Source organism: Massilia niastensis DSM 21313 (assembly GCF_000382345.1).
Lineage (GTDB): Bacteria > Pseudomonadota > Gammaproteobacteria > Burkholderiales > Burkholderiaceae_D > Telluria > Telluria niastensis.
Genome location: NZ_KB908103.1, coordinates 1 through 56513, shown reverse-complemented (window position 1 = coordinate 56513; position 56513 = coordinate 1). Strand labels below are relative to the sequence as shown.

The 56513-nt window shown below is 66.8% G+C and carries 56 protein-coding genes and 1 tRNA gene (1 of these 57 running past the window's edge); 21 read left to right on the top strand and 36 right to left on the bottom strand.

Annotated elements, in window-relative coordinates:
* The 3 genes from H162_RS0116895 to H162_RS0116885 all read right to left on the bottom strand — a co-directional run.
* Positions 1 to 1038: the 5' portion of a glycoside hydrolase family 1 protein gene (locus tag H162_RS0116895; RefSeq protein WP_229452115.1), read on the bottom strand. It extends 129 nt beyond the left edge of the window; the window shows 1038 of its 1167 coding nt (coding positions 1-1038); its start codon is at positions 1036 to 1038; its stop codon lies beyond the left edge, outside the window.
* Positions 1039 to 1176: 138 nt separating this feature from the next.
* On the bottom strand, positions 1177 to 1596 hold the full coding sequence (locus H162_RS0116890) for a hypothetical protein (protein WP_040787620.1): 420 nt from the start codon (positions 1594 to 1596) through the stop codon (positions 1177 to 1179).
* 91 nt (positions 1597 to 1687) lie between these two features.
* Positions 1688 to 3262: an NYN domain-containing protein gene (locus H162_RS0116885; protein ID WP_026354751.1), complete on the bottom strand. Its 1575-nt coding sequence runs from the start codon at positions 3260 to 3262 to the stop codon at positions 1688 to 1690.
* A 153-nt stretch (positions 3263 to 3415) separates the two neighbouring features.
* Between H162_RS0116885 and H162_RS0116880 the strand changes: the two genes are divergently transcribed.
* On the top strand, positions 3416 to 3841 hold the full coding sequence (locus H162_RS0116880; RefSeq protein ID WP_020654665.1) for a DUF7684 family protein: 426 nt from the start codon (positions 3416 to 3418) through the stop codon (positions 3839 to 3841).
* 6 nt (positions 3842 to 3847) lie between these two features.
* On the opposite strand, the gene H162_RS0116875 is transcribed toward H162_RS0116880, so the two are convergent.
* Entirely contained in the window at positions 3848 to 4267 is a 420-nt protein-coding gene (locus H162_RS0116875; RefSeq protein WP_026354750.1) for a DUF1810 domain-containing protein, read from the bottom strand.
* Between the two features lie 60 nt (positions 4268 to 4327).
* Here H162_RS0116875 and H162_RS0116870 point away from each other — a divergent pair, with 60 nt between their 5' ends.
* The 5 genes from H162_RS0116870 to H162_RS0116850 all read left to right on the top strand — a co-directional run bounded on the left by H162_RS0116870 (position 4328) and on the right by H162_RS0116850 (position 9292).
* Complete coding sequence (locus tag H162_RS0116870; protein ID WP_020654663.1) at positions 4328 to 4543, top strand: DUF3820 family protein; 216 nt, start codon at positions 4328 to 4330, stop codon at positions 4541 to 4543.
* Between the two features lie 106 nt (positions 4544 to 4649).
* Complete coding sequence (locus H162_RS0116865; protein WP_020654662.1) at positions 4650 to 5048, top strand: response regulator transcription factor; 399 nt, start codon at positions 4650 to 4652, stop codon at positions 5046 to 5048.
* Positions 5049 to 5105: 57 nt separating this feature from the next.
* Positions 5106 to 6155, top strand: coding sequence for a HEAT repeat domain-containing protein (locus H162_RS0116860; protein ID WP_020654661.1), 1050 nt, complete (start codon positions 5106 to 5108; stop codon positions 6153 to 6155).
* Positions 6152 to 7582, top strand: coding sequence for a glycosyltransferase family 2 protein (locus tag H162_RS0116855; protein ID WP_020654660.1), 1431 nt, complete (start codon positions 6152 to 6154; stop codon positions 7580 to 7582). Before H162_RS0116860 ends, H162_RS0116855 begins: the two co-directional genes overlap by 4 nt.
* A 36-nt stretch (positions 7583 to 7618) precedes the next feature.
* Positions 7619 to 9292 (top strand): hypothetical protein, encoded by a 1674-nt coding sequence (locus tag H162_RS0116850; RefSeq protein ID WP_020654659.1) that lies wholly within the window; start codon positions 7619 to 7621, stop codon positions 9290 to 9292.
* Positions 9293 to 9311: 19 nt separating this feature from the next.
* Here the strand turns inward: H162_RS0116850 and H162_RS0116845 are convergent, their stop codons facing one another.
* The gene (locus H162_RS0116845; protein ID WP_020654658.1) at positions 9312 to 11597 is read right to left on the bottom strand and encodes an ATP-binding protein; all 2286 of its coding nucleotides are present in this window, start codon (positions 11595 to 11597) and stop codon (positions 9312 to 9314) included.
* A gap of 195 nt (positions 11598 to 11792) precedes the next feature.
* Here H162_RS0116845 and ribA point away from each other — a divergent pair, with 195 nt between their 5' ends.
* The 4 genes from ribA (at position 11793) to H162_RS0116825 (ending at position 15579) form a co-directional block, all read left to right on the top strand.
* On the top strand, positions 11793 to 12443 hold the full coding sequence (gene ribA / locus H162_RS0116840; RefSeq protein WP_020654657.1) for a GTP cyclohydrolase II: 651 nt from the start codon (positions 11793 to 11795) through the stop codon (positions 12441 to 12443).
* Positions 12444 to 12518: 75 nt separating this feature from the next.
* Positions 12519 to 13946, top strand: a complete 1428-nt coding sequence (locus H162_RS0116835) for a S1 family peptidase (RefSeq protein WP_026354747.1) — start codon at positions 12519 to 12521, stop codon at positions 13944 to 13946.
* Entirely contained in the window at positions 13943 to 14902 is a 960-nt protein-coding gene (locus H162_RS0116830) for an FHA domain-containing protein (RefSeq protein WP_020654655.1), read from the top strand. The genes H162_RS0116835 and H162_RS0116830 overlap by 4 nt, the downstream gene beginning before the upstream one ends.
* 317 nt (positions 14903 to 15219) lie before the next feature.
* On the top strand, positions 15220 to 15579 hold the full coding sequence (locus H162_RS0116825) for a VOC family protein (RefSeq protein WP_020654654.1): 360 nt from the start codon (positions 15220 to 15222) through the stop codon (positions 15577 to 15579).
* Between the two features lie 26 nt (positions 15580 to 15605).
* On the opposite strand, the gene H162_RS0116820 is transcribed toward H162_RS0116825, so the two are convergent.
* Positions 15606 to 18626 (bottom strand): sensor histidine kinase, encoded by a 3021-nt coding sequence (locus H162_RS0116820; protein WP_020654653.1) that lies wholly within the window; start codon positions 18624 to 18626, stop codon positions 15606 to 15608.
* A gap of 265 nt (positions 18627 to 18891) precedes the next feature.
* On the opposite strand from H162_RS0116820, the gene H162_RS31115 reads away from it, so the two are divergent.
* The 7 genes from H162_RS31115 to H162_RS0116785 all read left to right on the top strand — a co-directional run bounded on the left by H162_RS31115 (position 18892) and on the right by H162_RS0116785 (position 26410).
* Positions 18892 to 19686 carry a nucleoside hydrolase gene (locus tag H162_RS31115; protein WP_211223711.1) on the top strand — a complete coding sequence of 265 codons (795 nt, stop codon included), beginning with the start codon at positions 18892 to 18894 and terminating at the stop codon, positions 19684 to 19686.
* On the top strand, positions 19659 to 19868 hold the full coding sequence (locus H162_RS34990; RefSeq protein ID WP_211223710.1) for a hypothetical protein: 210 nt from the start codon (positions 19659 to 19661) through the stop codon (positions 19866 to 19868). The genes H162_RS31115 and H162_RS34990 overlap by 28 nt, the downstream gene beginning before the upstream one ends.
* A gap of 353 nt (positions 19869 to 20221) precedes the next feature.
* The gene (locus H162_RS0116805) at positions 20222 to 20971 is read left to right on the top strand and encodes a hypothetical protein (RefSeq protein WP_020654651.1); all 750 of its coding nucleotides are present in this window, start codon (positions 20222 to 20224) and stop codon (positions 20969 to 20971) included.
* A 370-nt stretch (positions 20972 to 21341) separates the two neighbouring features.
* A complete protein-coding gene (locus H162_RS0116800; protein WP_026354744.1) occupies positions 21342 to 22922 on the top strand; it encodes a flavin monoamine oxidase family protein in 1581 nt (526 codons plus the stop codon).
* Positions 22919 to 23329, top strand: a complete 411-nt coding sequence (locus H162_RS0116795) for a c-type cytochrome (RefSeq protein WP_020654649.1) — start codon at positions 22919 to 22921, stop codon at positions 23327 to 23329. Before H162_RS0116800 ends, H162_RS0116795 begins: the two co-directional genes overlap by 4 nt.
* 34 nt (positions 23330 to 23363) lie before the next feature.
* Positions 23364 to 23858, top strand: coding sequence for a RidA family protein (locus H162_RS0116790; RefSeq protein WP_020654648.1), 495 nt, complete (start codon positions 23364 to 23366; stop codon positions 23856 to 23858).
* 59 nt (positions 23859 to 23917) lie between these two features.
* Positions 23918 to 26410: a TonB-dependent receptor plug domain-containing protein gene (locus H162_RS0116785; protein WP_020654647.1), complete on the top strand. Its 2493-nt coding sequence runs from the start codon at positions 23918 to 23920 to the stop codon at positions 26408 to 26410.
* Here H162_RS0116785 and H162_RS0116780 read toward each other — a convergent pair.
* The 28 genes from H162_RS0116780 to H162_RS0116645 all read right to left on the bottom strand — a co-directional run bounded on the left by H162_RS0116780 (position 26407) and on the right by H162_RS0116645 (position 50711).
* Positions 26407 to 27231 (bottom strand): ion transporter, encoded by an 825-nt coding sequence (locus tag H162_RS0116780; protein WP_156885662.1) that lies wholly within the window; start codon positions 27229 to 27231, stop codon positions 26407 to 26409. The genes H162_RS0116785 and H162_RS0116780 overlap by 4 nt on opposite strands.
* Positions 27232 to 27308: 77 nt before the next feature.
* Positions 27309 to 27734, bottom strand: coding sequence for a VOC family protein (locus H162_RS0116775; protein WP_020654645.1), 426 nt, complete (start codon positions 27732 to 27734; stop codon positions 27309 to 27311).
* Positions 27724 to 28278 (bottom strand): NADPH-dependent FMN reductase, encoded by a 555-nt coding sequence (locus H162_RS0116770; protein WP_020654644.1) that lies wholly within the window; start codon positions 28276 to 28278, stop codon positions 27724 to 27726. The genes H162_RS0116775 and H162_RS0116770 overlap by 11 nt, the downstream gene beginning before the upstream one ends.
* 74 nt (positions 28279 to 28352) lie before the next feature.
* Entirely contained in the window at positions 28353 to 28661 is a 309-nt protein-coding gene (locus H162_RS0116765; RefSeq protein WP_020654643.1) for a hypothetical protein, read from the bottom strand.
* A gap of 1 nt (position 28662) precedes the next feature.
* Positions 28663 to 29937, bottom strand: a complete 1275-nt coding sequence (locus H162_RS0116760; RefSeq protein WP_020654642.1) for an MFS transporter — start codon at positions 29935 to 29937, stop codon at positions 28663 to 28665.
* Positions 29938 to 30149: 212 nt separating this feature from the next.
* Positions 30150 to 30662 (bottom strand): 2-C-methyl-D-erythritol 2,4-cyclodiphosphate synthase, encoded by a 513-nt coding sequence (gene ispF, locus H162_RS0116755; protein ID WP_020654641.1) that lies wholly within the window; start codon positions 30660 to 30662, stop codon positions 30150 to 30152.
* 24 nt (positions 30663 to 30686) lie between these two features.
* Complete coding sequence (gene ispD, locus H162_RS0116750; RefSeq protein WP_020654640.1) at positions 30687 to 31394, bottom strand: 2-C-methyl-D-erythritol 4-phosphate cytidylyltransferase; 708 nt, start codon at positions 31392 to 31394, stop codon at positions 30687 to 30689.
* Positions 31394 to 32092, bottom strand: a complete 699-nt coding sequence (locus H162_RS0116745; RefSeq protein WP_020654639.1) for a hypothetical protein — start codon at positions 32090 to 32092, stop codon at positions 31394 to 31396. Before H162_RS0116745 ends, ispD begins: the two co-directional genes overlap by 1 nt.
* A 54-nt stretch (positions 32093 to 32146) precedes the next feature.
* Entirely contained in the window at positions 32147 to 32704 is a 558-nt protein-coding gene (locus H162_RS0116740) for an NUDIX domain-containing protein (protein ID WP_020654638.1), read from the bottom strand.
* A gap of 92 nt (positions 32705 to 32796) precedes the next feature.
* Entirely contained in the window at positions 32797 to 33120 is a 324-nt protein-coding gene (locus H162_RS0116735) for a DUF2818 family protein (RefSeq protein ID WP_020654637.1), read from the bottom strand.
* 3 nt (positions 33121 to 33123) lie between these two features.
* Entirely contained in the window at positions 33124 to 34638 is a 1515-nt protein-coding gene (gene nuoN, locus H162_RS0116730) for an NADH-quinone oxidoreductase subunit NuoN (RefSeq protein WP_156885659.1), read from the bottom strand.
* A gap of 6 nt (positions 34639 to 34644) precedes the next feature.
* Positions 34645 to 36147: an NADH-quinone oxidoreductase subunit M gene (locus H162_RS0116725; RefSeq protein ID WP_020654635.1), complete on the bottom strand. Its 1503-nt coding sequence runs from the start codon at positions 36145 to 36147 to the stop codon at positions 34645 to 34647.
* Between the two features lie 24 nt (positions 36148 to 36171).
* A complete protein-coding gene (gene nuoL, locus H162_RS0116720; protein WP_026354740.1) occupies positions 36172 to 38232 on the bottom strand; it encodes an NADH-quinone oxidoreductase subunit L in 2061 nt (686 codons plus the stop codon).
* A gap of 40 nt (positions 38233 to 38272) precedes the next feature.
* A complete protein-coding gene (nuoK, locus tag H162_RS0116715) occupies positions 38273 to 38581 on the bottom strand; it encodes an NADH-quinone oxidoreductase subunit NuoK (RefSeq protein ID WP_020654633.1) in 309 nt (102 codons plus the stop codon).
* Positions 38578 to 39246, bottom strand: a complete 669-nt coding sequence (locus H162_RS0116710; RefSeq protein ID WP_026354739.1) for an NADH-quinone oxidoreductase subunit J — start codon at positions 39244 to 39246, stop codon at positions 38578 to 38580. The genes nuoK and H162_RS0116710 overlap by 4 nt, the downstream gene beginning before the upstream one ends.
* 35 nt (positions 39247 to 39281) lie before the next feature.
* The gene (gene nuoI / locus H162_RS0116705) at positions 39282 to 39770 is read right to left on the bottom strand and encodes an NADH-quinone oxidoreductase subunit NuoI (RefSeq protein WP_026354738.1); all 489 of its coding nucleotides are present in this window, start codon (positions 39768 to 39770) and stop codon (positions 39282 to 39284) included.
* A gap of 13 nt (positions 39771 to 39783) precedes the next feature.
* Complete coding sequence (gene nuoH / locus H162_RS0116700; protein ID WP_020654630.1) at positions 39784 to 40866, bottom strand: NADH-quinone oxidoreductase subunit NuoH; 1083 nt, start codon at positions 40864 to 40866, stop codon at positions 39784 to 39786.
* The gene (gene nuoG / locus H162_RS0116695) at positions 40866 to 43220 is read right to left on the bottom strand and encodes an NADH-quinone oxidoreductase subunit NuoG (protein WP_026354737.1); all 2355 of its coding nucleotides are present in this window, start codon (positions 43218 to 43220) and stop codon (positions 40866 to 40868) included. The genes nuoH and nuoG overlap by 1 nt, the downstream gene beginning before the upstream one ends.
* 21 nt (positions 43221 to 43241) lie before the next feature.
* Positions 43242 to 44537 carry an NADH-quinone oxidoreductase subunit NuoF gene (gene nuoF / locus H162_RS0116690; RefSeq protein WP_020654628.1) on the bottom strand — a complete coding sequence of 432 codons (1296 nt, stop codon included), beginning with the start codon at positions 44535 to 44537 and terminating at the stop codon, positions 43242 to 43244.
* Positions 44534 to 45010, bottom strand: a complete 477-nt coding sequence (nuoE, locus tag H162_RS0116685; protein WP_020654627.1) for an NADH-quinone oxidoreductase subunit NuoE — start codon at positions 45008 to 45010, stop codon at positions 44534 to 44536. The genes nuoF and nuoE overlap by 4 nt, the downstream gene beginning before the upstream one ends.
* A 16-nt stretch (positions 45011 to 45026) precedes the next feature.
* The gene (locus H162_RS0116680; protein WP_020654626.1) at positions 45027 to 46280 is read right to left on the bottom strand and encodes an NADH-quinone oxidoreductase subunit D; all 1254 of its coding nucleotides are present in this window, start codon (positions 46278 to 46280) and stop codon (positions 45027 to 45029) included.
* Positions 46280 to 46873, bottom strand: coding sequence for an NADH-quinone oxidoreductase subunit C (locus H162_RS0116675; protein ID WP_020654625.1), 594 nt, complete (start codon positions 46871 to 46873; stop codon positions 46280 to 46282). Before H162_RS0116675 ends, H162_RS0116680 begins: the two co-directional genes overlap by 1 nt.
* Positions 46874 to 46891: 18 nt before the next feature.
* Positions 46892 to 47368, bottom strand: coding sequence for a NuoB/complex I 20 kDa subunit family protein (locus H162_RS0116670; protein ID WP_020654624.1), 477 nt, complete (start codon positions 47366 to 47368; stop codon positions 46892 to 46894).
* 3 nt (positions 47369 to 47371) lie between these two features.
* Positions 47372 to 47731 carry an NADH-quinone oxidoreductase subunit A gene (locus H162_RS0116665; protein WP_026354735.1) on the bottom strand — a complete coding sequence of 120 codons (360 nt, stop codon included), beginning with the start codon at positions 47729 to 47731 and terminating at the stop codon, positions 47372 to 47374.
* Positions 47732 to 47900: 169 nt separating this feature from the next.
* A tRNA-Leu gene (locus H162_RS0116660) sits at positions 47901 to 47985 on the bottom strand.
* Positions 47986 to 48382: 397 nt separating this feature from the next.
* Positions 48383 to 48856 (bottom strand): preprotein translocase subunit SecG, encoded by a 474-nt coding sequence (secG, locus tag H162_RS0116655; RefSeq protein ID WP_020654622.1) that lies wholly within the window; start codon positions 48854 to 48856, stop codon positions 48383 to 48385.
* 45 nt (positions 48857 to 48901) lie between these two features.
* Positions 48902 to 49648, bottom strand: a complete 747-nt coding sequence (gene tpiA / locus H162_RS0116650) for a triose-phosphate isomerase (protein WP_026354734.1) — start codon at positions 49646 to 49648, stop codon at positions 48902 to 48904.
* An 82-nt stretch (positions 49649 to 49730) separates the two neighbouring features.
* Positions 49731 to 50711 (bottom strand): NAD(P)H-quinone oxidoreductase, encoded by a 981-nt coding sequence (locus tag H162_RS0116645; protein ID WP_020654620.1) that lies wholly within the window; start codon positions 50709 to 50711, stop codon positions 49731 to 49733.
* Between the two features lie 139 nt (positions 50712 to 50850).
* Between H162_RS0116645 and H162_RS0116640 the strand changes: the two genes are divergently transcribed.
* Complete coding sequence (locus H162_RS0116640) at positions 50851 to 51522, top strand: class I SAM-dependent methyltransferase (protein WP_026354733.1); 672 nt, start codon at positions 50851 to 50853, stop codon at positions 51520 to 51522.
* An 18-nt stretch (positions 51523 to 51540) separates the two neighbouring features.
* Here the strand turns inward: H162_RS0116640 and H162_RS0116635 are convergent, their stop codons facing one another.
* Positions 51541 to 52152 carry a tetratricopeptide repeat protein gene (locus H162_RS0116635; RefSeq protein WP_020654618.1) on the bottom strand — a complete coding sequence of 204 codons (612 nt, stop codon included), beginning with the start codon at positions 52150 to 52152 and terminating at the stop codon, positions 51541 to 51543.
* A 72-nt stretch (positions 52153 to 52224) separates the two neighbouring features.
* Positions 52225 to 52995 (bottom strand): GIN domain-containing protein, encoded by a 771-nt coding sequence (locus tag H162_RS0116630; protein WP_020654617.1) that lies wholly within the window; start codon positions 52993 to 52995, stop codon positions 52225 to 52227.
* A 335-nt stretch (positions 52996 to 53330) separates the two neighbouring features.
* On the opposite strand from H162_RS0116630, the gene H162_RS0116625 reads away from it, so the two are divergent.
* From H162_RS0116625 to H162_RS31110, 3 genes are all read left to right on the top strand, one after another.
* A complete protein-coding gene (locus H162_RS0116625; protein ID WP_229452112.1) occupies positions 53331 to 54737 on the top strand; it encodes a M16 family metallopeptidase in 1407 nt (468 codons plus the stop codon).
* 10 nt (positions 54738 to 54747) lie between these two features.
* Positions 54748 to 56184, top strand: a complete 1437-nt coding sequence (locus tag H162_RS0116620) for a M16 family metallopeptidase (RefSeq protein ID WP_020654615.1) — start codon at positions 54748 to 54750, stop codon at positions 56182 to 56184.
* Positions 56185 to 56285: 101 nt separating this feature from the next.
* On the top strand, positions 56286 to 56513 hold a 228-nt coding region (locus H162_RS31110; RefSeq protein ID WP_169444510.1), incomplete at its 3' end, for a transposase.

The window sequence follows — 56513 nt, the reverse complement described above, 5'->3', positions numbered from 1 at the left end:
CCGCAATTCATCGACGTACTCCTGGTTCGGCACCCGCTTCAGGTCTCCGTTTTCCTCGACCAGGTCGCAGATGCCGTTCTTCACCCACGCACCGGTATGCCAGTCCGGCATGTCGACCCCGGGGAACAGGCAGATCCCCTGCAGATCCATGCCGCGACGCACCGCCGCCAGCGACTCCCCCATCACATCCCTGAGCCAGCTTGCGCGGCCATCGAACAGGCCGCTGGTCTCGCCGATGATCATCGGCCGGCGATAGCGTTGCCACACCATGTCCAGCATGTCGCACAGCGGCGCGATGCGCTCGTCGCCGGGCGGCAGCGGCGCATGCGGTCCACGCTCGCGGTATTCCATCTGTCCGAATGAATAGGCGTTCGCGCCGACGATGTCCAGGATCTCGGGCGATCCGCCGAATTCGGGATGCTCCCGCCCGGAGATGATGTCCCAGGACAGGAAGGTGTCGACCATGGTCTCGTGGTGCGCGGCCTCCACCTGGTCGGGGCGGTCGCGCGGCGCCACGACCCGCACCAGCGGATCGACGTGCACCATGCGCGCATCGGAATCGACCTCCCGTATCGCCTTCACGCCGGCGATCGCGGCCCGGCACAGCGCCAGCCGCAGGCGCATCCTGTCGTCCCGGCTGCAGCGATAGGGCGCGGCCCAGCCCCATTCGCCGGCGCAGAAGGAAAAGAAGGTGATCTCGTTGATTGGTGTGAAGAAATGCGGGCCGCGGACCTTCGGCAGCACGTATTCGGCGGCGGCGCGGCAGTACGCCGCGAAGCGGCTCACGAAGGCGTCGGAAAACGGGTCGAGCTCATCCGGGTAGCCATAGTGGCAGAGGTCCCAGATCGGGATGACGCTTGACGCGTTCATGGCCTCGATGAAGGGATCGATGGACGAGAAGTCGCAGCAGCCGCCCCTGTCCACCATGGGCCACGGTATGCCTTCGCGGGCCACGGCGATGCCCAGGCTGCTCAGGATCCGGTAATCCTCGGCGGCATGAAGGTCGTGCCTGGTTTCCGCCACCAGGTTACGCCGCACATTATTGCCCCACAAGAAGGTGGAGCATTCAAAGCCGGATAGAAAAAATGTGGGAAAGATCCCCGGACGTCGTGCCATGCGACTCTCCTGTTGGTTTCACTTGCGCAATTCCAGCCGGAAGCGACGTCGCCGAACGGGCTAGGCTTCCTCGCCCTTCACGCGCTCGAACGGCCCGATGCAGGCCTCCATGGACTCGTCCTGGCACATCAGGAACAGCGCGCCGGACGGATGAAAACGGATGAAATTGGTGGCGCGCGTGCCGACCTTCATGATCATCCCGGAACAATCCTTCTTGCCATTGTCCTTGGTGATGCGGTCGTCGAGGCGATAAAAGCCCTTGGCGCTGGGCTTGTCGGGAATGTTGAATTCGCTCTCGGATACTTCCTCGGCGCTGGTGACGAGCGTGGTGCCGTCGCCGCGGAAGCGGTAGGTTTCGGAGCAGCCCAGTTCCGGCAGGCTGAGCCGCCAGATGCCGAGGATGGGGTGGTCGGCCGCCGGCGCCGCCAGTGACGGACCGCCCAGCACGGACAACAGCAACAATGCGGCAGGCACTCGCATGGCAGGCTCCTTCGACGGTCAGCCTGCACCACCGCAGGCCTGACGATTATTGCATCGCCGGCGCGTGCATGGCGCACGCGCCGGTGCTGCATCAGCCGTTGTCCGGCGTGCCTTTCGGCTTGGCCGGACGGCGCCCGCGCGGCGCGCTCTTGCGGGCCGGCGCCTTGTGGGCGCCGCGCACCGGTTTCTTGCGCGCGGACTTGTCGGCGTCGTCGCCGGCCTCGCCACCCGCCTCGGCAACAGCCTCTGCAACCGCCTCGGCGACAGGCGCCGGCGCCGCGGGCTCGGGCGCCGGAGCGGCATTGTCCTCGGCCGCCACCTCGGCGACGCGCGCCGCCTTCTTCGCAGCCGGCTTGCGCGCCGGACGGCGGCGTTCCTTGGCCGGGGCCGCGGCATCGTCGCCAGCCGGGCCGGCGGCCGGCGCCGGCGCTTCCACGCCGGCCGTGGTCACTTCCAGCACCTCCGGTTCCGCCACGTCCGACGGCACCTCCACCGGCGCCTCCGCCACCACTTCCAGCACCGGCGGCGCTTCGGCGCGGCCACGCTGGTTGCGTCCGCCGCGGCCGCGGCGGCGCGTATCCGCCTGGACCTGTTCCGGCGCCGGCGCGGGTTCGCCGACGCCCGCCGTGGTCAGTTCCAGCACCTCCGCTTCCGCCGCCTCCACCGGCACCTCCACCGGCGCCGGCGCTTCGGCGCGGCCACGCCCGCTGCGCCCGCCACGGCCGCGGCGGCGCGAGTCGGCGCCGGACGGCTCTTCCTGGGCAGCCTCGTAGGCAGGCGCCTCCTCGATCGCCAGCGCGTCGGACGCCGACGCCGGCACCGTCTCGGCAGCGGGGATCAGGGTCGGGGCATTCGCGCTGCGGTAGACATAGGTGCCGGACTTCTCGTCGCGGCCGAACTCGAACAGGCCGCGCGTCTGCGCTTCCTCGAGCAGGTTGCCGAAGGTGCGGAAGCCGTAATAGGTCTCGGAAAAATCGGGACGGCGGCGCTTCAGGGTGTCCTTCAGCAGCGACGCCCAGATCTTGCCGGAGTCGCCGCGCTCGGACACCAGCGCATCGAAGGTCTCGACCACCATCTCGAGCGCCTGCACCTTGCGCGCCTCGAGTTCTTCCTTGCGCCGGTCGTCGCTCGGACGGCGGGCCTGGGGCTGGGCCTTGCGCTCGTCGCGCTTGGCGGCGGCGCGGCGCTGCTCGCGCACCAGGTCGTCATAGAAGATGAATTCGTCGCAGTTGGCCACCAGCAGGTCGGAGGTCGACTGCTTGACGCCCACGCCGATCACCTGCTTCGCGTTCTCGCGCAGCTTGGAGACCAGCGGCGAGAAGTCGGAATCGCCGCTGATGATGACGAAGGTGTTCACGTGCGACTTGGTGTAGCACAGGTCGAGGGCGTCGACCACGAGGCGGATGTCGGCCGAGTTCTTGCCGGACTGGCGCACGTGCGGGATCTCGATCAGCTCGAAGTTCGCTTCGTGCATCGTCGACTTGAAGCCCTTGTAGCGGTCCCAGTCGCAGTAGGCTTTCTTGACGACGATACTGCCCTTGAGCAGCAGCCGCTCCAGCACCGGCTTGATGTCGAATTTTTCGTAATTGGCGTCGCGAACGCCCAGTGCGACGTTCTCGAAGTCGCAAAACACCGCCATGCTGATATTGTCGGAAGATGAAGCCATGAGTTTATTGTTCTCTGGTAATAATAGGACAAGCTAGCGGCGATTATACGCAACAAGCTGCGTGGCACGGTACGCGCATGTCGATCATGCATGCCCCCTCCCCCGGCGCTTCTGTCAAAATGCGCATCTTGACCCATCCCGCAGAATGAACCGATGCACAAGCCCCACCTCACTTACCTGCAGATCCTTCCCGAAGGCGAGCTGCCGGACATCGCACGGCACGCGCCGTTTGCCGCCATCCTCGTGGTCGACGACGACGCCGACGAAATGTGGCGCTGGGACGCCGCCCGCTGGCTGGTCGCCTCCGGTTGCCGCTTCCTGCTGGCCTGGGGCAAGAAGTGCGAAAGCTGGGCCGAGTCGGTCGACGACGCGGCGCTGGAAGCCTTCGACTACGACGACATCCCGGAAGACAAGCGCGTCCTGACCACCTGGGACGAGGACGAGGACCTGGAGGAAGTCTTCTGGTTCGCCAGGCACCGCGCCAGGCATCCCGCCCTGGCGCTGGAAACGACGCTCATCCTCCACATCGCCACGCGCGACAGGAAGGACGAGCTGGAAGCGCTGTACGCCCGGGCCTGAGACCCACTAGAGCCGGGCCAGCGTGTCGCGGTCCGGGCGGCCGTCGTAGTACTTGTCGATGCAGGCCTGGAACACCGCCTCGTCCGGGGCCACGTCGGCAAACAGCGTCATCGACGAGTGGAACTTGAGCTGGTCCGGATGGGGAAAGACGTCCTCGATCGTATCGGTATCGAGGGCGGCCACGATGGCGGCGCATTCGCGCAGGCGCGCCCCCAGCAGCGGATGCGCCAGGTAGGCGGCCGCCTCGTCGCTCGATGCGATCGCATAGCGCTGCGCCATCTCGCTGCTCCCCAGCCCTGCCACCTGCGGAAAGACGAACCACATCCAGTGGCTGCGCTTGTGTCCGGCGCGCAGTTCGGCCACGACCGTGTCGTACACCGGCGCCTGGGCCCGGACGAAGCGTTCAAGGTCAACACCTGTATCCATATTCCCCTCCCTGTCCCGACATGCTACAACGTCAAGCCTGTTAGACAAGCGCCACACGCCATGAATTCCGACCACCTGCAACTGCTCCTCGTCCGTGAGATGCCATACGGCAAATACAAGGGCCGCAAGATCGCCGACCTGCCCGGCCATTACCTCGGCTGGTTCGCGCGCGAAGGCTTTCCGCGCGGCGAGCTGGGCCAGCTGCTGGCCCTGATGTACGAGCTCGATCATAACGACCTGCGCGCCCTGCTCGATCCCTTGCGCGGCCGCCGCTGACACGGGCTACGCCGCATGCCATCCCGACATGCTGCTACGTAGCAACAGTAGCAGCCCCAGGGCAGCAGTCGTCGGTATAATCGGGGCTGCCAACCGGAACACACTTATGCAGAACGACAATTCTTCCCCGCCGCTGGTGCTGGTGGTCGAAGACGACGACCATATCGCCCAGGTGCTGCGCTTCATGCTCGAGCGCCAGGGCTATCGCGTCACGCACCTGGCCGACGGCCGCGCCGCCAGCGAACACATCGCCACGGCCGGGGGCGTACCCGACCTGATCCTGCTCGACGTGATGCTGCCCTACGTGGACGGCTTCGAGCTGGTGCGCCTGGTGCGCGACCGGGCCGGCTGGGCGACGGTGCCGATCCTGATGCTGACCGCCAAGAACACCGAGCGCGACACCGTGCGCGCCCTCGACGCCGGCGCCAGCGACTTCGTGATCAAGCCCTTCCAGCCGAACGAACTGCTGGCGCGCGTGCGCCGCCACCTGAGGACCGGTCCATGACGGTCGTGGCGCCGGCGCCGTTCCCTGTCTATCGCGACGACCGCAAAGGCGACCACCTTGTCCCTCGCCCAGTCTTCTAGCAGCTTCGTCACCATCGCCGTCTGGACCGGCAGCATCGCGCTGGGCCTGACCCTGCTGCTGGGCGTGCAGATCGTCCTGCTGCGCCTGGCCCTGCGCCGCCGCGAGCGGCGCGAGGCGCGGGTGCTGGCGCGCTGGCGCCCGCTGCTGAACCAGGTGATCGTCGGCGACAGCCCGGCGCTGCCGGCGCTGTCCGCCCGCGAGCGCATGCCCTTCCTGCGCCTGTGGGTCCACCTGCAGGGATCGCTGCGCGGCGAAGCCACCGAGGCATTGAACGAGATGGCGCGCAGCCTGGGCGTGGACGCGCTCGCGCGCACCATGCTGGCGCGCGGCGCGCGCGAGGAACGCCTGCTGGCGGCCCTGGTGCTGGGACACCTGCGCGACCGCGCCGCCTGGCCGCACCTGCTGCCGCTGGCCGGCCTCGCCGACAGCGCGCTCTCGCTGACCGCCCTGTGGGCGCTGGTGCGGGTCGACCCGGATGCCGCCGCCGATTACCTGACCCCGCTGTTCATCGAGCGCGAGGACTGGGCGCTGTCGCACGTGGCCGGCATCCTGCAGCAGGCCGCCGCCCCGACCGCGGCGGTGCTGGGCCGCATCCTGCCCGGGCTCCCGGAGGAACGCCTGCCGCGCGCGCTGCGCATCGCCGAGGCGCTGCGCGTGCCGCTGCCGGGCCCGGTCCTGGCCGGCGCGCTGCGGAGCAGCGCCGTGCCGGTGGTGATCGCCGGCCTGCGCAGCGTCATCACCCCCGACACCATCGGCGACGTGCGCGCCCTGCTCGGCCACGAGGACTGGCAGGTGCGGGTGCAGGCCGCGCGCGCCCTGGGACGGATCGGCGAGAAGGCCGACGCCGAGCGCCTCACCGCGCTGCTGGCCGATCCGCAGTGGTGGGTGCGCTACCGCGCGGCCCAGGCCCTGCGCGAACTGCCGGCGCTGAGCCGCGCCGACCTGGAAGCGGTGCGGGCCTCGGTCACCGACCGCTTCGCCGCCGACATGCTGGAACAGGTATTGGCCGAGGAGGAGACCGCATGATGTCCAGCCCGAACTTCAGCCAGCTGCTGGTCGATTTCATCACCTGGTTCGTGTTCTGCTACTTCATCGCGCTGAACGCCGGCTACCTGTCGCTCAACCTGTTCGCGCTGCGCTCGCTGCACCGCAAGGGCCAGGAACTGTTCATTTCCGAGCTGCCGCGCGCCTATTCCGGCCTGGAGCCGCCGGTCAGCATCCTGGTCCCGGCCTACAACGAGGAAGCCACGATCGCCGCCTCGATCCGCTCGATGCTCCAGCTGAGCTATGCGGAATTCGAGATCATCGTCATCAACGACGGCTCGAAGGACGGCACCCTGGACGTCCTCAAGCGCGAGTTCGCCCTGCTGCCCTTCCCCGAAGCCTACCGGCGCCAGCTCCAGACGAAAGAGGTGCGCCAGGTGTACCGCTCCACGCGCTACCCGAACGTGCGCGTGATCGACAAGCTCAACGGCGGCAAGGCCGACTCGCTCAACGCCGGCATCAACGCCTCGCGCTACCCGCTGTTCTGCGGCGTGGACGCCGACTCGATCCTGCAGCGCGACAGCCTGGCCAAGGTCACCGAACCCTTCCTGCGCGACCCCACCGTGGTGGCGGCCGGCGGCACGGTGCGGGTGGCCAACGGCTGCAAGGTCAGCGGCGGCTTCCTCACCGACGTCGGCCTGCCGAAGAACATCTGGGCGCTGTTCCAGGTGGTCGAATACCTGCGCGCCTTCCTGTTCGGGCGCCTGGGCTGGTCGTCGATGAACGGCATGCTGATCATCTCGGGCGCGTTCGGCGTGTTCCGCAAGGACGCGGTGGTGCTGGCCGGCGGCTACCGGCGCGACACCATCGGCGAAGACATGGAACTGGTGGTGCGCATGCACCGCCTGCTGCGCGAGAAGCGCCAGCCCTACAGGATCGAGTTCGTGCCCGATCCGGTATGCTGGACCGAGGCCCCGGAAGACTTCAAAACGCTGAAGAACCAGCGCATCCGCTGGCAGCGCGGCCTGGCCGAGAGCCTGAACGCCAACTGGGGCCTGCCGTTCTCGCGCAACGGCGGCGTGCCCGGCTGGGTGGCCTTCCCCTTCATGCTGCTGTTCGAGTGGCTCGGCCCGCTGGTCGAGCTGGGCGGCTACGCCTTCATGGCCTATGCCTTCTTCACCGGCCTGATCTCGTGGCAGGCCTTCGGCGCCTTCCTGTTCGTGGCGGTCGGGCTCGGGATCCTGCTGTCGGCCTCCGGCCTGCTGCTGGAAGAGATGTCCTTCCACATCTACCCGCGCGGCAAGCAGCTGCTGGTCCTGGGCGCCGTCGTGATCCTGGAGAACTTCGGCTACCGCCAGCTCAATTCCTGGTGGCGCCTGACCGGCATGTGGCGCTGGGCGACCCAGAAGGAATCGAGCTGGGGCGCGATGAAGCGCAAGGGCACCTGGCAAAGCGGCACGCAGAAGTGAGCGCGCCATCCTTCTATTTTTCCCTGGGCTGACCCGATGTCCCGCTACCTGCTTCCTTTCCTGCTCATGAGCGCGCCAGGCGTCCACGCCGCCACCCTGCACCTGTGCCCCGCCGCCGGGGCGCCCGCCGGGGCCGTGGGGACCAGCATCACCGCCCCGGACGAGACGCGCCTGCGCGCGGTGGTCGTCGATGCCGCCGCCGTCCCGGGCTGCCGCGCGCTGCGCCTGGGCCTGGACGCCGCGCGCGTCCAGGCGGTGTATCCGCTGCCGCGCGACGCGAATCCGGAGCAGACCATCCTGCTGCAGGGCGACGACAAGGACGGCGGTTTCGACGTCAGCGAGCACACCCTGCTGCCATCGAAGCCCGAGCCCGATCCGGCTGGACCGATGCCGTTCGGGGACAACCTGCTGGACGCGATGGGGGTGCGCAGTTTCGGCATCGAGGAAAGGGTGCAGGCGCGCCTGGAGAACGGCCGTCTGCGCATCGACTGCAAGGCCGGCAGCCGCCCCGCCGGCGTGCTGCTGCGCGGCCCCTGGTTCCTGCCGCGCGCCGAGCTGGGGCTGCAGGCAAGCTTTTCCGGCAGCGGCCAGTTCGCCTGGCAGGTTGCCGACGCGGCGCTGGCCGAACGCGAGGGCGCGCGCGACATGGGCACGCTTGCCGCGACGGGCAGGCAGGCCAGCGCGCGCCTGCCCCTGCCCGGCGGGCTGGAGCCCGGCCAGTGGCGCCAGTTCACGGTGCTGTGCCCGAACGCGGCGGCCAGCCTGGCGCTCGACGCCCTGAGCCTGGAGCCGGCCGCCGCCACGCGCGCGCCGCGCTCGACCTGGATCTGGCGCCGCACCGAATGGCGCGAGCGCGGCGCGGCGCTGATCGACTGGGCGGCGGCCGAAAAGATCGGCGAACTGTTCATCACCGTGCCGCTGGCCGAGGGCAAGGTGGCGGAGCCGGAAGCGCTGGCCGCCTTCGTGCGCGACGCCGGCGCGCGCGGGATCGCGATCACCGCGGTCGAGGGCGACCCGCACATGATCATGCCGGCCCAGCAGGCCCCGACCGCCGCGCGGGCGCGCGCCTACGCGGCCTACAACGCGGCCGCGGAACCGGCGGCGCGCCTGAAGGGCATGCAGTTCGACGTCGAGCCCTACCTGATCCCGGCCCACGTGCTGGCGCCGTCGGAACGCGACCGCCGCTACCTGGAACTGGCCGCGCAGCTGCGCGAGGCGGCCGGCGCGATGCGGCTGGAGTTCGTGGTGCCGTTCTGGTGGGACAGCAAGACCGAGCTGCTGCGCGAGCTGGCGCGGCATGCCGACATGCTGTCGGTGATGGATTACCGCACCGATCCGGGGCAGATCTACCGCTTCGCCGTGCCCTTCCTGGACTGGGCCGCGGCGCACGGCAAGCAGGTGCGCATCGCGCTCGAGGCCGGGCCGATCGGCGCCGAGGTCCAGCGCCGCTATCGCCGGCTCGAGGCCGGGGCCAAGGGGGATATGCTGATGTTCGAACTGGGCGGGCAGCAGCTCCTGGTGCTGCTGCGCGAACCGGCGTCGCATCCGCAGGCGCAGGCGTTCAGGCTGACCGGTTCGCGCAGGATCGATGGATCGGCGACGACCTTCCATGCTGACAAAGGGGCGCTCACCAGGCTGCTGCCGAAGCTGGAGAGCACGTTCGGGGCGTGGAAGGGGTTTGCGGGGATTGCCTTGCATGAGTGGCGATAGCGCCATTCAAGGACTTGCCTCAGGTCGACGGCAACTCCACCACGAACCTGGTCCCCTGCCCCTGCGCCGTCTCGAACCCGATCGTCCCCCCATGCTCCTCGACGATCGCCTTGCTGATACTGAGTCCCAGCCCCGTCCCGCCGCGCTGCCGTGAATCCGCCGAATCGGCCTGCGCGAAGCGCTGGAAGATCCGCCCGTGGAATTCCGGCGGGATGCCCGGTCCTTCATCCGTCACCGTGATCCGCACCCAGCCCTGGCGCTGCGACAGCCCCAGGGTGACCGCCTTGCCGGCCGGCGTGAACTTGACCGCGTTCGACAGCAGGTTGGTCAGCACCTGCACGATGCGGTCATGGTCGATCGCGGCGGTGATGAGCTCCGCGCCCTGCGGCCGGTCGAGCCGCAGCGCCACCCCGGCCTGCTGCGCCTGGCCGTGCATCGCGCCCAGCGTGTGCTCCAGCAGCGGCAGCAGCGGCTGCGACAGGCGGTGGTACGTGATGTTGCCGGACTCGATCCTCTGGATGTCCAGCAGGTCGTTCACCATCCGCACCAGCCGCTCGCTGCTCTGGCCGGCGATGCGGATCAGGTGCGCCGCGTCGGGCGGCAGTTCGCCCGCCATGCCCTCGTCGAGCATCGCCAGCGAGGCCTGGATCGAGGTCAGCGGCGTGCGCAGCTCGTGCGACACCGTCGAGATGAACTCGTTCTTCATGCGCTCGATCTTCTTGCGCTCCGAGATATCGTGCAGGAACACGCTGAAGAACGCGCCCTCTCCCTGCCCCGCCAGCCCCACCGTCATCTCGATCATGAACTCGGCGCCCTGGCGGTCGATCACGGTGCGCTCGATGCGCCGCCCGATCGCGCCCAGCTTGCCGGTCTGGCGGTAGGCATGCAGCGCCCTGCCCAGGCTGGCCCGGAAGCGCTCCGGCACCACCAGCTCCGCCAGCGGCCAGCCCACCGCTTCGTGGTGGCTCCATCCGAACATGCGCTCGGCGCTGCGGTTCCAGTCGGTGATCATGCCGCGCCGGTCGACCGCGATGTAGGCGTCCTGCGCCGACTCGACGATCGCGCCGATGCGCTGTTCGCTGGCGCGCACCGCCACCAGCGCGCGCTCCAGGTCGCGGGTACGCTCCTCGACGCGGTGCTCGAGGTTGGCGTTCAGGTCCTGCAGCTCGGCGCGCCGCTGCACCAGGTTGGCCACCAGCGCATTCAGCGCCCCGGACAGCTTGCGCACCTCGTCGTAGCCGTCCGTGCTCGGCACCAGCGCGCTGCTGTCGCCGCGCCGCAGGCGGTCGGCCGATTCGGCCAGCTCCCCGAGCGGACGCGTGATGCGCCGCGCCACCAGCAGGCCGGCCAGCGAGAACAGCACCGCCAGCGCGGCCCCGCTCCACAGCGCCCGCGCGCGCAGGCGCTGCACCGGGCGGTAGGCGTCCTCGATATCCTGGCGCACCAGCACCTTCCAGCCCAGGCCCGGATAGATGCCGCGGCCCCTGGTGGCGCCATAGCCGACCAGGTAGGTGCGGCCGTCCGGCCAGTGCTCCTCGATGAAGCCGTTGCGCTGCTGGCGCGCCTCGCGCAGGCTGGCCAGGTCGAGGGTCTTGCCCTGCAGGTCGTCGGGACCGAGCAGGACCACGCCCTCGGCGCTGACGATCAGCGCCTGCACCCTGCCGCGCGCCTGCACCGGGGCGATGATCGAGCGCTCCACGTCGCGCGCCCACTGCCAGGACAGGTGCACGCCCAGCACCCCGGCCGGCTTGCCGAGCGCGTCGAGGTAGGGGAAGGCGACGTCGACGAAGCGGCGCGGCTCGCCCTCCTGCATCGGCAGCAGCTTGGCCAGCAGCACCGCCTCGTGCACGTCGCCGACATAGGTGCCGCGCAGGGCGTCGCGGAACCAGGGCCGCTGCGCCACGTTGGCGCCTTCCAGCAGGCCGCGCGCCTCGACCTGCACCTTGCCGTCCAGGCCGGCCATGCCGATCCATTCGTAGTAGAAGTAGGTGTCCTGCATGTCGGCCAGGATCCGGCGCCGCTCCACGGTACTGGTGGACGGATCGGCCAGGTCGCGCCGGCGCGCCATCAGGCTGACCTCGCGGTAGCGCTCGAACATGCCGCGATCGAGCTTGTCGGTGGTCTGCAGCGCCAGCTCGCCCAGCCCGTGGCCGATGGTGCTCTTGACCTGTTCGGTGGAGGCGCTTTCGACCACTTCGACCAGCAGCAGGGTCAGCACCACGGTCAGCGAGGAGAAGGCCAGCGCCAGCCAGGCCCCCAGGCCGTGCGGTTTCAGGCGTTCAGGCAGGAAGCGGAAGATCGGCATGGAGACTCGGGAAAAGCGAAGCCGAAAGCGTACCACAGCAGAGATGCCGGACGGACAATTGGCACGCAGCTCACCCGGGAAGGGTAGCCCGTGGCGCGATCATTCCTATGGGATACCCGGGGATTCCGCACGGCCATAACGGATTTCCGGTAAACTTGCCGGCTACGAGCAATCACGCAACGATTGGAACACCTCATGCAAGCCACCGCCACCGCCAGCCCAGCCCTTCTCGACTACGCCACCTCGTGCACGCTGCCGACGCCCTGGGCCCAGTTCACCCTGCACGCCTGGGTCGAGCCGGCGACGGGCAAGGAGCACCTGGCCATGGCCCTGGGCGACCTGACCACCGGCGAACCGGTGCTGGCGCGGATCCACTCCGAATGCCTGACCGGCGACGTGATGTTCTCGCAGCGCTGCGACTGCGGCGCCCAGCTCGAAGGCGCGCTGCAGCGCATCGCCGAGGAAGGCCGCGGCATCCTGCTGTACCTGCGCCAGGAAGGCCGCGGCATCGGCCTGGTGAACAAGATCCGCGCCTACCGCCTGCAGGAAGCCGGCGCCGACACGGTCGAGGCCAACCTGCAGCTGGGCTTCCACGCCGACGCCCGCAACTACGAGCTGTGCCGCCCGATGCTGAACCAGTTCGGCATCCAGGCGGTGCGCCTGATGACCAACAACCCGCGCAAGATCGACGCCCTCACCCGCCTCGGCATCGAGGTCGCCGAGCGCGTGCCGCTGCTGGTCAACCGCAACGTCTTCAACGACAGCTACCTGAACACCAAGCAGGCCAAGCTGGGACACATGATGACCCCACTGGCCGAGGCCATCGCGGCCCGCGCCGAACCCTGAAAACCTTCTAACGCGCGCACAAGCTGCCCATCCGGTGGCAAGATAGGCATCTTCGTCTTGTCATCATGAGAATGCATGAAACGGGTTGCCATCGCTTTCCTGCTGTCCTGCCTGACGGTTAGCGCGGCGACAGCACCGTCCGCGCCGCCCGCCAGCCGTCCCGCCCAGCCGACTCCCGCCGGCCGGACCGCGCCTGCGCCCATGCCGATGCCGAACACCACCCCGCCCGCGGCCACGCCGCCGGCGCCCGGCCCCGGCGACGTCGATCCGCAGGACGCCCTGCCGCCGCCCTCCTCGGCGGCCCAGGACCTGTACGCCGCGGCGCGCGGCGACCTGCTGCAGATCCGCATGCTGCTCAAGAACGGACGCACCCAGTCCACGGTCGGTTCGGGCTTCCTGGTCGGCACCAGCAACCTGGCGCTCACCAACTACCACGTGGTGTCGCAGATGGCGCTCGATCCCGACGTCTACACCGCCGAGTACATCGACACCGACGGCAATACCGGGCCGGTCGAGCTGATGGCGGTCGACGTCCTGCACGACCTGGCGGTGGTGCGCATCAACCGCAACGGCAGCGGCTTCTTCAAGGTCCCGGAACGGCCGGTGCGGCTGAGCCAGGGCCAATACCTGTATTCGCTCGGCAATCCGCTCGACCTGGGCTTCGCCATTTCCGAAGGCGCCTACAACGGCGTGTTCACGCGCAGCTTCTACAACCGCCTGATCTTCAGCGGCCCGATCAACTCCGGCATGAGCGGCGGCCCCAGCATCACCGCGAGCGGCACCGTGGCCGGCATCAACGTCTCGCGCCGGCGCGACGGCGAATCGGTGAGCTTCCTGGTGCCGGTCAAGTATGCGCAGGAGCTGCTGCGCCAGGTCGCGGCGCAGCCCGGCCCGCCGAAGGACTTCAATCCCCTGATCGGCCAGCAGTTGCTGACGCACCAGGGCGGCATGGTCGACCGCCTGCTGGACGAACCGCTCACCCTGAAGGGCATGGGGCCCTACCTGGTGCCGGTGCGCGATTCCGGCCAGGTGCGCTGCTGGGGGCGCTCGAACGTGAAGGCCGAGACCGCGTTCATCGTGGACGGTATGAGCTGCGTGATGCAGTCCGCGGTCTTCGTCTCGGAGTCGCAGCAGACCGGCCAGGTGGCCATGACCCACCAGTACATCCGCTCGGGCAGCATGCACCCGCTGCGCTTCGGCGCGCTGGCGGGCAGCCTGTTCAACGTCGACAACCTGGGCAACACCGACGATCCGCGCCTGACCAAGCCGTTCTGTACCGAGCGCTTCGTGCATACGCGTTCGCTGCCGCTGCGCGCCGTGACCTGCGTGCGCGCCTACCGCAAGTTCGAGGGCCTGTACAACTTCACCCTGCTGACGGCCAGCACCGACGCCGCCCAGGCCAGCCTGCAAAGCCGGCTCGACGTGTCCGGCGTCTCCTACGACAACGGCCTGCGCGTGACGCGCGCCTTCCTGGGCGCCTTCGGGCGCAGCGGACGCCGATGAACGGCCCCTGGACCATCGAGATGCTGGCGCGGAATGGCGAAGTGCTGCACCGCCACCGCCTGGCGTCGCTGCCGATCCGGCTCGGGCGCGCCTACGACAACGACTTCATCGTCGACGACGAATACGCCGCCCCGCACCACGCCGTGATCGAGGCCGGTCCCGACGGCGAGCTGCTGCTGCGCGACCTCGACACCCGCAACGGCATCGTGCACAAGGGCCGGCGCGTGAAGGCGCTCGCCCTCGGCGGCGACACCGTGGTGCGCATGGGGCACACCTCGCTGCGGGTGCGCGGGGCCGACCACCCGGTCCTGCCCGAACTGCGCGACCGCACCATGCACGGCTGGGAAGGCCTGCTGCCGGGAGCGGCGGGAACCCTGCTCACCGGCCTGGTGGCCCTGGTGGTCGCCTGGCTGACCGATCGCGGCGTCTACGGGCTGGAACGCTACGTCCAGGCGCTCGCCATCGGGGTCGGCATCTGCCTGCTGTGGAGCGCGCTGTGGGCCTTCAACAACCGCCTGTTCGGACGCCATGCGCGGCTGGGACGGCATGTGTTCATCTTCGGCTGCGGGGTCGCGGCCCTGGTCGGCTTCCGCCTGCTGGCCGGCGTCCTCGCCTACGCCTATTCGTGGGAGTGGCTGACCCGCTATGGCTCGCACGTGGCGGTGGCGACCGTCGCCGGCACCATCTACTTCCACCTGGCCACCGTCAAGCCGCAGCTGCGCCGGCGCCTGCGCGCCATCTGCGCCGGGCTGGCCCTGCTGGCATCGGGCCTGGTGCTGGTCGGGAACGAGCAGCGCTACGGGCGCATGGCCGACGAACTCTACATGTCGGTGCTGCTGCCGCCCGAGATGCGCGCCAGCCCCGATGCCCCGGTCGCCGACTACATCGGCCAGGTCGGCGCGATGCGCGCCGGGATCGATGCGGAGCGCGGACGCAAGGCCGTCGAGCAGCCCTGAGTGCCTGGCCTGGAGCTGGCTCGACCGATTGCATCTGCGACCTGACACGGCCGCTTCTGGAAACGCGGCCCATAGGCTTGGATCATCCACACAGGCACCGACTATTCGGCCTGGAACCTCTTAACAGGACCTCTGTTCTCTTGCGAGCAACAAGCGCCGTATACTGAGCGTTGGCGAAGGACCGCTTTCGGCCCATTTCCGGACTTTCATTCCTCCCATGTTTTAGCACTTAGGTGCCTTCACGCGTCTCCTATAGAATGAAGTCTTCTCGTCATTGCCGGCATCGGTCACACCGGGTCCGGCGCAGAGGAGAATCAATGAACCCGAAGAAGATCTACACCGCTTTGCTCACCGCAGACCTTGCTGCGGCCGAAGACTGGTATACGAAACTGCTCGGTCGCGGACCGTATCACCGGCCGATGGACACGCTGGTCCAGTGGGAGCTCTTCGACCAGGGTGGGCTGATGCTTTCAAGTAGCGGCGAGATAGCCGGCAAAGGCGTGATGTTCCTTTACGTCGACGATCTCGCAGCCGAGCGCCACCGGCTGCAGGGCCTGGGGATCGCGCTCGGGGACGATATTCCGGGCGACTATTCGACGCTGGCGCAGCTGCGCGATCCCGACGGCAACGTCATCACGCTGGCGACGCCGCCCGCCCGGCCTTTCCCGCCGGCATGAGCACGCCGGAAGAGCTCGAGTAAGCCTCAGACTTCGCTGAGCTCCGCCTTGCGGCCCGGCGCCGGTGCGCGGCGGCCGGCCGCCAGCAGCCGCCGCGGCAGGCTCAGTTGCACCTCGGCGCCGCCCCCGCTCCGGTTGCGGATCACGAGCACCGCTCCGATCCGCGCGGCGCGCTCGCGCATGCCGGTCAGGCCCCAGTGTCCCGGGCGGCCATGGGCCAGGATCGTCTCGTCCAGGCCGACGCCGTCGTCGCGCACCGCGATCCTCAGGACCCGCGGCTCCCACACCAGTTCGATGTCGATCCGGCTCGCCCGCGCGTGCCGGAAGGCGTTGGCGAGCGCCTCGCGTCCGATGTTGTAGACCTCGTAGTGCAGCTCGGGCGACAGGCGCAGCGGCTGGCCCGCCGTGTGGATATGCACCTGGACCTGGTCGCCGGCGCGCAGCAGCTGCGCGGCTTCCTCCAGCGCCTGGTCGAGCGAGGGCGCTTCGACCAGGCGCAGGTCCATGACCTGGTCGCGCCCTTCCGCCACCACCTTGTCGGCCAGGTCGAGCGCGTTGTCCAGCTGGGTGCGCGCCTCGCTGCCGGGCGCGAGCCGGATCGCCACGCCCTGCAGGCGCAGGATCAGCCCCTGCAGGCTTTGCAGGAAGGTGTCGTGCAGGGTGCGCGCGATCCGTTCCCGCTCGAGCAGCCGCTCTTCGAGGCGCGCATGGAACTGGCGCGTCACCTGCGCCAGGCGCAGCAGGTACAGCAGGTAGATCACCAGGCTGGCCAGCAGCACGCCGAGGGCGGCGAACCAGCGGCTCTGGTAGAAGCGCGGCCGGATCTCGAAGGCGGGCGTGGCCACGACCGGGCTGGCGACGCCGTCCTCGTTGATGGCGCCGACCTCGAAGCGGTAGCTGCCCGGTCCCAGGTTGGTGTAGTAGGCGACGCGGCGCGCGCCGACCTCCTGCCAGCCGTGATCGAGGCCGACCAGCCGGTAGCGGAAGCGGACCCGCTCGGGCATGGTGTAGCTGAGCGCCGTATAGTCGACCTGCAGCTGGTCGGTGCCGGGCGCGAAGGCGGCGACTTCGCCGGGCCGGTAAGGCCGGCCGCCCACCGTGAGGGCCTGGACCTGCACGGGCGGCGCCAGGGCGTTGCGGCGCAGCCGGGCCGGGTCGAACCAGGCGGCGCCCGCCGTGCCGGCCACCCAGACCTTGCCGTCGTGGGCGGCGAACGCGGACGGCAGGCGCGCGATCGTCTCGGCGCCGCCCGGGTAGCCGTCCACGTCATCCCAGAGCGCGGCGCGCAGCGGCGCCTGCGCATCGAGCATGCTGCGCCGCCAGTCCGCTGCGCGCACGTGCAGCAGGCCGCGGCTGGTGTTCAGCCAGCGGTCGCCATCCGGCGTGACCGCGACGCCGGAGACGTTCGACAGCAGGTCGGGCTGCTCCGCCGGCACGGGGCGGAAGCGCTCGCCCTCCAGCACCGCCAGGCCGTTGTCGCCGCCGATCAGGACTTCCTTGCCCGCATCGATGAACAGGACGGAACTCAGCGCCACGCCTTCGCGCTCGCCGAACTCGCGCCAGCGTTCGCCGTCGCGCATCAGCACCCGGTTGTTGCGCAGCCCGAACCAGGTCCGGCCCTGCGCATCGACGGCCGCGAACAGCAGGCCGCGCAGCTGCGGGTGGCTGGCCGGCGGCAGCCACTTGCCGTCGTGCCAGCGGTAGACGCCGCGGCCGCCGATGCCGACCCAGATGCTGTCGCGGTCCTCGACGGCGAACATCACGAAGTTGCGCGGGTTCTCCCCGTCCTGCACCGGCGGCAGCGGATAGGTGGCCAGCAGGCGCTCGCCCAGCCTGCGCTCGATCCGGCGCTTGCCGCCCACCAGGACGCTGCCGTCGCGCGCGCGGTTGACGATATAGGTGGTCTGCGAGGTGGTCTCGCGCACGGCGAGGCCGTCCCGGATGCGCCACAGGTGGCCGGCGTCGCCGCCGCTCTGGGTCGTGGCCCAGGTGGCGCCGCTGGCGTCCTGCGCCAGGCTGAGGCGCTCGGCGTCGGCGGGAAAACCCACCTTGACCAGCTTGTTGTGCCGGAAGCGTTCCAGTCCGGCGACCGTGCCCACCCACAGGTTGCCTTCGCGGTCCTCCATCATCGAATGCACGTTCAGGCTGGCCATCTGCCAGGGCTGGTCGAGGCGCTCGTCGCTGGTGCGGTGGTGGAAGGCGCCCTTCCCGGCCTGCCAGGTCGCCGGATACGCCCGGCACAGGCCCACGGGGCAGTTACCCTTCCAGTAGTTGCCGTCGCGGTCGAACAGGCTCTGGAACGAACTGGCATGCACGCTCGATGGCGGCGGCGGGCGCAGGCCGCCTGCGGGCGCGGGCAGGCTGCGCACCATCTCGCCGTCGGAGACCCAGATGCGGCCGTCCGGCGAAGGCAGCAGCAGCGGGTTGTCCCCCACTTCCATCACCGGCTCGAAGCGGCGCCGCGCGCGGTCGAGCAGGTGGAGCAGCTTGCCGTCCGAGGCCCACAGGCGGTCGTAGTGGTCGCGGTACACGTATTCGGCGCGCTTGCCCGGATAGTTCCAGGCCGCGTCGGCGCGGGTCCAGCCGCCGTCGCGGTAGTGCAGCAGGCCGGTGGTCGAGGCGACCCAGGCGCTGCCGTCGCGCTCGAAGGCGATGCTGAAGGTGGCGCCGACCGGGTCGCCGCGCTTCGGCGCCACATGGTGCAGGCGTCCGTCGCGCAGCACGCTCAGGCCGCCGAAGGTGTAGCCGATCCACAGTTCGCCGTCGGGGCGCGCCACCAGGGCGGTGATGCTCCGGCCCAGCAGGCTCTCGCCCGCGTGCGGGACGAAGGCTTCGAACTTCACGCCGTCGAAGCGGTACAGGCCGGAGGTGGTTCCCAGCCACAGCCAGCCATCAGGCGTCTGCGCCATGGCGTCGATCTCGCGCGGCGCGCCGTGTTTTCCGCTCCAGACGTCGTGGTGGTAGGCGTCGAGGCGCAGGGCGGCGTCCAGGGCCGCGGCGGGCGCCGCCCATCCCAGCAGGGCAAACAGGAGAAAGATACACTTCACAGGCGGTCGGCCGTTTTGCGAAAAATGCAATAAGGCAAAAATGTAAAATGTTATTAAAGCATATTGCAATCTTATGGACCAGCTTGTATGGACGAGTTTGGACCACCCAGCCGGCTCTGGGGGCTGCTCGCGCCTATATGGCATTCCATTCAGCGGATCGATCCCTGCCATTCACCGTACCAAGCGCAGCTGTCCTGGCGGGCTGGTAGGATCGCTCGACAATTCCAGGCGCATCCTGCTGCGCACTCGACATGGAGGAGCAACAGTGATTTCGCGTCGTAATCTTGTACGCGGAGCGGCGCTAGCCGCCTGCTCCGCACTGGTTCCGGTCACACTGCACGCCGCGCCGTATCGGCGCATCCCGCAGCGGCCTGCAGCCCGGGTCATCGTCGACAATGACTTCGCCGGCGACCCCGATGCCCTGGTGGCGCTGGCGCACCAGTTGCTGGCGCCGCGGACGAAGACGATGCTCATCACGTCGTCGGCGCTCGATCCGAAGCTGGCGGGCGACGCGCCGGCCGGGCGCACGGCGGCGGCCGGGCGCGATATCGCCATCGAACTGCTGCGGCGCGCCGAGTTCCAGTCGGCGCCGCCGGTGGTGACCGGTTCCGAGACCTTCGGCGACGGAGCCGAGCAGGTGTCGCCGGCCGCCCGCGCCATCGTCGCGGAGGCGATGCGCGACGATCCACTGCCGCTCTACATTACCTGCGGCGGTGCGCTGACCAACATCGCCGCCGCGCTGCGGCTACAGCCCGGGATCGCCCGGCGCATGACCCTGATCTGGATCGGCGGCGGCAGTATCAGGCTGGAGGCTGGGAATACAACCTGGCGACCGATGCGGCCGCCGCCAGGCAGGTCATCGAGCGTTCGACGATTCCACTCTGGCAGATCCCGCAGGATGTCTACCGCCAGCTGCAATTCTCGGTGGCTGAAATGCGCGCCCGGATGCGGCCGATTTCGCCGTTCAGCGCGTGGCTGTACGAACGCTTCACCAATCCTCCGGACTTCGTCGACGTCGGCGGCACCTGGCCGATGGGCGACAGCCCCACGGTGCTGCTGACCGCCCTCTCGCAGGAGAGCAGCCGCTCCAGCGTGCGCAGTGCGAGGATCATCGGGCCGGATTTCAGGTATGGCGCCGAGATTCCCGGGCGGCCGATCCGCGTGTACGAGATCCTGGATGCCTGCCTGACCTTCGATGACTTCCTTGCGCAGCTCGCGCTTCATGGGGCACGCGAGGGCTGACCGGCTGCGTCGTCATCGATGGCGACGAGTGGCAAATGCATCCTGTCCTCGACAGTACAGATAGAAGGCGTCTTGCAAGAACCTGTAACGACATCGCGCGGGAAACTGAATCTCGTACTGGATGGTCCGGGTTTGCGCCGTTGGCTGTCGCCATTGCCGAGAATGGATCGGGCGACTGCATCGTGCTCCTTCGAACGGACATGCGTACGAGCCAGAACCCCATCTTTGGATGCATGAAACCCGCGAACTCATCAAGCTTGCTGCCGACATCGATGAATTGACCCGAGGATGACCTGAACGCTGGCGCGAACCTTGCATGAAACCGGTTACCTGAACTCGTCCGGGAGGTACCGATGTTTTTGCAAAACGATGTGCTCGAGTACGCAGGTCCGCCCCGCCGCGCCATCCGCATCCTGTGGATCGACCGCGCGCAGGCCCTGGCCTACACCTACGCCTTGCGCCAGGAAAGCGCCCTGCCCCAGGCGCAGCCCTTGCAGGCGCTGGTGAACGACGTGCAGGCGCACCGGGCGCGCCTGCTGCTGGTCGATCCCTATGCCGCGCCGCGCGTCACGCACCAGGTGCCGGCCAGCTACCTGGCGCTGCAGGCCAAGGCGCTCGATGCGGTGCAGGCCCTGCATGCCGGCCTGCCCGCGCTGTACCGGCAGCGCGAGCGCGCCGCCATGGTCGCCGCCTATGCCGCCTCGCACGGTATCGCCAGGTCCAGCGTGATGCGCTACCTGCGCCGCTACTGGGAACGCGGCCAGACGCCGCAGGCGCTGCTGCCCGACTACGGCAATTCGGGCGCCCCCGGCCGCACGCGCGCCGCCACCGCCGGCGTCAAGCGCGGCCGGCCGCGCAAGGACGCCCAGGCCGGCACCAATGCCGACGCCGAGATCCGCGCCATCTTCCGCGCGGCGGCGGCGCGCTACGCCGTCACCCACGACGGGTTCTCGCGCCGCGCCGCCTATCGCCAGATGCTGGAAGAGTTCTTCCGCGGCCGGGAGGCGGGCGCGGTGCCGAGTTTTGGCCAGTTCAGTTACTGGCTGGAACGCGATGGCGCATCCTCGGAACAGGCAATTGCTGCGGTGCACGATACAGCCTGAACATGCCAATCCGGTGCAATCCCATCGCCATCATGGTGCACTGCCGCAATTTACTGTAAGCACTGCTTTAAAGCATCAATAGCGCCGCTGCCGACAAGCAAGGTAGCGGCGCCAAAAACAATGTCCGGACAGGGAAAACAGACTCTGGCCCGACGATTCCCCAAAGTCTCCTTCCCTGCCTTCGCGCCCCCGGCAAGACGAAACATTATTTTATAAAGCCGGCTTACCCCAAGCTTACATATCAAAAAATACCGTCCATACTTTATTTTATTTGAGAATTCTTCTCATTTTCCGCACTTTGCTGGCACGGCTATTGCTGAAAGAGACCTCGACAGAGTAGGTCTTCCTTGCAATAACCGGAGAGGTGCGGATGAATCGTTCCAAACCGTCGCTGACGCGACGACAATTCCTGTATCGCGCAGCCGCCGTCGGCGGCTCCGCGCTCCTGTTGAACACCATGAATGCCTGGGGCATGGGCATCGCGTCCCGCGCCAGCGCTCCGCCCGCCCTGGGCGGCAGCGGCAAGGGCAAGAAGGTGGTGATCCTCGGCGCCGGCCTGGCCGGGCTGACCGCGGCCTACGAGCTGGGCAAGCTGGGCTACCAGTGCGAGGTGCTGGAAGCGCGCGGCTTCGCCGGCGGCCGCTGCCAGACGGCGCGCAAGGGCTTCCGCCTGCAGGAACTGGGCGGCGAGGAACAGGTCTGCCGCTACGACGAAGGCCATTACCTGAACCACGGCCCGTGGCGCATTCCGCTCGACCACCAGTCGACCCTGTACTACACGCGCCTGTTCAACGTGCCGCTCGAGGTCATGGTCAACGACAACGACCACGCCTATGTCTATCTCGAGGATGGCGGCCCGCTGTCGCGGCGGCGCCTGCGCGGCGCCGAGATCAAGGCCGACATGCGCGGCCATGTGGCCGAACTGCTGGCCAAGACCGTGCGCGGCCGCCAGCTCGACACCCAGCTCAGCGCCGACGACCAGGCCATGCTGCTCGACTACCTGGCGCACGAGGGCGCGCTCAGCACGTCCGACCTGAAGTACCGGGGCCGCAACGGCCGCGGCTATGCGGTGAATCCGGGCGCCGGCCTGAAGCCGGGCACGCCGTCCGATCCGCTGGCCTTCAACGAGCTGCTCGCCTCGAAGGTCGGCAAGGTCTACAGCGCGGTGCAGGAGTTCCCGATGCACGCGACCATGTTCCAGCCGGTCGGCGGCATGGACCAGATCCCGCGCGCCTTCGCCCGGCGCCTGGGCAAGGCCGTGCGCTACCACGCCGAGGTGCAGCGCATCCGCCAGGCGGGCGGCAAGGTCACGGTCGACTACAAGGACAGCGCCAGCGGCCGCCTTTCCAGCACCAGCGCCGACTACTGCCTGTGCACGCTGCCGCTGTCGGTGCTGCGCACCATCGACACCGACTTCTCGAACGCCTTCAAGGATGCGGTCAAGGCCGTCTCCTACGCCCCGGTCGGCAAGATCGGCCTGCAGATGGGACGCCGCTTCTGGGAAGAGGACGACAACATCTACGGCGGCCACGTGCTGACCGACATGAAGGGGATCAACGTGATCTCCCTCCCCTCGGGCAACTGGCAGCAGAAGAAGGGCGTGGTGCTCGGCTACTACCACTACGCGCTGGACGCGATCGAGGCCAGCGCCCTGAACCCCGCCGAGCGCGCGGAGTTCGCCCTGGCGGCCGGCCAGAAGATCTTCCCGGCCTACCGCTCGACCTACGAGAACGCGTTCTCGGTGGCCTGGCACCGCGTGCAATACAACCTGGGCGGCTGGGCCGAATGGAGCGAGGCCGCGCGCGAACGCGCCTACCCGCTCCTGCTCGAAGGCCAGGACCGCGTGCTGCTCGCCGGCGAGCACCTGAGCTACCTGACCGGATGGCAGGCCGGCGCCATTGAATCGGCCTGGCAGCAGATCGAACAACTCCACAAGAGGGCAAGCGCATGAAAGCAGCACATCCGATCCTGTTGCTGCTGGCCGCGATGGCCGGCCAGGCCGGCGCGCAGGAAGCGCCCACCGCCCGTCCCGACGGCAAGACGCTGTTCGCGAAGAACTGCGCGGCCTGCCACCAGGCCAACGGCCGCGGCATCCCGGGCGCCTTCCCGGCGCTGGCCGCCAGCAGCTTCGTGGCCGGCGCCCCGGCCGAGGTGGCGACCGTCCTGCTCAAGGGCCGCGGCGGCATGCCGGACTTCAGCAGCAGCCTGGACGACGCCGAGATCGCCGAGGTCCTGAGCTATGTGCGCGGCAACTGGGGCAACGGGGCCGGCGCGGTCTCCGCGCAGGAAATCGGCGCCCAGCGCGTGGCGCTGCAGGTCGCGCCGGCCAGCCGCAGCCGCGTCGGCAACAAGCATTGAATTCCTTTTTCCATCCACGAAAGACGACGACTCCATGAAGAACACCCTCGCGTACCGCATTGCCGCCCTGCTGCTCGTATTGCCCGCCGCCGCCGGCGCCCAGGACATCGTGCGCCACAAGATCCCGAATTCGGACTTTCCGATCGCCCTGGCGGTGTCCGTACCGCCCAGCGCCACCATCCACTTCATCAGCGGCCAGGTGCCGCCGGTGGTCAACAAGGGCGCCGACCCGAACTCGCTGGCCGCCTTCGGCGACACCAAAGCCCAGACCCTCGGCGTACTGGGCCGCATCAAGGAGATCCTGGCCGGCATGGGCCTGGGCATGGGCGACGTCGTGAAGATGCAGGTGTTCCTGGTCGGCGACCCCGCGAAGTCGGGCCGCGCCGACGTCGGCGGCTTCATGGAGGGCTACACCCAGTTCTTCGGCGGCCCGCAGCCGAACCTGCCGGCGCGCGCGGTGATGCAGGTCGCCGCGCTCAGCAACCCGGGCTGGCTGGTCGAGATCGAGGTGGTCGCCGCCAAAAAATAAGCAGCCCGCCGTCCCGCCGTCCGTATTCGCTTCGATTCGATGTCATTAGGGGGTAACACATGCACAAGGCCATCATCCATTCCGGCGTCGCCGCCGGCCTTCTCTCCTGCGGGCTGGGACTTGCACACGCCGACGACAGGGCGGCCGCGCCAGCCGACGAGGTCCCGGCCGGCGCCGCCGCAGCCTCGCCCGAGCCCGCGGCGCCAGGCACCACCACCACCGGCACCGTGATCGTGACCGGCACCCGCGCAGCCGGCCTGAAGGTCGAGAACAGCGCCTCGCCGGTGCAGGTGCTCGACGCCAGCTCGCTGGCCCGTACCGGCCAGCCGGACCTGATCCAGGCGCTGGCCCAGAACCTGCCCTCGCTGAACGCCCAGGCCTTCGGCGGCGACATGGCCAACATGACCCTGTCGGCGCGCCTGCGCGGCCTGAGCCCGAACAACACCCTGGTGCTGGTCAACGGCAAGCGCCGCCACGGCACCGCCAACCTGGCCGTGCTGGGCGGCCCCTACCAGGGCGGCGCCGCGGCCGACCTGAACTTCATCCCGGTGGCCGCGATCGACCACATCGAGGTGCTGCAGGACGGCGCCGCCGCGCAGTACGGCAGCGACGCCATCGCGGGGGTGGTCAACATCATCCTGAAGTCGAACTACCAGGGCGGCAGCGCCAACATCAACGGCGGCGGCTACATGGACGGCGGCGGCCATACCGGCGACGCCCAGGCGAACATCGGCCTGGCGCCGTTCGAGGACGCCTTCCTGAGCCTGACGCTCGAATCCAAGTACCACGGCTTCTCGAACCGCGGCGGGATCGATCCGCGCGTGATCGATCCCGCCACCGTGGCCGCCTTCCCGAGCCTGACCCAGGCGCCGGGCTATCCGTACCTGAACAAGATCGCGGGCGACGCCCAGTACCGCCAGCACATCTTCGCCATGAACTTCGGCGCGGAACTGGGCGCCGGCGTGTCGCTGTACAGCTTCGGCACCTACGGCAAGAAGGAAGCCCGGGCCTTCGAGAACTACCGCATGCCGGGCCGGCTGCCGGAGATCTATCCGTTCGGCTTCAGCCCGCAGGAGAGCATCGACGAGGAGGACTACGCGCTCACGGTCGGCCTCAAGGGCAAGGCCTTCGGCGACTGGAACTGGGACCTGTCCAGCACCTACGGCAAGGATGTCGCCGAGCTGAGCGTACTCAACTCGGCCAACATCTCGCTGTACCAGGATACCGGCGCCACCCCGCTCGACTTCCGCGCCGGCGAATTCCACGCCTCCCAGCTGACCAGCAACTTCGACCTGAGCCGCGAGTTCGAGATCGGCTGGGCCACGCCGATGACCTTCGCGATCGGCCTCGAGCACCGCCGCGACACCTACGAGATCGTGGCCGGCGAGCCCGCTTCGCGCTACAAGGAAGGCTCGCAGTCGTATCCGGGCTTCTCGCTGACCGACGCCGGCCGCCACAGCCGCAACAACAAGGCGGCCTACGTGAACATCGCGGGCCAGCCCCTGCCCGGCTGGACCATCGACATCGCCGGCCGCTACGAGCACTTCAGCGACTTCGGCAAGGCCAAGGTGGGCAAGCTGACCAACCGCTACGACTTCTCGCCGAGCTTCGCCGTGCGCGGCACCTACAGCAACGGCTTCCGCGCGCCGACCCTGGCCGAGTCCTACTATTCGGCCACCAACGTGTCGCCGCGCGCCGCCTTCGTGCAGCTGGCCCCGAACTCGCCCGGCGCGCGCCTGGTGGGCATCGACGGCCTGCGTCCGGAAGCCTCGACCAACGTCACCGCCGGCATCGTGCTGAACCCGGCGCCCAACCTGGCGATCACGCTGGACGCCTACCAGATCAGCATCCGCGACCGCATCGTCGGCAGCGGCGCGGTGTACGGTTCGGGCGGCGCGGTCAACTCGCCGGCGGTGACGGCGGCGATCCTCGCCAACGGCAACGTGCTCGATCCGACCGTGGTACAGACCGGCATCAACATCTTCACGAACGCCGTCAACACCCGCAGCCGCGGGCTGGAAGCGGTGGCCACCCTGAACAGCAGCTATGGTTCCTGGGGCCGGGTGGACTGGTCGGCGGCGGCCAACTACAACAAGGTCGAGGTGCGCAAGATCAACCAGGCGCCGAGCCAGCTGCAGCCGCAGACCCTGCTGGATGCGACCGCGATCTCGCACCTCGAGAGCGCCTCGCCGCGCGCACGCCTCAACCTGGGCGCGCTGTGGAAGATCGGCGCCTGGACGGTGAACCTGCGCGAGGCGATCTACGGCCGCACCTCGGAACTGAGCTCCAGCGACGGCGCGACCTACTATGAGACCGAGGTCAAGCCGACCGCGATCACCGACCTGGAAGTGAGCTACCAGTTCGGCAAGTCGTGGACCCTGTCGGTCGGCGCGAACAACCTGTTCAACGAGTATCCCGACCAGGTCAATGCGCAACTGCTGGCCGAGCAGCGCGCCAACCTCGACAACTCGGCGGTCGCGGTCTACCCCTCGATCTCGCCGTTCGGCATCAACGGCGGCTATTACTACGCACGCCTGGGAGTGAAGTTCTAGTCCTGGCGCGCGGGCACGGGGGGTAATTCCGCCCCGCAGTCCTTGCAGAACCTGGCGCCGGCCTCGTGGCCGGCGCTGCCGCATTCGGCGCACGACGCGCGCCCCGAGTGCGGACGCAGCGGATGGCGGCGGTCGGCGTGGCGCACCGTCATCTCGGCCGTCACGATCCCCGTCGGCACCGCCAGGATGCCCCAGCCGAGCAGCATCATGAACGAGGCGATGCCCTTGCCCAGGGTGGTCTGCGGCGTGATGTCGCCATAGCCGACCGTGGTCATCGTCACCGTGGCCCAGTACATCGCCATCGGGATGCTGGTGTAGCCGTTTTCCGGACCTTCGACCACGTACATCACCGTGCCCAGGATCAGGATCAGCATCAGCACCACCGACAGGAACACCATGATCTTGCGCCGGCTCGCCGCCAGCGCTTCGCCCAGGCGCGTGTACTCCTCGATGTAGAGGGTGAGCTTGAAGATGCGGAAGACGCGCAGCAGGCGCAGGATGCGGATGTCGAGCAGCATCTCGCTGCCCGGCACCAGCAGCGAAAAATAGGTGGGCAGCACCGACACCAGGTCGATCACGCCGAAGAAGCTGGCGGCATAGCGCAGCGGGCGCTGCACGCACGCCAGGCGCGCCAGGTATTCGAGGGTGAACAGGAGCGTGAAGCTCCACTCCAGCACCGCCATCGGCGTCGGGTGGCGTCCGCCGATCGAGGGCACGCTGTCGAGCACCACGACCAGGATGCTGAGCAGGATCGCGGCCACCAGCGCGATGTCGAAGCGCCGCCCGGCCGGCGTGTCGACCCCGAAGATGACATCGAACATGCGGGCGCGCCAGCCATCGGGCGGGCGCCCCAGCACCGCCGGCAAGCTCGATGGCGGAGGCGTCGGGGACGGCGGCTTCAAGCCGGCGGGCCTTTCAGTTCGACCGTGTTGTGCTCCGGGTCCTGCAGGTAGATCGAGGGCCCCTCGCCTTCGGCGCCGTAGCGCGATTCCGTCGGGCCGGCGGCCACGCCGTGCGCCGCCAGGTGGGTGCGGATCGCCGCCTCGTCGAAGGGCTCGAGGCGCAGGCAGAAGTGGTCGAGGTTGCGGCCCTCGGCGCCCGGCGCCGCGCCGCCCATCCGGCCCAGCTTGCCGTCCACCGGCACCAGGTCGATCATGGCGCTGCCGGCGCGCAGCTGGACCAGGCCGATCTCGTCGCGGCGCAGCTCGACCTGGCACCCCAGCACGCCCACATAGAAGGCGAGCATCGCGTCGAGGTCGACCACGCGCAGCACGAGGTGGTCGAGGCCGCGCACCCGGATCGCGGACCTGGCTTCAGGATGCATGGCGCTCCACCCAGGCCGCGAAGGCATCGACGAAGGTCTTCAGGAAGGCGCGGGTCGCGTCGTCGGCCAGGGCGCCGTCCTTGATCTTGCCGGCGATGCCGCCGACATAGGCTTCCGGGGCCGGCATGCAGGGCATGTCCAGGAAAGGCAGGGACTGGCGCAGGTGGTGGTTGGCGCCGAAGCCGCCCAGCGCCCCCGGCGACACGCTGATGACGGCGCAGGGCTTGCCCGACCACGCCGCCTTGCCGTAGGGGCGCGAACCGACGTCGATCGCATTCTTCAGGACACCCGGCACCGAGCGGTTGTATTCGGGCGTGCAGAACAGGACGGCGTCGGCCTGGCGGATGCGGTCGCGGAAAGCGATCCAGGCCGCCGGCGCATGCGCGCCCTCGTCGTCCTCGTTGTACATCGGCAAGTCGCGCAGCTCGACGATCTCCATCTGCAGGCCGGGCGGGGCCTGCTCGATCAGGCTGTGGGCCACCTTGCGGGTGAACGATTCCTTGCGCAGGCTGCCGACGATGACGGCGATGTTCCTGGTAGCCATGGTGCTCCTTTCCGGTCCGGACGGTTGTGGAGTTCCGATAGTAAGCATTTTCGCATCGCCGCGCAGCAATCGTGCTAGAGCCGCAGGCGCCGGTACTGTTCCAGAAACACCCTGGCCTGCGCCTTGGTGAGAATCCGCACCGGATCGCCATGCCAGGCATACAGGAAAGGTTCGCCTCCCTGGCGGTCGGTGATCTTGACCGAGAGCAGGAAACGGGTGCCGGCCGGATAGCGCGCCGGGTCGCTCAGGGCGCGCGCGCACTGCACCCGCATGCTGGTCGCGAAGGCCTGTCCCGCCATCGGCCGGATGCGCAGCGCGCCGCTGCGCGGATCCGGTGCCGATTCGACCGCGACCTCGCGGTAGGCCCAGGCGTCGCGCGCCATGTCAGCCCTTGGACGGCGCCAGCGCCGCCGCGCGCACGACCGGCTGTTCGCGGATCGGCAGGTTGATCAGGGCGGCGGCCAGGGCCAGCAGCATGTCGGCGTACCACATCCAGGTGTAGTCCCCCATGTGGACGAAGGACAGGCCGCCCAGCCAGGCGCCGAAGAAGCCGCCGATCTGGTGCGACAGCAGGGTCATGCCGAACAGGGTCGCCAGGTAGCGCATGCCGAACAGCTTGCCCACCAGGCCCGCGGTCGGCGGCACGGTGGCGAGCCAGGTGAAGCCGAGGGCGCCGGCGAACAGGTAGAAGGTCAGCGGGGTCTTGGGCGCCAGCAGGTAGATGCCGATGATCGCGACGCGGCTGGCGTAGATGACGGCGAGCAGGGACTTCATCCGGTAGCGGGTCGAGAGCGCGCCCACGGTGAGGCTGCCGGCGATGTTGAACAGGCCGATGATCGCGAGCGCGGTGGCCGACACGCCGGCCGACAGGTTGCACAGGGCGACCTCGCCCGGCAGGTGGGTCACCAGGAAGGCGATGTGGAAGCCGCAGGTGAAGAAGCCCAGGTGCAGGCACAGGTAGCTGCGGTCGCGCATGGCCTGGCGCAGCTGTTCGGTCAGGGTGATCGTGGGCGCGGGCGGCGCGCCGGGCGCCGGGGCGGTGGGCGTCGAGGTGACGCTTGGGGCCGGGGACAGCTTCTTGCCGCGCAGCGGCCAGGCCAGCGGGATCGTCAGCAGGGTCGTGGCGGCCATGGTCAGCATCGCCCACACCCAGCCGGCGCTGGCGATGATGGCCTGCATCAGGGGGGCGAACACGAACTGGCCGAAGGAACCGCCGGCATTGATGAAGCCCGCGGCGAACGGCCGGCGCGCGGCCGGCAGGCGCTGGGCGGTGGCGCCGATCAGGATCGAGAAGCTGCCGGCGCCGGCGCCGGCCGCCGACAGCAGGCCCATGCTCAGGAGCAGGCCCCATTCCGAGTCCATGAAGGGCGTCAGCGCGGTGCCCACGGCCAGCATCACGCCGCCCAGCACGATCACGCGCCCGGGGCCGTACTTGTCGGCCACCGCGCCGAAAATGGGTTGCGAGGCGCCCCACAGGAGCTGGGCCACCGCCATCGCGAAGCTGATGGTGGCCACGCCCAGGCCGGTCGAGGTGTTGATCGGCGACAGGAACAGGCCGGTCGTCAGGCGCGCACCCATCGTGATCATCAGGATCGCGCTGGCGGCCAGGATCAGCGCCCAGGCGGCGCGGGGTGTCATTTCGGGGTGTTGCTGCGTCATGGCGGTCTCCGGAAACGTGTAGGGTGGGCGGGTTTTCCCGCCCACGCGTTCCAGCTGCGCTCGCGGGCCGCGGTGCTTGCTCGTGGCGTGTTTTTGCCAAAAGCAAAAGCTGCGGCATGCAGACGGCGCCTCGACGCGTGGGCGGGAAGACCCGCCCACCCCAGGTGAATACCGCAATTATAGTGCAACTACACCTAATTGCTTGCTGAGCATTATTCCGGCGCCTTCACCAGCAATGCGACCGCTTCCGCCGCCATCCCCTCTTCGCGTCCCAGGAAGCCGAGCTTCTCGTTGGTCTTGGCCTTGATGTTGACTTGCTGGGGCGACACACCCACGTCTTCGGCGATGCGCGAGATCATCTGCGGGATATGCGGCGCCATCTTGGGCGCCTGGGCGATGATCGTGGCGTCGATGTTGCCGATCGTGTAACCGGTGTTGACCACGCGGTGCGCGACTTCGCGCAGCAGGGTGCGCGAATCGGCGCCCGCGAACATCGGGTCGGTGTCCGGGAAATGCTTGCCGATATCGCCCAGCGCGGCGGCGCCCAGCAGCGCGTCGATGATCGCGTGGATCAGGACGTCGGCGTCGGAGTGGCCCAGCAGGCCAAGGCGGTGCGGGATGGTCACGCCGCCGACGATGAGCTTGCGCCCCTCGACCAGCGCGTGGCAGTCATAGCCGGTTCCGATACGGAACGGCGGAGTCGGATTGTAGGATGCGAGTGCCATGTCGTCTCAGTAGTCTCAGTATGTTCAAGTGTGATCGGGTGGGGTCGCCGCCAGGTACATTCCGGCGATCAGGATGTCGGACGGCAGCGTGACTTTCAGGTTGCGAGGATGTCCTTCCACTAACTTGGGGGCCAGTCCCAGCGCTTCAACCGCACTGGCATCATCGGTAATCACGGAAGCGTCGGTGGCGGCGTCGAGCGCCTGGCATAGCAGGCGGTAGCGGAACATCTGCGGCGTCTGCGCCAGCCACAGGCCGTCGCGCGGCACCGTGGAGACGTCGTCCGCCACGCAGCGCTTGACGGTGTCGACCACCGGCAGGGCCAGCAGGCCGCCGACCGGATGCTCGCCGGTGTCCTGGATCAGGCGTTCGATCAGGCCGGCCGTCAGGCCCGGGCGCGCGGCGTCGTGCACCAGCACCCAGTCGTGGTCGGCCAGCACGCCGGCCAGCGCGCGCAGGCCGTTGCGCACCGATTCCATGCGGCTGGCGCCGCCGCAGCGCAGCACGGTCACGCCCTGCTCCGGCACGATGGCGTCGATGAAGGGGTCGTCGGCGCTGACCACGACATAGGTGTGCGCGATCAGCGCGCTGGACAGGAAGGCGTCGAGCGTATGCCGCAGCATCGGCTTGCCGCCGATGTCCAGGTACTGTTTTGGACTGCCCGCCGCCATGCGCGCGCCGACCCCGGCAGCGGGGATCAGGGCGACATGGCGCGGGATTGTTGGGTTCGTCATTAACTTGGTTTTTTTCTTGTGGATCTGACCAGAGACTGTACCTCACCTGCGCAAACCTTGCCGAGGCGGGCGTATTCCTGCGGCGAATCAATGGCCGCCTGCAAGGCTTCGACTTTGCCCATCTCCCCTTTAATATAAGGCATCCAGCCGCGGTCGACCTCGCGCTGGAGCAGGCTTTGCGCCTGGCCGATACGCGCATACAACGGCTTGTTCTCGAAGCGCTGGGCCAGCGCGGCGCGCACCCGGCTTTCCGCGGCCGGCAGGTACTCGAGGTAGGTGTGAAGATGCCGCAGTTCGTGGGCCAGCACTTCCTGGTAGGCGCAGGACCCCGGAGCAAATTCGCGCCCTACATAGACCACGATCGGCAGGTACCACAGGGTCACGTCGATGCGCGGCGCGATGCATTCGTAGCCGCTGCCGGGGTCGGTCAGCAGCTGTCCGCCGACCCGGATGCTGACCCGCGCCTCGGTGTGCGTCAGGCCCAGCACATAGGCGCCGGGACGCAGGCGCCCCTTCATCCGGGTCAGGTCGTGGTAGGAGCGGCTGTTGTCGATCCGGTAGCCGTCCTGGCGGCTGGACAGCACCGACACCGTGCGCCCGATCGTGTCCTCGCAGCGGGCCTGGAATTCGCTGCGCATCTGCGCCGCCGCGGGCGGCGCCAGGCTCGCCAGTGCCGCCAGCGTCGCCAGTGTCGCCAAGACAGGGGCTGCCGGCGCAGCCGCGGGCGCAGGCGCAGGCGGCGGCTTCATGGCCTAGGTCGGCGTCCAGCTGCCGGACAGGATTTTTTCCAGCCAGAAGGTGCCGATGATGGTCTTGACATCGGTGATCTCGCCGCGCCGCACCATCTCCAGCAGTTCGGGCACGGTGGCGCTGAAGGTCTCGAGGAATTCGCCCTCGTCCAGCCGCTGCTGGCCTTCGGTCAGGTCTTCGGCCAGGAACAGCTCGAGGTGTTCGTCCGAATAGGCGATCGCATTGTGGATCGTGCACACGAAGCGCCAGCTGGCGGCGGTGTAGCCGGTTTCCTCTTCGAGTTCGCGCTTGGCGCAATCGAGGTGGTCTTCGCCCGGATCGATCTTCCCGGCCGGGAATTCGATGAAGACCTGCCCGTTCGGATAGCGGAACTGGCGCTCCAGCAGCACCCGGCCGCTGGGCAGCAGCGGCAGGATCACGACCGCGCCGGGATGGCGGATGAATTCGCGGTGGCTGCTCGAACCGTCCGGCAGGCGCACGCGATCGCGCTCGACTTTCAGGAACGGGCCGTCATAGACCGTCTCGCCATCGACACGGGTTTCTTTCAATTCCAACACCATTGGGGCTCCAGCTTGGTTTGCGTTTCAGGAATGCCGTCCCAAAAAAATGGGCGGCCACGGCCGCCCACTCTCGGGACATCAAGGCAGGCGGTTCAAGCGCGCCGCTTGCGCAGGTAACGCATCACGAAACCCGGGAAAGCCAGCACGAGGAACAGGCAGCCGGTGACCGCGTAGAATTCCCAGCCCTGCGCGAACGCAGTGCCGATGCGGGATTCCAGCAGGCGGGCGACGAGGCCGACAAGGAAGTATAAGACAATTAACTCGAGCAGACGGACCGGGAAGCGCTTGACGCGCGCTTCCCCGCCGCTTGCCTTCCCCATCGCCACCACGCCGAACACGCGTTCGGTCACGAACGGCAGGTTGGCGGCCGCCAGTGCCAGGGCGACCACGAGCCAGGAAGCCAGAGAGATGTCCATGGCTTATTTCGCCAGCGTTGCCTGCATCGCGGTGTAGCACACCGCCAGCAGCCAGCCCGGCACCACGCCCAGCATCACGATCGCGACGCCGTTGAGCGACATCACCACGCGCATGTCGCCCGGGGTGTGGATCGCCGCGGTGTCGGCCGCTTCGTCGAACCAGATCGTCTTGACGATGCGCAGGTAGTAGTAGGCGCCGATCAGCGAGAACATCACCGCGACCACCGCCAGCCACACCATGCCCGCGTTGGCGACGGCCTGCAGCACGGCGTACTTGGCCATGAAGCCCACCATCGGCGGCACGCCGGCCAGCGAGAACATCAGGATCGTCATGACGATCGCGAACCACGGGCTGCGCTTGCCCAGGCCCTTGAAGTCCGAGATCAGTTCGGCTTCGTGGCCGGCGCGCGCCAGCATCATGATCAGGCCGAAGCTGCCGACCGTGGTCAGGACGTAGGTGATGCTGTAGTACATCGCTGCGCTGTAGGCTGCGGCGGCGTTCTCGCTGTTGCCGTCGACCACGCCCACCATCATGGCGAGCAGGACGAAGCCCATCTGCGCGATGGTCGAGTAAGCCAGCATGCGCTTGATGTTGGTCTGGGAGATCGCGACGATGTTACCGAAGGCCAGCGACAGCACGGCCAGGACCATCAGCATCTGCTGCCAGTCGAAGGCCATGGCCGGCAGCGCCTCGACCAGGATGCGCATCACCATGGCGAAGGTCGCCAGCTTCGGTGCGCCGCCCAGCAGCAGGGTCACGGCGGTCGGCGAACCCTGGTAGACGTCCGGCACCCACATGTGGAAGGGCACCGCGCCCAGCTTGAACGCGAGGCCGGCCACCACGAACACCAGGCCGAACACCAGGATGGTGCGGTTGGCGCCTTCGGCGGCGCTCATCTGGCCGATGGTGGTGATGTCGAGCGAACCGGTGGCGCCGTAGATCATCGAGATGCCGTACAGCAGGAAGCCCGAGGCCAGCGCGCCGAGGATGAAGTACTTCATCGCGGCCTCGGTCGAGGTGGCGTGGTCGCGGCGCAGCGCCACCAGGGCGTACAGCGACAGCGACATCAGTTCCAGGCCCAGGTACAGCGACAGCATGCTGTTACCCGAGATCATGATCATCTGGCCCAGCATCGAGAACAGCGCGAGCACGTAGAACTCGCCGCCCAGGTTACCCGACATCATGGCGCGGTCGCCCGCGTACTGGCGCGAATACACCAGGGTCATGGCGGTGGCCAGGTAGGTGAACAGCTTGAGCAGGTTCGACATCGGATCCGACACGTACATCCCGCTGAAGGTGTACACGGTGGAACCGGCGTTGAAGTCGACCAGCGAGAACGCCGCGCAGCCGCCGATCGCCAGCAGGGACAGCACGTAGGTCAGGTTGCGCTTGCCCTCTTTCAGGAACATGTCGATCAGCAGGATCGCGGAAGCCGCGATCAGCAGGAAGATTTCGGCATACACCGGCACCAGGTTGGTGTCGGCTGCCGTTAATAGTGTGGTGTTCATTTCGTTCATGGCAGTTTATTGAGGCAGCTTGCTGACTGCAACGTGCTGGAGCAGATCGGTCACCGACGTCTGCAGGGTTTCGGCGATCGGCGCCGGATACAGGCCCATCCACAGGGTGGCGATGCCGAGCACCGCCAGGATGGCGAACTCGCGGCCGTTCAGGTCGGCCAGCTCGGCGACGTGCTTGTTGCCGATCGCGCCGAAGATCACGCGCTTGACCATCCACAGCGAGTAGGCGGCGCCCAGGATCAGGGCGGTGCCTGCCAGCAGGCCGGTCCAGAAGTTGAACTCGACGGCGCCCAGGATCACCATGAATTCGCCGATGAAGCCCGAGGTGGCGGGCAGGCCGGCGTTGGCCATCGAGAACAGCACGAAGAAGGCGGCGAACTTCGGCATCGTGTTGACGACACCGCCGTAGTCGGCGATTTCACGCGAGTGGACACGGTCGTACAGCACGCCGATGCACAGGAACATCGCGCCCGACACGAAGCCGTGCGAGATCGACTGCATCAGGCCGCCCTGCACGCCCAGGTCGTTGAACATGAAGAAGCCGAGGGTGACGAAGCCCATGTGGGCGATCGACGAGTACGCGACCAGTTTCTTCATGTCCTTCTGGACCAGGGCCACCAGGCCGATGTAGATCACGGCGATCAGCGACAGCACGATCACGAACGGGGCCATGTACTGGCTGGCGTCCGGGGTGATCGGCAGCGAGAACCGCAGGAAGCCGTAGGCGCCCAGCTTCAGCATGATCGCGGCCAGCACCACGGAACCGCCGGTCGGCGCTTCCACGTGGGCGTCAGGCAGCCAGGTGTGCACCGGCCACATCGGCACCTTGACGGCGAAGGCCATGAAGAAGGCGATGAAGATCAGGATCTGCTCTTTCATCGTCAGCGGCAGGCGGTGCCATTCCAGGATGTCCCACGAACCCGCCTTGTTGTACAGGTAGATGATCGCGACCAGGGTCAGCAGCGAGCCGAAGAAGGTGTACAGGAAGAACTTGAATGCCGCGTACACACGGTTCGGGCCGCCGAACACGCCGATGATGATGAACATCGGGATCAGGGTGGCTTCGAAGAAGAAGTAGAACAGCAGGCCGTCCAGCGCGACGAACACGCCGATCATCAGGCCCGACAGGATCAGGAACGAGCCCATGTACTGCGCGACGCGCTCTTCGATCACTTCCCAGGCCGACAGCACCACGATCACCGTGATGAAGGCGGTCAGCGGGACGAACCACAGCGACAGGCCGTCCACGCCCAGCTTGTAGAAGATGTTGAAGCGGTCGACCCAGGCAGCCTGCTCATAGAACTGCATGCCATGGGCGGCGTTGTCGAAGTTCGTGATCAGCGGGATCGTCGGCAGCAGGCTGACGACTGCGCCGACCAGCGACATCATGCGGACCATGCCCTTGTTCGTGTCGCGGCCGATCGCCAGGACGATCACGCCGAACAGGATCGGGAGCCAGATCGCCAGGCTCAGGTACGGTGGAAAAGTTGAAATTGTTGACTGCATCATTTTTCGTCTTTTTTTTGCCTGTGATTAACCGCGCCAGAACGGGAAGAAGTACAGCAGGGTTGCCAGCACGCCGGCGATCATCACGAACGCATAGTGGTAGATGTAACCCGTCTGGGCGTTACGGATGACCGAGGAGAACCAGCCCACCAGGCGGGCAGAGCCGTTGACGAGCAGGCCGTCGATCAGGCCGCGGTCGCCGACTTTCCACAGGCCGCCACCGACGGCGCGCGCGCCGCCGGCGAACACTGCCTGGTTGAACTTGTCCATGTAGTACTTGTTGTCCAGCAGGGTGTGCAGGAACTTGAACTTGTCGTAGAACCAGGCCGGCACGCGCGGGTTGATCATGTAGCAGTAGTAGGCGAACGCCACGCCGGCCAGGGCCAGCCAGAACGGCGCGGTCTGCAGGCCGTGGATTGCCATGGCGCCGGCGCCGTGGAACTCTTCCTTCAGGATTTCCATCGCAGGATGGTTGTCGCCGACGAAGATCACGCCCTTGAAGAAGTCGCCATGCAGCATCGGGCCGATGGCCAGGTAGCCGATGATGACCGACGGGATCGCCAGCAGGACCAGCGGCAGGGTCACGACCCATGGCGACTCGTGCGGCTTGTCGCCCGGCGCCAGGCCATGGTGGTGGCCATGGTCGTGCTCGTCTTCTTCATGGTGCGCGTCCGAATCGTGGCCTTCGCTGTGCGGCTGCGGGTTGTTCCAGCGCGATTCGCCATGGAACACCATGAAGTACATGCGGAACGAGTAGAAGGCGGTCACGAACACGCCGGCCAGCACCGCGAAGTACGCGAAGCCCGCGCCCGGGATGGTCGAAGCGTGCACCGCTTCGATGATCGAATCCTTCGAGTAGAAGCCCGAGAACAGCGGGGTGCCGATCAGGGCCAGCGAACCGAGCAGCGAGGTGATCCAGGTGATCGGCATGTACTTGCGCAGGCCGCCCATGTTGCGCATGTCCTGGTCGTGGTGCATGCCGATGATGACCGAACCCGCGCCGAGGAACAGCAGCGCCTTGAAGAACGCGTGGGTCATCAGGTGGAACACGGCCACCGAGTAGGCCGAGGCGCCCAGCGCGACGGTCATGTAGCCCAGCTGCGACAGGGTCGAGTAGGCGACCACGCGCTTGATGTCGTTCTGGATGATGCCCAGGAAGCCCATGAACAGCGCGGTGATGGCGCCGATCACGATGACGAAGCTCAGCGCGCCGTCCGACAGCTCGAACAGCGGCGACATGCGGGTCACCATGAAGATGCCGGCGGTAACCATGGTTGCCGCGTGGATCAGCGCCGAGATCGGAGTCGGGCCTTCCATCGAGTCCGGCAGCCAGACGTGCAGCGGGAACTGCGCCGACTTGCCCATCGCGCCGATGAACAGGCAGATGCAGGCTGCGGTCAGCAGCGGCCAGCCGGTGCCCGGCACGGTCATGCCGGCCAGGGTGTTGGCCTGCGCGAACACTTCGTCGTACTGCATCGAGCCCGACGCCGCCAGCAGCAGGCCGATACCCAGGATGAAGCCGAAGTCGCCCACGCGGTTGACCAGGAAGGCCTTCATGTTCGCGAAGATCGCGGTCGGACGGGTGTACCAGAAGCCGATCAGCAGGTAGGAGACCAGGCCCACCGCTTCCCAGCCGAAGAACAGCTGCAGGAAGTTGTTGGACATGACCAGCATCAGCATCGAGAACGTGAACAGCGAGATGTACGAGAAGAAGCGGTTGTAGCCTTCGTCCTCGGCCATGTAGCCGATCGTGTAGATGTGGACCATCAGCGACACCGAGGTGACCACGCACATCATCATCGCGGTCAGGGTGTCGACCTGGAAGCCGACCGCCAGTTTCAGCGTGCCGACCGTCATCCAGGTGTAGATGTCGCCGTTGAAGCTGGCGCCGTCGAGCACCGCCATCAGGGTCTGGACCGAGATGATCAGTGCGATCAGGACGCCCAGGATGGTCGCGGTGTGCGAGACCTTGCGGCCGACGACGTTGCCAAGGAACTTGGTGCCGAGCAGGCCGGCGATCGCCGAGCCTGCGAGCGGCGCCAGGGGCACCGCCAGTAGGAGATTAGGGTTAAGAATTTGCCCCGCCATGTTGAACCTTATTCGTTATTGTTTATCAAGCCGAGACCCGTCAGCCCTTCAGGCTGTCGAGGTCTTCCACGTTGATCGTGTCCAGGTTACGGAACAGGACCACCAGGATCGCCAGGCCGATCGCCGATTCGGCGGCCGCGACGGTCAAAATGAAGAACACGAAGATCTGCCCCGCCGCATCCCCCATATAGTGAGAGAACGCGACGAAGTTCAGGTTCACCGCCAGCAGCATCAATTCGATGGCCATCAGCAGGATGATGATGTTCTTCCGGTTCAGGAAAATACCGACCACCGAGATCGCGAACAGGATCGCGCCCAGGATCAGGTAGTGAGCGAGCGACAAAGTCATGGTGCCTCCTTCGATTCAGCGACGGCAGCGGCTGCCGCGGCCTTCTCGGCGTTGGCGGCGTCGATCGCGCGCTGGTTGACCGCTTCCATCTTGACGATGCGCAGGCGGTCGTTACGCTTGACGCGAACCGCGAGGCCCGGGTCGATTGCTTTGGTGTCCTTGCGCTTGCGCAGGGTCAGGGCGACTGCGGCGATGATCGCCACCAGCAGGATCACGGCGGCGATCTCGAAGCCGTAGATGTACTTGGTGTAGATCAGCAGGCCCAGTTCCTTGGTGCCGCCGATGTTGGCGGCGGCAGCGGCCGTCGACTGCTCGAAGTCGAGGAAGCCGCGCCACAGGACGGCGGCCATCTCGAGGACGATCAGGGCGCCGATGCCCGAGGCCAGCGGCAGGTAACCCCAGAAGCCTTCGCGCATGCGGTCGATATTAATGTCGAGCATCATGACGACGAACAGGAACAGCACCATGACGGCGCCGACATAGACCAGCACCAGCACGATGGCGAGGAACTCGGCCTTGAGCAGCAGCCAGATACCGGCTGCGTTGAAGAACGCGAGCACCAGGAACAGCGCGGCGTGAACCGGATTCCTGGCGGTGATGACGCGCAGCGAGGCCAGTACCATCACGGCCGCGAACACGTAGAACAATGCAGTAGTAAATTCCATGAGTAACCCAGGAGCCTATTCTTGTTAGCGGTGGATCAGCGGTACTTCGCGTCCGCCGCGCGGGCTGCGGCGATGTCGGCTTCGTAGCGGTCGCCCACGGCCAGCAGCATCTCTTTGGTGTAGTAGAGATCGCCGCGTTTCTCGCCGTGGTATTCCAGCACGTGGGTCTCGACGATCGAATCGACCGGGCAGGACTCTTCGCAGAAACCGCAGAAGATGCACTTGGTCAGGTCGATGTCGTAGCGCGTGGTGCGGCGGGTGCCGTCCTCGCGCTGCGCCGACTCGATCGTGATGGCCATTGCCGGGCACACCGCTTCGCACAGTTTGCAGGCGATGCAGCGCTCTTCCCCGTTGGGGTAGCGACGCAGGGCGTGCAGGCCGCGGAAGCGGTTCGACATCGGGGTCTTCTCTTCGGGGTACTGGACCGTGATCTTGCGCGACAGCGCATACTTGCCGGTCAGGGCCAGGCCCTTGAAGAGTTCGGTCAGCATCAGGCTGCCGAGAAGGTCTTTAATTCGTTCCATTATCTTTTGATCCTTACTTCCAGATGTTCCACGGCGTCTGCATCCAGGTGGCAACCAGCACCAGCCAGATCAGGGTCAGCGGAATGAACACTTTCCAGCCCAGGCGCATGATCTGGTCATAGCGGTAGCGCGGGAAGGTGCCGCGAACCCAGATGAACAGCGAAACGATCAGGAAGGTCTTGAGGAACAGCCAGAAGAAGCCGCCGAAACCGCCGCCGATGTCCAGGAAGCCGAACGGAGCCGACCAGCCGCCCAGGAACATGATCGATGCCAGGATGGCGACCAGGATCATGTTGGCGTATTCGGCCAGCATGAACATGGCGTAGGACATGCCCGAGTATTCGACCATGTGGCCGGCCACGATTTCCGATTCGCCTTCGACCACGTCGAACGGGTGGCGGTTGCACTCCGCCAGGCCGGAGGTCAGGTAGATGACGAACAGCGGCAGCAGCGGCAGCCAGTTCCACGACAGGAAGTTCAGTCCCATGCCGGCGAAGGTGCCGACGGTCTGGCCCATGACGATGTCCGAGAAGTTCAGGCTGCCCGACACCATCAGCACCACGACCATCACGAAGCCCATCGGGATCTCGTACGAGATCATCTGGGCCGAGGCGCGCATCGCGCCCATGAACGAGTACTTCGAGTTCGAGGCCCAGCCTGCGATGATGATGCCGTACACCTCCATCGAGGTGATCGCCAGCAGCAGCAGCAGGCCGGCGTTCACGTCGGCCAGCGCAACCTGCGGGCCGAAGGGAATCACCGACCAGGCGGCCAGCGCCGGCATGATGGTCATGATCGGGCCGATCACGAACAGGCTGGTGGTGGCCTTGGTCGGAATGACGATCTCTTTCAGCAGCAGCTTGAGCGCGTCGGCGATCGGCTGCAGCAGGCCGCCCGGGCCCACGCGGTTCGGGCCGACGCGGATCTGGATCCAGCCGATCAGCTTGCGTTCCCACAGGGTCAGGTAGGCGACCAGGCCCATCAGCGGCAACAGCACCGCGACGATTTTCATCACGGTCCAGGCCAGCGGCCAGACCGGGCCGAGCAGCTCAGCGCCGCCGGCATTCAATGCATTCACGAAATCGGGCGTTGCCATTACTTGCCCTCCCCTGCTTTTTCTACCGCTTTTTCAACATTAATCGCACCAAACATGGCGCCGAGGGTGGCGACCGCACGGTGGCCGGCGGCCACGCGCACTGCGTTCGACGGCAGGCGTGCATCCACGTTGGCCACCAGGACGGCGCACCCCGAACCCTGGGTGACTTTGACGGTGTCGCCAGCCTTTACGCCGATCTGTTCGGCGACGGCTTTCGACAGGGTGACCAGCGGTGCGTTCGCATCCGCGGTGCGCTGCAGCGGCTCCGAACGGCGGGCCAGCGCGTCGGTGAAGTACACCGGCACGTCGGTCACGCGCTCGAGCTGGCCGGCGGCGGCGTACTTGCCCGCGCTCGGCGCCAGCTTGGCCACGTTGTTCAGCTTGCTCGCATGGTCGGTCACGCCCTTGCCCAGCGCTTCGTCGCGGATCGCTTCCGACGTCTCGTAGTCGAAGCCCGACAGGCCCAGCAGGTTGCCCAGCACGCGCAGCACTTTCCAGGCCGGACGGGTCTCGCCCAGCGGACGCACGGTGCCGTTGAAGCTCTGTGCGCGGCCTTCGCAGTTGACGAAGGTGCCGGCGGTCTCGCTGAACGGCGAGATCGGCAGCAGCACGTCGGCGTAGTCCATGCCGTGCTTGAAGGCCGACATGGCGACGACCATCTCGGCGCCCTGCAGGGCGGCGACGGCCTGCTGCGGGTTGGCCGCATCCAGTTCCGGTTCCGCGTTCAGCAGCACGTAGGCCTTCTTCGGGGTGGCGAACACGGCTTCGTTCTTGCCCGAGGTCGCGCCCACCAGGTAGCCGCCGACGGTGTTGGCGGCTTCGACCAGGTAGCCGAACTTGCAGCCGGTCTGCTCGGCGATCCATTGCGCGGCGGCGTGGATCTGCGCTGCCTGCGGATGCTGGCCGGCGGCGTTGCCCAGCAGGACGGCGCCCGGCAGCTGCACGTCGCCGGTGACGACCAGCGAAGCGGCGATGCCCTTGGCGGCGGCGCCGGCTTCGATGCCGTCGAAGCCGGCAGGTGCGGCGATGTTCCTGGCGGAAGCGACGGCGACGACGACTTCGGACAGGGCAGCCAGCCAGTCGTTCGGTGCGGCGATCAGCTTGTTCGCGACCGGCATCAGCAGGTCGTCGTCCGCGCCCTGCAGCAGCGCCAGCTTGGCGCCGCCCTTGACGGCGCCGCGCAGGCGGGTCGCGACCAGCGGGTGGTCCTTGCGCAGGAAGGAACCGATCACGAAGGCGCGCTTGAGCTTGCTCAGTTCGGCGATCGGCATGCCCAGCCACGGGGTGACCTGGCCACCCAGGGCGAAGTCGCTCTGGCGCAGGCGGAAGTCGATGTTGTCGGAGCCGATGCCACGGATGGTCTTGTTCAGCAGGTACAGTTCTTCGACGGTCGAGTGGGCGGTGGCGACGGCGGCGATGCTGTCGGCGCCGTGCTCGTGGCGGATGTTACGCAGGCCGTGGGCGACGTATTCCAGCGCCGTCTGCCAGTCGGTTTCCTGCCACGCGCCGCCCTGCTTGATCATCGGGTTGACCAGGCGGTCGGCATTGTCCAGCGCCTCGTACGAGAAACGCTCCTTGTCCGAGATCCAGCACTCGTTGACCGCGTCGTTTTCGAGCGGCAGCACGCGCATGACCTTGCCGCCCTTGACCTGGACGATCAGGTTCGCGCCCAGCGAGTCGTGCGGCGACACCGACTTGCGGCGCTGCAGTTCCCACGGACGTGCCGAATAGCGGAAAGGCTTCGAGGTCAGGGCGCCGACCGGGCACAGGTCGATCATGTTGCCCGACACTTCGGAGTCGACGGTCTTGCCGACGAAGGTGGTGATCTCCGAGTGCTCGCCGCGGCCGACCATGCCGAATTCCATCACGCCGGCCACTTCCTGGCCGAAGCGCACGCAGCGGGTGCACTGGATGCAGCGGCTCATCTCTTCCATCGAGATCAGCGGGCCGGCTTCCTTCGGTGCCACCACGCGCTTTTCTTCCTCGTAGCGCGAGCCGCTCTTGCCGTAGCCGACCGCGAGGTCCTGCAGCTGGCATTCGCCGCCCTGGTCGCAGATCGGGCAGTCGAGCGGGTGGTTAATGAGGAGGAATTCCATCACGGACTTCTGCGCGTGCACCGCCTTGTCGCTGTGGGTGCGCACGATCATGCCCGGCGAGACCGGGGTTGCGCAGGCCGGCAGCGGCTTGGGAGCCTTCTCCACTTCAACCAGGCACATGCGGCAGTTCGCTGCGATCGACAATTTCTTGTGATAGCAGAAGTGCGGAATGTAGGTTCCGATTTTGTTTGCGGCGTCCATCACCATGGAACCTGGTGGGACTTCGACTTTCTTGCCGTCTAATTCGATTTCAACCATTTGATCGTTACCTGACCTGGTTTAAAGGTATGCGGGCACGAGACAGTGCTTGTGCTCGACGTGATATTCAAATTCTTCGCGGAAGTTCTTGACGAACGACTGCACCGGCAACGCGGCCGCATCGCCCAGGGCGCAGATGGTGCGGCCCTTGATGTTGTCGGCGATGTTGAAGAGCTGGTCCAGGTCTTCCGGACGGCCCTTGCCGTGCTCGATGCGGTGCACCATGCGGTACATCCAGCCGGTGCCTTCGCGGCACGGCGTGCACTGGCCGCAGGATTCCTCGTAGTAGAAGTAGGACAGGCGCAGCAGCGACTTGACCATGCAGCGGGTCTCGTCCAGCACGATCACGGCGCCCGAACCGAGCATCGAACCGGCTTTCGCGATCGAGTCGTAGTCCAGGTCGGTGTTCATCATGAGGTCGCCACGCACGACCGGCGCCGACGAACCGCCCGGGATCACGGCCTTGATCTTCTTGCCGCCGCGCATGCCGCCGGCCAGCTCCATCAGCTTGGCGAACGGCGTGCCCAGCGGGACTTCGTAGTTGCCCGGACGCTCGACGTCGCCCGAGATCGAGAAGATCTTGGTGCCGCCGTTGTTCGGACGTCCGATGGCCATGTAGTTCTCGGCGCCCATGTTCAGGATGAAGGGGACGGCCGCGAAGGTCTCGGTGTTGTTGATCGTGGTCGGCTTGCCGTACAGGCCGAACGAGGCCGGGAACGGCGGCTTGAAGCGCGGCTGGCCCTTCTTGCCTTCGAGCGACTCCAGCAGCGCGGTTTCTTCGCCGCAGATGTAGGCGCCGTAGCCGTGGTGGGCGTGCAGTTGGAACGAGAACTCGCTGCCCATGATCTTGTCGCCCAGGTAGCCGGCAGCGCGCGCCTCTTCCAGCGCTTCTTCGAACTGCAGGTATTCCTGGAAGATCTCGCCGTGGATGTAGTTGTAGCCCACGGTGATGCCCATCGCATACGCGCCGATGGCCATGCCCTCGATCAGCGCATGCGGGTTGTAGCGCATGATGTCGCGATCCTTGAACGTGCCCGGCTCGCCTTCGTCGGTATTGCAGACGAGGTATTTCTGGCCCGGGAACTGGCGCGGCATGAAGCTCCACTTCAGGCCGGTCGGGAAACCGGCGCCGCCGCGGCCGCGCAGGCCCGAGGCCTTCAGGTCGGCGATGACCTGCTCGGGCGTGATGCCCTGTTCCAGGATGCGGCGCAGCGCCGAATAGCCGCCGCGCTTGACGTAATCTTCCAGGTGCCAGTTGGCGCCGTTCAGATCCTTCAGGATCAGGGGATTGATGTGACGGTCGTGCAGGCTGGTCATTTCTTCAGTTCCTCCACCAGTGCATCGATCTTGGCGTCGCTCATGAACGAGCACATGCGGTGGTTATTCACCAGCATGACCGGCGCGTCGCCGCAGGCGCCCATGCACTCGCCTTCCAGCAGCGTGAATGCGCCGTCGGCGGTGGTGTCGCGGTAATCGATACCCAGCTTGTCTTTCAGGTATTGGCCGGCGCGCTCGCCACCCGACAGGGCGCACGGCAGGTTGGTGCAGACGGTGATCTTCGCCTTGCCGACCGGCTTCAGGTTGTACATGTTGTAGAAGGTCGCCACTTCCTGCACCGCGATGGCGGGCATGCCGATGTAGTCGGCGATTTCCTGCATCGTTTCGGGCGACAGCCAGCCCAGTTCCACCTGGGCGTGGGCCAGCGAGGCCATCACGGCCGACTGGCGTTGATCGGCCGGGTACTTGGCCAGCTCACGATCGATTTTCTTGTAGCACTGCTCGGATAACATAATCTTTCCTACCTTCTTAGCGGTCGATACTGCCGAACACGATGTCCTGCGTGCCGATGATGGTCACTGCGTCGGCGATCATGTGTCCGCGCGCCATTTCGTCGAGGCTTTGCAGGTGCGCATAGTCCGGCGTACGGATCTTCAGGCGGTAAGGCTTGTTGGCGCCGTCGGAGACGATGTAGATGCCGAACTCGCCCTTCGGGTGCTCGACCGCGGCATACGCCTCGCCTTCCGGCACGTGGAAGCCTTCGGTGAACAGCTTGAAGTGGTGGATCAGCGATTCCATGTTGGACTTCATGTCCATGCGGCTCGGCGGCGCGATCTTGTTGTTGTCGATCATGACCGAACCCGGGTTCGCGCGCAGCCAGGTCACGCACTGCTTGACGATCCGGTTCGACTGGCGCATCTCTTCGATGCGGACCAGGTAGCGGTCATACGAGTCGCCGTTGGTGCCGACCGGGATGTCGAAGTCCATCTTGTCGTAGACGGCGTACGGCTGGTTCTTGCGCAGGTCCCATTCGATGCCCGAACCGCGCAGCATGGCGCCGGTGAAGCCCATGGCCTTGGCCGCTTCCGGGGTCACCACGCCGATGCCGACGGTACGCTGTTTCCAGATACGGTTGTCGGTCAGCAGGGTCTCGTACTCGTCGACATAGCCGTCGAAGCGCTTGGTGAAGGCCTCGATGAAGTCGATGACCGAACCCTGGCGGTGTTCGTTCAGTTCGGCGACGGCCTTGGCGCTGCGGATCGGCGACGCCTTGTGCTGCGGCATGGTGTCCGGCAGGTCGCGGTACACGCCGCCCGGGCGGTAGTAGGCCGCGTGCATGCGCGCGCCCGACACCGCCTCATAGACGTCGAACAGGTCTTCGCGGTCGCGGAACGCGTACAGGAACGGACCCATGGCGCCGATGTCCAGCGCGTGCGCGCCCAGCCACATCAGGTGGTTCAGGATACGGGTGATCTCGTCGAACATCACGCGGATGTACTGCGCGCGCACCGGCGCTTCGATGCCCAGCAGCTTTTCGACTGCCAGCACGTAGCCGTGCTCGTTGCACATCATCGAGACGTAGTCCAGGCGGTCCATGTACGGCACCGACTGCAGGTAGGTGCGGGTTTCCGCCAGCTTCTCGGTGCCGCGGTGCAGCAGGCCGATGTGCGGGTCGGCGCGCTGGATCACTTCGCCGTCCAGTTCCAGCACGAGGCGCAGCACGCCGTGCGCTGCCGGGTGCTGCGGACCAAAGTTCAGGGTGTAATTCTTAAGCTCAGCCATTATTTCGTCCCGTAGGTTTCTTCGCGGATCACGCGCGGAATGTTCTCGCGCGGCTCGATCGTCACGGGTTGATAGATCACGCGTTTCTGTTCGGGGTCGTAGCGCATTTCGACATAGCCCGAGATCGGGAAATCCTTGCGGAACGGATGGCCGATGAAGCCGTAGTCGGTCAGGATGCGGCGCAGGTCGCCGTGGCCGTCGAACAGGATGCCGTACAGGTCGAACGCTTCGCGCTCGTACCAGTTGGCCGCACGCCAGACGCCGGTCACCGACTCGACGATCGGCATGTCGTCGTCGGGAGCGAACACGCGCACGCGCACGCGCCAGTTGTGCTCGATCGAGAGCAGGTGGGACACGACCGCGAAGCGCAGGCCGTCCCAGGTGCCCTCGCCATACTGCGAGTAGTCGACGCCGCACAGGTCGATCAGCTGTTCGAAGCGCAACGAAGGATCGTCGCGCAGGGTCTGCATCGCCTGCAGGTAGTCGGCGGCCTTGACTACCACCGTCACTTCGCCCAGCGCCGAACTGATGGCGGCGCCCTCGCCCAGTGCTTTTTTCAGGGCGAGTTCAAGGACTTCGAGTTTTGTCGTCATGATGTGAATCTGCTGTGCTTAGCGCGCGATGGTATTGGTGCGCTTGATCTTGTTTTGCAGCTGCATGATGCCGTACAGCAGGGCTTCCGCGGTCGGCGGGCAGCCAGGTACGTAGACGTCGACGGGGACGATGCGGTCGCAGCCGCGCACCACCGAATACGAGTAGTGGTAGTAGCCGCCGCCGTTGGCGCAGGAACCCATCGAGATGACCCAGCGCGGCTCGGCCATCTGGTCGTACACCTTGCGCAGCGCCGGAGCCATCTTGTTGCACAGCGTGCCGGCGACGATCATGACGTCCGACTGGCGCGGCGATGGGCGGAACACAATGCCAAAACGGTCGAGATCGTAGCGGGCGGCGCCCACATGCATCATCTCGACCGCGCAGCATGCCAGGCCGAACGTCATCGGGAACATCGACCCGGTGCGCGCCCAGTTGATCAGCTTATCGGCTGTGGTGGTAATGAAACCTTCGTTTAATACGCCTTCAATTGCCATGGCTTATTCCCAATCAAGGGCACCTTTCTTCCAGATGTACCAGAACCCGACGACGAATTCGGCGATGAAGACCATCATCGTCACGAAGCCGGTCCAGCCCAGTTCGCGCATCGAGACGCCCCATGGGAAGAAGAATGCCGTTTCCAGATCAAACAAAATAAACAGGATCGCGACCAGGTAGTACCGGACGTCGAACTTCATGCGTGCGTCTTCGAAGGCTTCGAAGCCGCATTCATAGGGGGACAGCTTGGCGGCATCCGGACGGTGCGGACCGAGCAGGCGGCCGAGCACCTGCGGGGCGACACCGACGCCTACGCCAATCAGAATAAAGAGAAGAACGGGGAAATAATTTTCGAGGTTCACGATGAAGCCTATTTGAACGATCGGTTAAAGAAACACTGCTGGGGATGCAGCGCCGAATCGCGCGAACCTGGCAAGATCTGCCACCAGGACCACGACTGATCCTCGTAAAAAAGCCAGCTCAGGCAGGAGAACAATGCTCACGCGCCCTTGCTGGCTTCTTTCTGCAACTTGGTGCCGACGGCGAGACTCGAACTCGCACAGCTTTCGCCACTACCCCCTCAAGATAGCGTGTCTACCAATTTCACCACGTCGGCTGGAGACCAGTATTCTACCCTGCTTTAGCACTATTTTTCAATGCACAAATTGCGTTATCACAAGGAAAATTGCGCAATTTTTCAACTTTTTCAAATTGCCCGGCAATTGCTTACACGAGCATGACAAGTCGACCGCAGTGCCACCCCGGACCCGGCAGAAGCCGCGGCGCTGCGACTCCCTTCCGATGAGACCGGACGAGCGGCATTCTACCGCCATTTAGAAATTCGCGCGCGAGCGCTCGACTTATTCACCGTATTTATCGCAGGGACAGAGGCGGGTCGCCCACCCACTCCGTGCGTATCCCGCAACAAACCCCCAAAACGCACACAGCCGGCGCAGCATGCGCTGCGCCGGCTGTGCCGGGACGATGGGCGGCAGCGCCGCCCATGCGGTGAATCAGTTGGTGGCCGGGGCCGGAGCGGCCGGAGCCGGGGCTGCCGGAGCGGGAGCCGGCGCCGCCGGGACGGCCGGAGCCGGAGCAGGCGCGGCCTGGCCGGCCGGCAGGGTCGGCACGTCGGCCGGCGCAGCGGCCGGGGCCGGCGCGGTGGTCGGAATGCCCGTGGCCGGCGCCTGGGACGACGGCACGGTGACGCGCTCCATCACGCCGCCATCCGGTCCCGCGCTGCCGCTGCGGTCGTTGCTGAAGTAGGCCAGCGCCAGGGTCGAGGCGAAGAAGATTGCAGCGGCCACCGCGGTCGACTTCGACAGGAAGTTCGACGAACCGGATGCGCCGAACAGGCTGCCCGAGGCGCCCGAGCCGAAGGCCGCACCCATGTCGGCGCCCTTGCCATGCTGGAGCAGCACCAGGCCGATGATGGCCAGGGCCGAGATGACCTGCACGACGATAATCAGATTGAACAAGGTGTTCATTGCAATTCCATTTTCAAGGTTTAACAGCGTTTCAAATTCTTATATTCAAGCCGCGCGGATAATCGCCAGGAAATCCGCCGCCTTCAGTGCTGCACCGCCGATCAGGCCGCCGTCGATGTCGGGCTGGGCCATCAGTTCGCGCGCATTGTCCGGCTTCATGCTGCCGCCGTACAGGATCTTCACCCCGTCCGCCGCCTCCGCGTTGCAGGTGCGCAGCTGGGCGCGCAACCCGGCGTGCACTTCCTGCGCCATTTCCGGGGTGGCGGTCTTGCCGGTGCCGATCGCCCAGACCGGCTCGTAGGCGACGACGATCTGCGCGACCGCTTCCTTGCCAATCAGTTCCAGCACGGCGTCGAGCTGGGCGCCGACGATGGCGGCGGTGGCGCCCTCCTCGCGCTCGGCCAGCGTTTCGCCGACGCAGACGATCGGGGTCAGGCCGGCGGCGAGCGCGGCCTGGGCCTTGCGCGCCACCAGTTCGTTCGACTCGCCATGGTAGGCGCGGCGCTCGGAATGGCCGACGATGACATAACGGCAACCGAAATCGGCCAGCATCGCCGCGCAGACTTCGCCGGTGAAGGCGCCGGGCGCCTGGCACGAGACATCCTGGGCGCCCCAGGCGACCGGGCTACCCTGGAGCAGTTGTTCGCACTGGAACAGATAGGGCGCCGGCACGCAGACCGCGCAAGCGGCCTTGGCGCCATCGATGCCTTCGACAATGCCGGACAGCAGCGTCGCATTCGCTGCGCGGCTGCCGTTCATCTTCCAGTTCCCGACTACAAGTTTGGAACGCATAGTACCCCACAGTGAAATAACCCGCTATTCTAGCGGCCGACCATCTGGCGGTCAAACAACAATGGCTGAGCCGTTGGCTGGATTACAGCACCTGCAGGACGATCTTGCCGACGTGGGTGCTCGATTCCATCAGCGCATGCGCTTCGGCCGCCTGCTCGAGCGGGAAGCTGCGGAAGATCACGGGCTTGAGCGTGCCCTGCGCGAACAACGGCCACACCTGCGCGCGCAGTTCGCGCGCGATCGCCGCCTTGAACGCCACCGGACGCGGACGCAGGGTCGAGCCGGTGATCGTCAGGCGGCGGCGCAGCACATGGTTCATGTCGACCGTGGCGCGCGCCCCGCCCAGCAGCGCGATGCAGACGATGCGGCCGTCGTCGGCCAGGCACTCGATCTCGCGCGCGACATAGTCGCCGGCCACCATGTCGAGCACCACGTCGACGCCCTTCCCGCCCGTCAGCTCCTTGACGACGGCGGCGAAGTCCTCGCTGCGGTAATTGATGCCGCGTTCGGCGCCCAGTTCCTCGCAGGCGCGGCATTTGTCATCCGAGCCGGCGGTGGCGAACACGCGGTGGCCGAGCGCCTTCGCGAGCTGGATCGCGGTCACGCCGATGCCGGACGTGCCGCCCTGCACCAGCAGGGTTTCTCCCGGCGCCAGGGCGCCGCGCTGGAACACATTGCTCCAGACCGTGAAGAAGGTTTCCGGCAGCGAGGCCGCTTCCAGCGGCGTCAGGCCTTCCGGCATGGGCAGGCACTGCTCGACCGGCGCGGCGCAGTATTCGGCATAGCCGCCGCCCTGCACCAGCGCGCACACCATGTCGCCTTTGGCGAAGCCGCTCCCCTCGAGCGCGCCGTCGACGATCTCGCCCGCCACTTCCAGGCCCGGCAGGTCGGAGGCGCCGGGCGGGACCGGGTACTTGCCGAGGCGTTGAAACACGTCGGGCCGGTTGATGCCGGCGGCGTGCACCTTGATCAGGACTTCACCGGGTTTGAGTTCCGGCAGCGGGCGTTCGCACAGCTGCAGGACTTCCGGCTTGCCCGGCTGGGTGATTTCGATGGCGCGCATGGGATGCTCCGTATTGAAAAAACCTTAATTGTACGGCAGCTAGGGCGGGAGCGACTGCCAGGTGCGACACACGGCGGCGACATGACGATGTCTTGACGCCGGCTTGCCGGGCATAATGCGCATTAACAAGGAGATTCCAATGTCCAGTCATACCGAAGCAGGCATCGTCGATTCCTGGGTGCGAAATGCAGATCCATGGGTAACAGCAGTGCGCAGCGGCGAGATCGCATCGCGCGTGCTGGCCACCAACCAGGCCGTCGTCGATGCGGTGCGCGCCTATGCGCCCCGGACCGGCGTCGATCTCGGTTGCGGCGAAGGCTGGCTGGTGCGCGCGCTCCCTGAGCTAGATATGGTTGGCGTCGATGCGATTCCCGGACTGGTCGAGACGGCCCGGGCCGCGGGCGGCGGCGAATTCCGGCTCCTGTCCTACGAGCAGATCGCGGCCGGGCTGCTGGACCTGTCGGTCGACCTCGCCGTCTGCAATTTCTCGCTCATCGGGAACGAATCCGTCGACGGCCTGTTCCGGGCGGCGCCCTCGTACCTGCGCCGGGGCGGCATCATGGTCGTGCAGACCGTCCATCCGCTCATGGCCTGCGGCGACGCCCCTTACGTCGACGGCTGGCGCGAAGGCAGCTGGGCCGGGTTCAGCAGCGGGTTCGCCGATGCCCCGCCCTGGTACTTCCGTACCCTCTCCAGCTGGATCGCCCTGTTCGCCACCAATGGACTACGTCTGCTGGAGATGCGCGAGCCGCTGCATCCGCATACGGGCAAGCCGGCCTCGCTGATCCTCGTGGGCCAACTGCCGGAGTGAGGCCCGCGCGCCAACTGCTCAGGAACTGCTCCCCGTCCGCGAACTCGTCGGCAAGGGCGTGCCCGGCCGCCACAATCGCGACAGCGCTTGCGCTTCCTCGATCTGTTCCTGGGTCATCTGGCGCGAGATCGCGGCGCGCTGCTCGAGCGCGTTGCGGTTGCCATTGGCGGCAGCCAGGTTCCACAGCATATAGGCCAGCACCATATCCTGCGGCAAGCCGGCCACGTGGTAGCGGTACATCAGCCCGAGCGCGTGCTGGGCCTCGCCATGGCCCTGCTCGGCCGCCCTGCGGAACCAGGTGACCGCATGCTTCTGGTCCTGCGGCACCGAGTTTCCAGTGTAATACATCGCGCCCACGACATACTGGGCGTCGGACTTGCCCTGCAGCGCAGCCTTGTGGTGCCAGGTAAAGGCCTGCTTGTAGTCGCGCGTGACGCCGCGTCCCATGTAGTACATCAGGCCCAGCAAATGCTGCGCCTCCGCGTTGCCGGCCCTGGCAAGCGGAGCAATCTCTTTCAGCGCCAGCGCGTAGTTGCGGGCGTTATAGGCGCTCGCCCCCTCCGCGAAGCCGGCCTGGGCACTCACGTGCAGGCCGAGTGCGAATGCGATCGCAACGAATATTTTTTTCATGTCTCGTGCATGGAATCAGGATCTCTACGTACCCCTGGGCCTGTATTCAGGACTCCCTGTCGTTCTGTTCTTTTACTTCCAGCTGACCTTGCCCAGCCCCTCGACCGCCACCTTGCGGTTCGCCGGCTTGCCGTACACCGTCACCGAGCCCATGCCCGACAGGGTCAGGTTGCAGGTCTGCTGGGCATTCACGGTGGCGTTGCCCAGGCCCGACAGTTCGAGGGTGACCGACTCCGCCGAGAACTGCTGGGCATCGAGACCGCCCAGTCCGCCCAGCTCGGCCTTGAGCCACTTGCTGCGCCCCGACAAGGTGACATAGCCCGCCCCGCGCAGGTTCAGGTCGATGCCTTCGCTGTTAATGCCGTGCACGCGCATGCTGCCGACGCCGCCCAGGTTGGCGGTCACGAAGCGGTAGTTCGATGATACATTCATCGAACCGGCCCCATCCAGGGTGAGCTCCAGCTCCTCACCGGAGAAACCGCTGACCTGGGTGGCGCCGACGCTTTCCGAGGACACTTCGCGCAGGCTCGGCAGCACCAGCTCGGCATGCAGCCCGGCGCCGCGGCCGATGTTCAGGCCCACGCCGCGCGTCTCGGTGTCGATGTTCAGGGTATCGCCGCTTTGCAGGGTGGTGGTCTTGCTCAGCAGCCGCGGGTCGCCCGTCAGCACCAGGGTCGGATTGGCGCCCTGGCGGATCTTCAGGTCCACCACCCCGTCGAGCTTGACGCGCACCACGCGCGCATCGATCGGACGGGTTTCCGTCGCCACATCCGGCGCCGCAATCGCCATGCCGTTACAGAAGCACAGGGCGATGCTTGCCAGGCCCAGCTTGATCAGGTTCATCCAAGGTCCTCCAGTATCCATTCTTGTTCGCGGCCGGCGCGCTTATGGCGCGCCTGGCCTTTCCTGCGCTCCGGCCGATGTAGCCATTCATGCAGTCTTAGCATGTTGCAACTATATCCTGCCCGGATGCGATTGCGGAGCAGCGTGCGACGAACTGCATAAAACGCGGAACAGAGCGGCGCCAGGATGGATGGATGCAGTCCCAACTCATGCGCTAGCGCAATAAAAAGATTACTTATTGGCATGACATTGCGCTAATATGCGTTTCTTGGCAGCCTCGTGTGGGCTGTCACACAAGCTCATTTTCCGAGTTCATTTTCGAGGTCACCATGCGCATGCGCCAATTACCTGTTTTGCTGGCCGGGCTCACTTTCTCGCTGTCGGCGTTCGCCGCCACAGCGGACCAGTGGACCCTCCCGGTCAATGTCAAGAAGCTCGATAACGGCCTGACCGTCATCGTCTCGGAAGACCGTTCCTCGCCGACCGTCGGCGTGTCGGTGGTCTACCACGTGGGCATGCGTCTCGAGCCGAAGAACCGCACCGGCTTCGCCCACCTGTTCGAACACCTGATGTTCCAGGGCACGCCGAACGCGCCGAAGGGCGTGTTCGACACCACCATCACCGCAGGCGGCGGGCGCAACAACGGTTCGACCCGTCCGGACTTCACCAACTACATCGAGACCGCGCCGGTGTCGGCGCTGGAGCCGATCCTGTGGCTGGAAGCGGACCGGATGAAGACCCTCGACTTCAACGACAAGACCCTGAAGAACCAGCAGGACGTGGTCAAGGAAGAGATCCGCGTGAACGTGAAGAACCAGCCGTACGGCGGCTTCATGTGGATCGACATCAGCCAGCAGGCGTTCCAGAAATGGGAGAACAACCACGACGGCTACGGCAGCTTCGAAGACCTCGAGAACGCCAGCCTGGATGACGTGCGCGCCTTCCACCGCGATTACTACGGCCCGAACAACGCGGTGCTGGCGATCGCCGGCGACATCACGCCGCAGCAGGGCTTCGCGCTGGCGCAGAAATACTTCGGCGCCATCAAGGCCCGTCCGACGCCGAAGCCGGGCGACTTCACCGAGCCGCTCAACACGGCCGAGAAGCGCATCGTGCAGAGCGACGCCCTGGCCCAGGTGCCGGCCATCGCCGCCGCCTGGAAGGTGCCGGATCGCGGCAGCCGCGACCAGGCCGCGATCGCGGTGCTGGCCGAACTGCTGGCCGGCGGCGACGCCTCGCTGTTCTACCAGGGCCTGGTCAAGGGCCGCGAGATCGCCCTCAACGTCGACACCCTGTTCGGCCTGACCGGCCCCTGGGAATACGACGGTCCCACCCTGCTGACCGTGTTCGCGCTGTACAAGCCGAACAGCAGCGCCGACGCCCTGCTCAAGGCGATGGACGAAGAGATCGCCAAGGTCGCGAAGGACGGCGTCGACGACGCCACCCTGAAGCGCGTCAAGACCCGCATGCTGGCCGACTGGAACAACAAGCTGGAAAGCTTCATCAACCGCGCCGACACCCTGGCCAAGCTGCAGACCCTGTGGGGCGACGCCAACGTGGTCAACAAGATCCCGGGCTGGATCGAGGGCGTGACTTCCAACGACATCCAGCGCGCGGTGCGCACCTACATGGTGCCGACCAACCGCACCGTGATCGACCGCAAGCCGGCCGCCATGATCGCGGCTTCCGCCAGTGCGCCCGCCGGCGCCGCCAACAATGCGCCAGCCGGCGCCACCAAATAAGGAGCGCATCATGAAGAAACTGATGCTGACACTGGCCGTCTCGCTCGCCTTCGCACCAAGCGCTTTCGCCCAGGACGCGGCCAAGCCGCTCGCCAAGGGAGAGGCCAAGCCGCCCGCCGGCATGCCGGCCTATGGCAAGGACAAGCCGACTCCGGCGCCGAAGATCGCCAAGAAGACCCTGCCGAACGGCCTGTCCGTGTGGGTGGTGCAGCGTGACGGCCTGCCGCGCGTGGACTACGTGCTGGCGATGCGCGGCGCCGGCTTCGCGGCCGACTCGCCGGCCCAGGCGGGCTTCGCCGGCCTGCTGGCGGCGATGCTCAACGAAGGCACGACCAAGCGCGATTCGCGCGCGATCGCCGAAGCGGCCCAGGGCATGGGCGGCGAAGTGGCCGCCAGCCCGGCCGCCGACGGCATCCTGCTGTCGGCCAACGCCCTGACCTCGCAGGCCGGCGCCATGATGGAGCTGATGGCCGAAGTCGCGCGCCAGCCTTCGTTCCCGGAGAACGAAGTGGCGCTGACCAAGGCCAATGCGCTGCAGGCGCTGCGCGTGTCCGAGACCACCCCGACCTTCCGCGCCGAGCGTGCGATCAAGAAGGCGGTGTATGGCGATCACCCGTATGGCCGCACCGATCCGACGGTCGAATCGATCAACGCGGTGAGCGCCGAGATGCTGCGCGCCGAATACGCCAAGCGCTTCCGTCCCGACCGCGCGCTGCTGGTGATCACCGGCCGCATCAAGGAAGCCGAGGCGATGAAGCTGGCGCAGCAGGCGTTCGGCGACTGGAAGGCGACCGGCCCGGCGCTGCCGGAAACGGCGCCGGCGCCGGCCAGCGCCAAGCCGGCCCGCATCGTGCTGCAGCGCCAGGGCAGCGTGCAGTCGACCCTGCGCCTGGGCGCCCCGGGCATCGCCGCCAGCGCGGCCGACCAGATCCCGCTGCGCCTGGCCAGCACCATCCTGGGCGGCGGCTTCTCGAGCCGGGTCAACATGAACCTGCGCGAGGAAAAGGGCTACACCTACGGCGCCTCGGCCGGCGCGCGCATGAGCCGCACGGGCGGCGCGATCGTCGGCGGCGCCGACGTGCGCAACGAGGTGACGGCGGCGGCGCTGAACGAATACTTCAGCGAGTACAAGCGCATCGGCGCCGACCTGGTGCCGGCCAAGGAAATGGAGATGAACAAGCGCTACGTCGCCGGCGGCTACCTGATCAGCAACCAGTTGCAGCGTTCGGTCGCCACCACCCTGGCCTCGAACTGGCTGGTGGGCCTGCCGCCCGAGTTCCTCGGGCAGTACGTGCCGCTGATCCAGAAAGTCACCCCGGAACAGGTGCGCACGGTATCGAAGAAGTACTTCGCGCCGGAGAACCAGTCGATCATCGTGGTGGGCGATTCGGCGGCGCTGGGCGAGCAGCTCAAGACGTTCGGCGAGTTCACGGTGACCGACAAGTAAGCCGCTTCCTGCAGGATGAAGCCCCGCGCTTGCGGGGCTTCAGACTGCTGACAAAGTCAAAAGCCCTCGCCAACGGCGGGGGCTTTTGATTTAATGTCATCATGCTCAAGACACCTTCTCCCTTCCAGCACGAGCTGGAGATGGTCACGCTGGAACAGCTGGTACCGCAAGACCATTTGCTGCGTCTGATCGACCGCCACATCAAGTTCGATTTCATCCGGGAACAGACCGCGCATTTGTACTGCGCCGATAATGGTCGCCCAGCACTGGACCCTGTGACGCTGTTCAAGATGCTGTTCATCGGCTACCTGTTTGGCATTCGTTCGGAG

Coding starts and splice junctions, on each gene's coding strand:
- H162_RS0116890 (WP_040787620.1), bottom strand. CDS start 1,596: ATGCGAGTGCCTGCCGCATTGTTGCTGTTGTCCGTGCTGGGCGGTCCG.
- H162_RS0116885 (WP_026354751.1), bottom strand. CDS start 3,262: ATGGCTTCATCTTCCGACAATATCAGCATGGCGGTGTTTTGCGACTTC.
- H162_RS0116880 (WP_020654665.1), top strand. CDS start 3,416: ATGCACAAGCCCCACCTCACTTACCTGCAGATCCTTCCCGAAGGCGAG.
- H162_RS0116875 (WP_026354750.1), bottom strand. CDS start 4,267: ATGGATACAGGTGTTGACCTTGAACGCTTCGTCCGGGCCCAGGCGCCG.
- H162_RS0116870 (WP_020654663.1), top strand. CDS start 4,328: ATGAATTCCGACCACCTGCAACTGCTCCTCGTCCGTGAGATGCCATAC.
- H162_RS0116865 (WP_020654662.1), top strand. CDS start 4,650: ATGCAGAACGACAATTCTTCCCCGCCGCTGGTGCTGGTGGTCGAAGAC.
- H162_RS0116855 (WP_020654660.1), top strand. CDS start 6,152: ATGATGTCCAGCCCGAACTTCAGCCAGCTGCTGGTCGATTTCATCACC.
- H162_RS0116850 (WP_020654659.1), top strand. CDS start 7,619: ATGTCCCGCTACCTGCTTCCTTTCCTGCTCATGAGCGCGCCAGGCGTC.
- H162_RS0116845 (WP_020654658.1), bottom strand. CDS start 11,597: ATGCCGATCTTCCGCTTCCTGCCTGAACGCCTGAAACCGCACGGCCTG.
- ribA (WP_020654657.1), top strand. CDS start 11,793: ATGCAAGCCACCGCCACCGCCAGCCCAGCCCTTCTCGACTACGCCACC.
- H162_RS0116835 (WP_026354747.1), top strand. CDS start 12,519: ATGAAACGGGTTGCCATCGCTTTCCTGCTGTCCTGCCTGACGGTTAGC.
- H162_RS0116830 (WP_020654655.1), top strand. CDS start 13,943: ATGAACGGCCCCTGGACCATCGAGATGCTGGCGCGGAATGGCGAAGTG.
- H162_RS0116825 (WP_020654654.1), top strand. CDS start 15,220: ATGAACCCGAAGAAGATCTACACCGCTTTGCTCACCGCAGACCTTGCT.
- H162_RS34990 (WP_211223710.1), top strand. CDS start 19,659: ATGGGCGACAGCCCCACGGTGCTGCTGACCGCCCTCTCGCAGGAGAGC.
- H162_RS0116805 (WP_020654651.1), top strand. CDS start 20,222: ATGTTTTTGCAAAACGATGTGCTCGAGTACGCAGGTCCGCCCCGCCGC.
- H162_RS0116800 (WP_026354744.1), top strand. CDS start 21,342: ATGAATCGTTCCAAACCGTCGCTGACGCGACGACAATTCCTGTATCGC.
- H162_RS0116795 (WP_020654649.1), top strand. CDS start 22,919: ATGAAAGCAGCACATCCGATCCTGTTGCTGCTGGCCGCGATGGCCGGC.
- H162_RS0116790 (WP_020654648.1), top strand. CDS start 23,364: ATGAAGAACACCCTCGCGTACCGCATTGCCGCCCTGCTGCTCGTATTG.
- H162_RS0116785 (WP_020654647.1), top strand. CDS start 23,918: ATGCACAAGGCCATCATCCATTCCGGCGTCGCCGCCGGCCTTCTCTCC.
- H162_RS0116780 (WP_156885662.1), bottom strand. CDS start 27,231: ATGTTCGATGTCATCTTCGGGGTCGACACGCCGGCCGGGCGGCGCTTC.
- H162_RS0116775 (WP_020654645.1), bottom strand. CDS start 27,734: ATGCATCCTGAAGCCAGGTCCGCGATCCGGGTGCGCGGCCTCGACCAC.
- H162_RS0116770 (WP_020654644.1), bottom strand. CDS start 28,278: ATGGCTACCAGGAACATCGCCGTCATCGTCGGCAGCCTGCGCAAGGAA.
- H162_RS0116765 (WP_020654643.1), bottom strand. CDS start 28,661: ATGGCGCGCGACGCCTGGGCCTACCGCGAGGTCGCGGTCGAATCGGCA.
- H162_RS0116760 (WP_020654642.1), bottom strand. CDS start 29,937: ATGACGCAGCAACACCCCGAAATGACACCCCGCGCCGCCTGGGCGCTG.
- ispF (WP_020654641.1), bottom strand. CDS start 30,662: ATGGCACTCGCATCCTACAATCCGACTCCGCCGTTCCGTATCGGAACC.
- ispD (WP_020654640.1), bottom strand. CDS start 31,394: ATGACGAACCCAACAATCCCGCGCCATGTCGCCCTGATCCCCGCTGCC.
- H162_RS0116740 (WP_020654638.1), bottom strand. CDS start 32,704: ATGGTGTTGGAATTGAAAGAAACCCGTGTCGATGGCGAGACGGTCTAT.
- H162_RS0116735 (WP_020654637.1), bottom strand. CDS start 33,120: ATGGACATCTCTCTGGCTTCCTGGCTCGTGGTCGCCCTGGCACTGGCG.
- nuoN (WP_156885659.1), bottom strand. CDS start 34,638: ATGAACGAAATGAACACCACACTATTAACGGCAGCCGACACCAACCTG.
- H162_RS0116725 (WP_020654635.1), bottom strand. CDS start 36,147: ATGATGCAGTCAACAATTTCAACTTTTCCACCGTACCTGAGCCTGGCG.
- nuoL (WP_026354740.1), bottom strand. CDS start 38,232: ATGGCGGGGCAAATTCTTAACCCTAATCTCCTACTGGCGGTGCCCCTG.
- nuoK (WP_020654633.1), bottom strand. CDS start 38,581: ATGACTTTGTCGCTCGCTCACTACCTGATCCTGGGCGCGATCCTGTTC.
- H162_RS0116710 (WP_026354739.1), bottom strand. CDS start 39,246: ATGGAATTTACTACTGCATTGTTCTACGTGTTCGCGGCCGTGATGGTA.
- nuoI (WP_026354738.1), bottom strand. CDS start 39,770: ATGGAACGAATTAAAGACCTTCTCGGCAGCCTGATGCTGACCGAACTC.
- nuoH (WP_020654630.1), bottom strand. CDS start 40,866: ATGGCAACGCCCGATTTCGTGAATGCATTGAATGCCGGCGGCGCTGAG.
- nuoG (WP_026354737.1), bottom strand. CDS start 43,220: ATGGTTGAAATCGAATTAGACGGCAAGAAAGTCGAAGTCCCACCAGGT.
- nuoF (WP_020654628.1), bottom strand. CDS start 44,537: ATGACCAGCCTGCACGACCGTCACATCAATCCCCTGATCCTGAAGGAT.
- nuoE (WP_020654627.1), bottom strand. CDS start 45,010: ATGTTATCCGAGCAGTGCTACAAGAAAATCGATCGTGAGCTGGCCAAG.
- H162_RS0116680 (WP_020654626.1), bottom strand. CDS start 46,280: ATGGCTGAGCTTAAGAATTACACCCTGAACTTTGGTCCGCAGCACCCG.
- H162_RS0116675 (WP_020654625.1), bottom strand. CDS start 46,873: ATGACGACAAAACTCGAAGTCCTTGAACTCGCCCTGAAAAAAGCACTG.
- H162_RS0116670 (WP_020654624.1), bottom strand. CDS start 47,368: ATGGCAATTGAAGGCGTATTAAACGAAGGTTTCATTACCACCACAGCC.
- secG (WP_020654622.1), bottom strand. CDS start 48,856: ATGAACACCTTGTTCAATCTGATTATCGTCGTGCAGGTCATCTCGGCC.
- tpiA (WP_026354734.1), bottom strand. CDS start 49,648: ATGCGTTCCAAACTTGTAGTCGGGAACTGGAAGATGAACGGCAGCCGC.
- H162_RS0116645 (WP_020654620.1), bottom strand. CDS start 50,711: ATGCGCGCCATCGAAATCACCCAGCCGGGCAAGCCGGAAGTCCTGCAG.
- H162_RS0116640 (WP_026354733.1), top strand. CDS start 50,851: ATGTCCAGTCATACCGAAGCAGGCATCGTCGATTCCTGGGTGCGAAAT.
- H162_RS0116635 (WP_020654618.1), bottom strand. CDS start 52,152: ATGAAAAAAATATTCGTTGCGATCGCATTCGCACTCGGCCTGCACGTG.
- H162_RS0116630 (WP_020654617.1), bottom strand. CDS start 52,995: ATGAACCTGATCAAGCTGGGCCTGGCAAGCATCGCCCTGTGCTTCTGT.
- H162_RS0116625 (WP_229452112.1), top strand. CDS start 53,331: ATGCGCCAATTACCTGTTTTGCTGGCCGGGCTCACTTTCTCGCTGTCG.
- H162_RS0116620 (WP_020654615.1), top strand. CDS start 54,748: ATGAAGAAACTGATGCTGACACTGGCCGTCTCGCTCGCCTTCGCACCA.